Raw genomic sequence first — 56,752 nt, forward strand, 5'->3', positions numbered from 1 at the left:
CATCGCCAGCATTTGCTGCTCGCCGCCCGACAGCGTGCCCGCCAGCTGGGCCGAGCGCTCCTTCAGGCGCGGAAACACCGCGTACCACTTCTCGATGTCCGCCGCGATGCCTGCCTTGTCGTCACGCGTGTAGGCGCCCATCAGGAGGTTCTCGTGGATCGTCATGCGGGTGAACACGCCCCGCCCTTCCGGCACCATGGCCAGCTTCTGCTGCACCATGCGGAAGGAACGGGCGCCGCGCAGGGGCTGGCCCAGGTAGCTGATCTCGCCTTCGACCTTGCATGGCGGCAGGGTGCCGGTGATGGCCTTCAGGGTGGTGGTCTTGCCGGCGCCGTTGGCGCCGATCAGGGTCACCAGCTCGCCCTTGTTCACTTCCAGGTCGAGGCCCTTGACGGCCTTGATGCCGCCATAGGCGACCTTCAGGCCGGCGATTCTCAGGATGTTGTCGGTCATTGATGCGCTCCGCCGAGGTAGGCCTTGATCACGGCCTCGTTCTTCTGGATCTCGGCCGGCAGCCCTTCCGCGATCTGCTTGCCGTATTCGAGCACCGTGATGCGGTCGCACAGGCCCATCATCAGCTTGACGTCGTGCTCGATCAGCAGCACGGTCTTGCCTTCGTTCTTGATTTTCACGAGCAGCTCGCGCAGGGCCAGCTTCTCGGTGGCGTTCATGCCGGCCGCCGGTTCGTCCAGCGCCAGCAGCTGCGGATCGGTGGCGAGCGCGCGTGCGATCTCCAGGCGGCGCTGGTCGCCGTAGGACAGGTACTTGGCGGTGCGGTTGGCGTACTGGCCGATGCCGACGAAGTCCAGCAGTTCCTGGGCGCGCCGGCGGATCGCCGCTTCCTCGTCGCGCGCCGCCTTGTGGCGCAGGATCGCGCCGAGCACGCCCTGGCGGGTGCGCACGTGGCGCCCCACCATCACGTTCTCGAGCGCGCTCATCTCGCCGAACAGGCGGATGTTCTGGAAGGTGCGCGCGATACCGGCCCTGGCCACCTCGTGCGGGGCCGACGGCGAATACGGCTTGCCGGCCAGTTCGAAACGGCCGCTGTCCGGCTGGTACAGGCCGGTGATCACGTTGAAGAAGGTGGTCTTGCCGGCGCCGTTCGGACCGATCAGGCCGTAGATCTGGCCGCGCTCGATGCGGATGCCGACGTCGGTCAGGGCTTGCAGGCCGCCGAAGCGCTTGTTCACGCCGGAGATATCGAGAAGGATCTCGCTCATGCCCTGGCTCCTTCTTCGTCGCTGGCCTCGTCATGGGCCAGGGCGGCGTTCGGCCGCTCCTCCCGGTTCGGCGACGGCCACAGGCCGGCCGGATTGAACAGCATGATCAGCACCAGTGCCAGGCCGTACAGCAGCTGGCGCAGCACCTCGGCCTCGATCACGACGGTGCCGAACAGGGCCTGCTGCGCCGGCTCCACCACGTGGCGCAGCACTTCCGGCAGCGCCGCCAGCAGCACGCCGCCCAGCACCACGCCCGGGATGTGGCCGATCCCGCCCAGCACCACCATCGCCAGCACGGCAACCGACTCCGTCAGCGAGAACGATTCCGGCGACACGAAGCCCTGGAAGGCGCCGAACATGGCGCCGGCCACGCCGCCGAAGGACGCGCCCATGGCGAAGGCCAGCAGCTTGACGTTGCGGGTATTGATGCCCATGGCCTTGGCCGCGATCTCGTCTTCGCGGATCGCCACCCAGGCGCGGCCCAGGCGCGAGTGCTGCAGGCGCGAGGTGATGAAGATGGTGGCGATGGTGAGAAACAGGAAAAGGAAGTAGTAGGCGTTCACCGAGGGCATCGAGAAGCCGCCGATGTGCACCGTGGCCTGCGAGCCCGCCTCGCCTGCCAGCGACACCCCGAACACGCGGATCGGGTCGATCATGTTGATCCCCTGCGGCCCGTTGGTGAAGTTGATCGGGTCGTTCAGGTTGTTCATGAAGATGCGGATGATCTCGCCGAAGCCGAGCGTCACGATGGCGAGGTAGTCGCCGCGCAGCTTCAGGGTCGGCGCGCCCAGCAGCGCGCCGAACAGGGCCGCCACCAGGGCCGCCAGCGGCACGATCGCCCAGACCGACAGGTGGATGCCGTTCTGCTGGATCTCGGGCCCGAAGAAGGCCACCAGGGCCTCGCCCAGCGCCGGCGAATAGTAGATCACCGATTCGAGCAGCGCGGCGAACTGCGGCGAGGCGAACAGGCCGACCAGGTAGGCGCCCACCGCGAAGAAGGCGATGTAGCCCAGGTCGAGCAGGCCGGCGAAGCCGACCACGATGTTCAGGCCCAGCGCCAGCATGATGTACAGCAGCGCGATGTCGATGATGCGCACCCATGAGTTGCCGAACTGGGAGGCCACGAAGGGGAAGACCAGCATCAATGCGAGCACGGCCGCCATGCTGATGGTGGCCTGGCGCGGCTTGTGCTGGAGGTCGAAAGTCAGGAGTGCCATGGTGTCGGTTCTCCTGCGGTCAGGCGCGGTCGGCCACGCGTTCGCCCATGATGCCGGACGGGCGCAGGGTCAGCACCAGGATCAGCACGACGAAGGCGAAAATATCCTGGTAGTGGCTGCCCAGGAAACCGCCGGTGAGGTCGCCGATGTAGCCGGCGCCGAGCGCTTCGATGATGCCCAGCAGGATGCCGCCGATCATGGCGCCGTAGATGTTGCCGATCCCGCCCAGCACGGCGGCGCAGAAGGCCTTCAGGCCCGGCAGCATGCCCATGGTGAAGGTGACCGTCGCGTAGTTGGCGCCCCACATCACGCCCGCCACCGCGGCCAGCACGGCGCCGATGGCGAAGGTGGCGACGATCACGCGGTTTGCATCCACGCCCATCAGGCCGGCCACGCGCGGGTTCTCGGCCACGGCGCGCATCGCGCGGCCCATGCGGGTGCGCTCGACCAGCAGCACCAGGCCGATCATCGCCACGGCGGCCAGCACCAGCAGTAGGATCTGGGTCGGCGAGATCAGGGCGCCCATGATCTCGACCGGCTCCGGCGACAGCAGCTGCGGGAACGGCAGCGGGCTGCGGCCCCAGATCATCATGGCGAAGGTCTGCAGCAGGATCGACACGCCGATCGCGGTGATCAGCGGCGCCAGGCGCGGCGCATCGCGCAGGCGGCGGTAGGCGACGCGCTCGATCAGGATGTTGACCAGCACCGCCACCGGGATCGCGCCGATGATGGCGATCGCCAGCTGCACGTAGCCCGGCAGGCCGGGGATGCAGGCTTCCAGCAGCTTGAGGATGCTCAGGCCGATCATCGCGCCGATCATCAGCACGTCGCCGTGGGCGAAGTTGATCAGGTTGAGCACCCCGTAGACCATCGTGTAGCCGAGGGCGACCAGGGCATACATGCTGCCCATCACCAGGCCATTGAGGAGTTGTTGGATGAATGTTTCCATCGTGCGTGTTCGCTCTTTCCGCTCTGTCGCGCTGTTACTTACCGCCCAAGAAAAACGGCACTCCGGGTAGCCCCGCAGTGCCGTTCATGGCCTGGCGTTCATGTTCCGATTGCCGCCATCATAACTTGGCAAATGGAAAACTTATACTGGAAAACAGCTCAGTTGGCCAAATTAGCTTTCTTGTAAAGACGGCGAATCAGGCCGCTTTGGCCCCGTCCAGGCCTTTCGGCAACGGGAACACCACGTTCTCTTCGACGCCCTCGAGCGCACGCACGCTGGCCGCGCCCAGTTCCTTCAGGCGGTCGATCACGGCCTGCACCAGCACTTCCGGCGCCGAGGCGCCGGCCGTCACGCCGATGCGCTTCTTGCCGGCGATCCATTGCGGGTCGATCTTGTCGGCATTGTCGACCATGTAGGCCGGGGTCCCCATCTTTTCCGCCACTTCGCGCAGGCGGTTCGAGTTCGAGCTGTTCGGGCTGCCGACCACGACCACGACTTCGACCTGCGGCGCCATGAACTTGACCGCTTCCTGGCGGTTGGTGGTGGCGTAGCAGATGTCGCCCTTCTTCGGCTCGATGATGTTCGGGAAACGCTGCTTCAAGGCGGCGATGATGTCGGCGGTGTCGTCCACCGACAGCGTGGTCTGCGAGACGTAGGCCAGCTGGTCCGGGTTGTTGACTTGCAGCGTGGCGACGTCGCCCACCGTCTCGACCAGGTGCATGCCTTCTTCGGCCTGGCCCATGGTGCCTTCGACTTCCGGGTGGCCGTCGTGGCCGATCATGACGATCTCGCAGCCCTGCTTGCGCATCTTGGCCACTTCCACGTGGACCTTGGTCACCAGCGGGCAGGTAGCGTCGAAAATGGTCAGGCCGCGCGCCTCGGCCTCCAGACGTACGGCCTTGGAGACGCCGTGGGCCGAGAACACCAGGGTATTGCCGGCCGGTACATCCTCGAGTTCCTCGATGAAGATCGCGCCCTTGTTGCGCAGGTCTTCCACCACGTAGGCGTTGTGCACGATTTCGTGACGCACGTAGATCGGGGCGCCGAACTGGCGCAGGGCGCGCTCGACGATCTCGATGGCGCGGTCCACGCCGGCGCAGAAGCCGCGCGGCTGGGCAAGCAGAATTTCGTTTTCCATGAAGGTTTCCTGTTTTACAGAACCGAAATCAGTTTCACTTCGAATTGCAGGGCCTGGCCGGCCAGCGGGTGGTTGAAGTCGAACAGCGCCGTGGTCTCGCGCATTTCCAGCAGCACGCCGGCGAAGCGCCCGCCCTTGGGCGCGTTGAATTCGATCAGCTCGCCCACCTTGTAGTCGGCGTCCGGCACCGAATTCTCTTCCAGCGTCGCCTTCGACACCGGTTGGATCAGGTCGGGGTTGCGCGCGCCGAAAGCTTCGTCGGCAGTCAGCTGGAAGGTCTGGTGCGCGCCTTCGGGCAGGCCGATCAGGCGCGCCTCGAGGAAGGGTGCCAATTGGCCCTGGCCCAGCAGCAAGGTGGCCGGCGTGCCGTTAAAGGTAGTGATGAGATCAGTACCGTCGGCGGTGGCAAGCCGATAATGCAGGGTCAGGTAGGACGATTCGTTGACGACTGGTGCGTTGGACATGTTCGTTTGTGGTGGCAGGCAGCCTGTTGCAGGCAAACCGCTATTGTAAGCCACGCCCGCCTCTCACGCCCTGACGCGTCCCTTTTTATGGCAAGGATCAGACAATGAGAATCACCGATTGGCCGGAAGAGCAACGCCCGCGCGAACGGCTGCTGCGCGGCGGACCCGCAGTGCTGTCGGATACGGAACTGCTGGCGATCTTCCTGCGCGTGGGCGTTGCAGGAAAAAGCGCGGTGGCGCTGGCGCGCGACATGCTCGACCATTTCGGCTCGCTGCATCGGCTCTTGCATGCCAGTTCGAGCGAATTCGGTGCGCTGCACGGGCTCGGTCCGGCCAAGTATGCGCAGTTGCAGGCGGCGGTCGAGCTGACCCGGCGTGCCGTGGCCGAGGATTTCGAACGCAAGGCGCTCTGTTCGCCGGAGGCCGTGCGCGCTTACCTGCGCCACCAGTTCGCGCTGCAGGCCCACGAATCCTTCGTCGTGCTCTTCGTCGACGTCAAGAACCGCCTGATCAACTATGAAGAAATGTTCCGCGGGACGCTCACCCACACCAGCGTCTACCCGCGCGAGGTGGTCAAGGCGGCGCTGCGCCGCAATGCCGCCGCGGTGATCCTGGCGCACAACCACCCTTCCGGCGTGGCCGAGCCCAGCGAGGCCGACCTGCGCCTGACTGCGGCGCTGGCCCAGGCGCTGGCCCTGGTCGATATCCGCGTGCTCGACCACTTCGTGGTGGCCGGCACGCAGGTGCATTCCTTCGCCGAGCATGGCCAGCTGTAAGCCGGCCAAGGGCCTCAGGCACTTTTACTTGCCGAGCACTTCCTCGACCTTCTTCTTGTCCACGAACTGGACATAGGCGCTGATCGACTCGGCCACGGACGGATTGGAGGTCAGCTCCATCATCGCGACCTCGCCCAGCGACTTGAACGAGGCCAGCATGCTGGGGCCGCCTTCCTGCGCGGCGGCACGCGTCTGCGCGGTGCAGTTCACGGTCAGCAGGCGCGTCACCAGGTCGGCCATCTGCTTGTTGGTCTCGGTGCGCACGGACTCGTTGATCGAGGCCATGCTGCGGATTTCCGGATGGGCCGACATCGACACGAAGATCCAGCGCGCCAGGTCCTTGCGGTCCTTGCCGCTGGTGTTGTCCTTCAAACAGTTACCCAGTGCATCCGAGGCGGGACTCGCCATGGCGGCGTGCGGCGACAGGATGGCAAGGCTGAGCAGGAGGGTGGCGAGTATGCGCATGGAATACCTATGTTCTGGGTGGAAGAGTTAAGGGCAAACCGCTTGACTCTAGCATGCGTATCCAGAGGGCAACAAGGCGGAATGTCCCTGCCGGAGCGCATTTTTCCGCCGTTTGTTGCAGAGCTATCACAAGGGAGATCGGGGGTCGGTAGGCCGTAAACCGGCATCAAAACAAGGAGATAGTCAGCTCATCCTGAATTGTGAAATTTGTGAACTAGAATAAGACACAATTGTTTTTCGCAAGTGATTGATTTGCCGTCAGTTTTCACGCTATACTCTCGTTTTTCCAAATCTGGATATTCTTAAGGAGTGCACTATGGCACGTGTCTGCCAAGTTACCGGCAAGGGAGTGATGGTTGGCAACAACGTCTCCCACGCTAACAACAAAACCAAGCGTCGTTTCCTGCCGAACCTGCAGAACCGCCGCATCTTCGTGGAATCGGAAAACCGCTGGGTCTCCCTGCGTCTGTCCAACGCCGGTCTGCGTGTGATCGACAAGCTCGGCATCGACGCCGTGCTGGCCGACATGCGTGCCCGTGGCGAAAAAGTTTAATTAGGGAGCTATCATGGCAAAAACTGGCCGCGACAAAATCAAGCTGGAATCGACCGCAGGTACCGGTCACTTCTACACCACCACCAAGAACAAGCGCACCATGCCGGCGAAGATGGAAATCACCAAATTCGACCCGAAGGCACGCAAGCACGTGATCTACAAGGAAACCAAGATCAAGTAATACGATCTTGTTCCGCGAAAAAGCCGCCCGTTTCGACGTGCGGCTTTTTTTTGCGCGCGTGTATGGGAAGGCGTGGAATACAACACCGGCTTGAGCGCACGCAGCGCGCCGCAAGTGCATATGTTGCGCTTTCCGCTCGGCCGTGAAAGCATAGGGCGTTGTCGACTTCACCACGACCACCATGCGTTCCTTGTCGAACCTGCTTGCCGCTGCCTGCGCGCTGTGCGCCATGGCGGCGCACGCCCAGACGCCCGCCGCACCGCCTGGCGCGCTCCCGACCGTCGAGGTCAAGGCTGCGCGCACGCGCCTGCTGCCCTACAAGGACCTGTTCTATCCGATGGCCAAGGCGGTGCAGACGAGCCTGGCCGGCCGCGCCGCGCTGGCCGTCCAGCTGCGCCCGGCCCGGCCCGGCGTGCGCACCGACGACCTGTCCGTCTGGCTCGAGGGCGGCGGCGAAGCGCTGCCGGTGCATGCGAACGAACATGGCCTGTACATCGTGCCCGTGGCCGACCGGATCGCGCAGCAGGAAGGCAGTTTTTCGATCAACAAGAACCCATCCGACCTGCGCGCCAACCTGGTCCTGATCCCTACCCTGCCGCTTGAGGCCTGGACCATCGGCGAAGTACGACGCCTGCTGCACGACGTGCACGCGGCCCTCGATCCACTGGTCCCCTGGCATCTCCGCCTGCTGATGTGGGCCTCGATGCGCAAGCTCGGGGTGTGGGTGTGCAGCCTGTCGCCGAGCGCCCATGTCGACGTCGTCGACGACGGCCGCCTGCTGGCCAGCTACCCGACCAGCGAGCCGATGCGCAACCACGCGAACTCTCCAGTCTATTGCCACCGCTTTACGGGCAACGAAGACTTCGATCCGCGCGCCCGGCTGGTGCTGCCGGAAGATGCGCAGGTGCTGCTGATCTAGCCCGGGCGCGCAAGCGGTCACCGAATAAAAAAACGGCTCCCGCAGGAGCCGTCTTGCCATGGGCAGGATGCCGCCGGTGCCGCTTATGCGTAGCTGCGCAGGCGCAGCGAGAAGTCCTGCAGCGACTTGATGCCCGAGGCCTCGGCGCGCGCGCACCAGTCCTGCAGCTGGTGCAGCAGCTGGTCGCGGGTCGAGTGCGAACGTTCCCAGATGGCGCCCAGTTCCACGCGCATCTGGTGCATGGTTTCCAGCGCCTTGCTGTGCTGGAACAGCTCGACCAGCTGCTGCTTGTGCGAGGCTTCCAGCTTGGCCGGCTCGCGCTGCATCAGCTTGCGCGAGCTCTTCAGGAAGCGTGCTTCCAGCTCGGCCTTGTGCTTCAGGTGCTCGAATTCCTCGCGGAACGCATGACGCACCGACTTGGCGTACTTGGCCATCACGTCGTAGCGGTTGGCGATTACCGACTGCAGGGTGTCGAGGTCGGCGACCATCTTGTCCTTGGCGAACTTCGGCGCCGGCGCGACCTTCTTGACCTTTGCCAGGCGCAGGGTTTCCAGGATGCGGATATAGCCCCAGCCCAGGTCGAACTCGTACCACTTGCTCGACAGCTTGGCCGAGGTGGCGAAGGTGTGGTGGTTGTTGTGCAGTTCCTCGCCACCGATCAGGATGCCCAGCGGGAAGATGTTGGTGGCCGCATCGCTGCAGTCGTAATTGCGGTAGCCCCAGTAGTGGCCGATGCCGTTGATGATGCCGGCGGCGGTGATCGGGATCCACATCATCTGCACGGCCCAGACCGAGATGCCGACGATGCCGAACAGCGCGACGTTAATGAACAGCATCAGCACCACGCCCATGGCGCTGTGCTTGGTGTACAGGTTGCGCTCGATCCAGTCGTCCGGGGTGCCGTGGCCGTACTTCTCCATCGTTTCCTTGACCTTGCTCTCGGCACGGTACAGCTCGGCGCCTTCGAACAGCACCTTGCGGATGCCGCGGGTCTGCGGGCTGTGCGGATCTTCTTCGGTATCGCACTTGGCGTGGTGCTTGCGGTGGATCGACGCCCATTCCTTGGTCACCTGGCCGGTGGTCAACCACAGCCAGAAGCGGAAGAAGTGGCTCGGAATGGCGTGCAGCTCCAGCGCGCGGTGCGCCTGGTGGCGGTGCAGGTAGATCGTTACGGCGGCGATCGTGATATGGGTCAGCACCAGGGTGGCGATGACGATCTGCCAGGCGGTGAAGTCGAGCAGGCCGGTCGACAGGAAAGTCAGCACGGCTTGCACGGGTTCGCTACTAAAGAAATTCATTCAGTCTCCATGGATATCGCGTCGGCGCGCCACAGCGTCGCGGCGGCCTGCAACCCTACATTTTACGCGGTTCCACTGCCATGCGGCACGCTTTAGAACCTTGATGCATGCCTTATTTCAAGGAGCAGTCGGGGTTCGCGCCACAAGCGATGTAATGTGGGCATCGAGCAGCCGCGTATCCATGGACGGATGGCCAAGTTTGATCTCGCCGGACTGGACCAAGGCATAAATCTTCTTGTTCACGTCGGAGATCGGCCCGCCCTGCCCGTTTTCGGGATCGCCCAGCCAGAAGCCGACTTCGAGCTCGTAGCCGTCATGCGTAAACGCATTCAGCAGCACGTTCGGCGCCGGCTGCTCCAGCACCCGGGGCACCCCGCGCGGCTGGGCTTCCAGCAGCGGCATCACGACCGACAGGTCGCTGTCGTAGGACACCGTCAGTTTCGTTACCGCACGCACGTTGCGGTTGGTCGAGGACTGGTTCAGCACCACGCCGGTGATCAGCATTTCGTTCGGCAACAGGGTCTGGGTGCCGTCGGCGCTGCGCAGCACCGTATAGCGCGTGTTGATGCGCGCCACCTTGCCCGAATATTTATCCAAGGTAATGGGATCGCCGATCGTCAGGCTGCGCTCCAGCAGGATGATGAAACCGGACACGTAATTACTGGCAATGCGTTGCATGCCGAGACCGAGGCCGACACCGAGCGCGCCGCCGAAGACCGACAGCACGGTGAGGTCGAGGCCGGCCAGCGACAGGCTGAACAGCACCGCGACGAGGATCAGCACCGCCCGGCTCATGCGCGCCAGCACGACCTTGATCGAGCTGTGCATGCGCTCGACCTTCATCAGGCGCTCTTCCAGCGCCGCGCCGGCCCACAGCGCCAGCATCATCAGGACCACGATCGAGACCACGCCTTCGACCAGGTCCGCCAGCGACAGCCTGTGCTTGCCGATCGGCAGCACGGTGCGCTCGAAGAAGCGGATCACGTCCGGCAGCACGCCGGTGATGTGCAGGGCCACGCCAAGCCAGACCACCAGCGCGAAGATCTTCTCGAAGGTCTGCAGCGCCTCGCCCAGCTGCCCGTGCCGCGCGAACACGCGGCGCAGCAGGTAGAAGAAGGTGCGGATCACCGCCAGCGAGGACGACAGCGGCACCGCGATGTCCAGCAGGTGGACGCTCTGGTATCGCGCCATCACGGCGCGCGTCGCCACCAGCAGGCCCAGGATCAGCAGCTGGGGCAGCACGCGGCTGAAGCTGGCCATCCCGAAGCCGATCAGGCCGCGGGCCTGCTCCTGGTGGCTTGCCAGCCAGGAACGGTGCAACAGCCGCGCCAGGCCCCAGCCGACCGCGATGCACACGACGATGGCCAGCGCCTGCCAGAGGATGACAGGCTTGTTGATATCGCCGAGCAGGTCGGCCAGCAGTTGCTGGAGCGGCATGTGTCGGCGTTATTCCTCGGTGTCGACCACTTCCGGCTCGTCGGCCGGGGCTGGCTTGGCCTTGGCTTTGCGCTCCATGACGGCCGCGAAGAAGCCATCGGTCTGGTGCTTGTGCGGCAGCATCTTGAGGTACTGGTCCATCTCGAGCGGGATCTTCTGCTCGGCCAGCACCTTGCTCATCGGCACCAGTTCAAAGTCCGGGTGGGTGGACAGGAACTGCTCCACGATCACGTCGTTCTCTTCGTTCAACAGGCTGCAGGTGGCGTACACCAGGCGGCCGCCGGCCTTGACCAGGCGCGCGGCGCCGTCCAGGATCGAAGCCTGCTTTTCCTGCATCTCAGCAATGGCGTCGGGGCGCTGGCGCCACTTGACGTCCGGGTTGCGGCGCAGGGTGCCCAGGCCGGAGCAAGGGGCGTCGACCAGCACGCGGTCGATCTTGCCGGCCAGGCGCTTGATCTTGGCGTCGCGCTCGTGCGCGATCAGTTGCGGATGCACGTTCGACAGGCCGCTGCGCGCCATGCGCGGCTTCAGCTTGGCCAGGCGCTTTTCCGACACGTCGAAGGCGTACAGGCGGCCGGTGTTGCGCATGGCCGCACCCAGCGCCAGGGTCTTGCCGCCGGCGCCGGCGCAGAAGTCCACCACCATTTCGCCGCGGCGCGCGCCAAGGATCTGGGCCAGCACCTGGCTGCCCTCGTCCTGCACTTCGATCGCGCCTTCCTTGAACAGCGGCAGGTTCTGCAGCGCCGGCTTCTTCTGGATGCGCAGGCCCAGCGGGGCATACGGCATCGGTTCGGCCACGATCGGCGCCTTGGCCAGTTCGGCGACGACGTCGTCGCGGTTGGCCTTGATGGAATTGACGCGCAGGTCGAGCGGCGCCGGCGTGTTCAGCACGGCCGCCAGCTCGAGCGCCTCGGTTTCGCCGAATTGCGCCACCAGCTTCTCGTACAGCCAGGCCGGCAGGTTGGCCTGCATCTGCGGCGGCAGCAGCTTGCGGTCGACTTCCTTGACGCGGGTAAGCAGGTTGGTTTCGTCTTCGCTCAGGCCGCCCAGGGCGTCGATGCCGACGGTCTCGGCCAGGCCCAGCAGGGCCAGCTTGCGCATCGAGGGCGTGTTGCCGGAGCCGGCGAAGTCGGTATAGAAGGATTTATTGCGCAGGACGGCGTACACCGCCTCGGCAATGACGCCGCGCTCGCGGCCGCCGAAACGCGGGTGGTCCTTGAAGTAGCGCGACAGGGTGACGTCGGCGGGCGACATAAAGCGCAGGATCTCGCGCAATACTTCTTCGGTATTGCCGATGATCGCTGGAGGCAATCTCATGGTGTTCCTTAAATTAAATTCTTGTGGTTTAGGCGGCCGCGCGCTCAAGTATGCGCACGTCGCCATTGTCAATACTGAGCCTGTCTTCGACGAACAGGCGCACCGCATACGGGTAGAGCTTGTGTTCCTCGACGAGCACGCGGGCCGACAGCGTGTCTTCGGTGTCGCCAGGCAGCACCGGCACGCGTGCCTGCGCCACGATCGGACCGTGATCCAGCTCGGCCGTGACGAAATGGACGGTGGCGCCGTGTTCCTTCTCGCCGGCATCGATGGCCTGCTGGTGCGTGCCCAGGCCCGGGAACAGCGGCAGCAGCGACGGATGGATGTTCAGCAGGCGACCGGCATAGTGCTCGACGAAAGGCGCGGTCAGGATGCGCATGAAGCCGGCGAGCACGACCAGGTCGGGCGCAAAGCGGTCGATCGTTTCCTGCAGCGCCGCGTCGAACTCGGCGCGGGTGGCGTATTCCTTGTTCGCCACCACCGCCGTCGGGATGCCGCGGGCGCTGGCGAATTCCAGGCCCTTGGCTTCCGGCTTGTTGCTGATGACGGCCGCGATGCGGGCCGGCCAGCCTTCGGCCTCGGCTGCGCGCACGACCGCTTCCATGTTGCTGCCGCGGCCGGAAATGAGGATCACGATATTTTTCATACCCCGCATTGTACCGTATCGCCGGCGGGCAACCGCAGCGGGCGGGGGCATGGCAGCCGCGTCGGGCCGGCTTATGCCGGAATGGCGAAGGAGTAGAATACCCGGAATGGGACTTTCTTCTCGGCCCAGAATTCGGCGGCGTCGCGGAACACGTCGAGCAGGTTCTCGCGCGCTTCCTTGTCGAATTTCTGTGCACTCGGCAGTTGCTCGAGCACGACGAGGAAGCCCGGCTGGGGACCGGCCTCGGCCACGGTCTCGGTCAGGCACTTGCGCAGTGCGTCGAAATTCTTGCTGCAGGGCTTGGGGAAATAAAAGTTTTCGCCGATGCGGGCGCACACCTGCTGCTTCGTCAGGGTATTGGCACAATGCGCATACAGGAAGTGATGACCCAGGCGCGCAGCCTCCTGCTGCAGCTCGGCGACGCGGAAGGCGCGGATCGACTGCACAAGATTGGGCGGCACTCTCATCAACAAACTCATTTTTTCCTCAAGTTGACCAGGTCGGTATGATGCGGCGCTCGGTACGCCACGCGTCTCGACGGTTGGCATCCGCCGCATGCTGTTCTCCCCCGCTGTCGTTTCCACGCGCAAATAAGACCCTGATTTGTGTAAGGGTAACGTTTTGTGGTATTGGAAGCAACCCAAATGTGATTCACGGAATCCCATTTGTAAGAAATGGTATGTGCAGATATGCATAACTTGCACGCGCGTCCACCGCGCCGCCATTCTGGCGGCGATGGATGGATGCTTGCGAGGCTGTTACATTTTGTTGCCACAGGGATTCGGCGGAGCAGGACGGATCGGATTACCATAGGAGTTAGGGAAGTCCGGTCGGTTCCCCCAGACCAGACCCGTCGATGTGTCCAAAACGAGGTAGAACATGAACTTTCAAGCCAAACTGATCATTGCCGCCATGGGTCTTGCCGCACTGCCGCTGGCCCAGGCCCAGGATTTCGAAGACTTCGGCCGCGTGGTGCGTGTGCAGCCGCGCGTGGAACAGATTCGCATGCCGCGCCAGGAATGCCGCACCGACTACGTGCAAGTGCCGGTGGAGCAGCAACGCGGCGCCGGCGGCGGCATCGTGGGCGGCATCGTCGGCGGCCTGCTCGGCAACCAGGTCGGCAGCGGTAACGGCCGCGTCGCGGCAACCGCGGCCGGCGCCATCGCCGGCGCCATGATCGGCGACCGCGCGGAAAACAACAACCGCCCGCAAGGCGTGCAGGAACAGGCGGTGCGCCAGTGCCGCACCGTCGAGGCCTACGAAACGCGCACCAACGGCTACGACGTCACCTACGAATACCGCGGCCAGTCCTACACCACCCTGATGAACCGCGATCCGGGCAACCGCGTGCGCCTGCGCGTGTCGGTCCAGCCGATCGACTACTGATCGTTCCGATCCGGGTTCCCGTGCTTGCGCAGCGGGAACCCCTCCCCCGATAATAGGGCGATTCAACCAGGTTGCCCTATGCTCATCAAACGCAAATCCATCGAACAGGCCGAATCCTCGCGCCGTCCCGCGCGCAAGCCCAAGTTCGCCCCCGTCACCCTGTCCGAACAGGACGGCGTCCGCTATCTCCATTTCGGCACCGAGTGGGTGCAGGGCGCGATGCGCATCCGCAAGCCCGACTGGCCGGAGCTCGAATACGCCCAGCAGATGATGGCCTGGATGCTGTTCATCGAGTCGCCGCGCGCCATCGCCCAGCTGGGCCTGGGCGCCGCCACCCTGACCAAATTCTGCTACCGCCAGTTTCCGGAGGCGCGCGTCACCGCCGTGGAACTGAACGCATCCGTGATCGCCATCTGCGCCTCGATGTTCAAGCTGCCGCCCGCAGACGAACGCCTGCAGGTGCTGGAGATGGACGCGATGGATTTCGTCCTCGATCCCGCCAACCACGACGCCTTCGACGTGCTGCAGTGCGACCTGTACGACGCCACCGCGCGCGGCCCGGTGCTCGACACGCCGGAGTTCTACCAGGCCTGCAACGCCTGCCTGGCGGAGGGCGGCATCATGACCGTCAACCTGTTCGGCGACCACCCGAGCTTCGCCAAGAACCTCAAGGCCATGAAATTCGCTTTCGCGCACGTGATCTGCCTGCCGGAAGTCCACGAAGGCAATGTGGTGGCGCTGTGCTTCAAGAACCGTCCGCAACTGGACAAGGAAGCGCTGGCGGCACGCGCGGCGCAGATCGTGGCGGCAACCAAGCTGCCGGCCAAGTCCTGGGTCAAGGGTATCCTGGCCGCCAACTGAAGCATCTGTCAATCAGGAGTCGCACGTGAACACACATGCCGTCCCCGCCACGTCGAAAGCGGCGCGCCTGCGGGCGCTCGACCTGCAGTCGATCTTTTCCTGGCTGCTGGCGGACGGCATCGTCACCAAAGAGAACGTCAAGGCGCAGTTCGCGCAGGCGCAGGGCATCCTGAAGAGCGCAGCCGGGTCGATGCATCCGCTGACCGCCGTGGCCCAGTGCAAGCTGGTGTCCAGCCAGCCGCCCCACCGGCTGCTGACGCTTGACGCGCTGACCGAATGGTGCGCCACCAAGGTCGGCCTGCCCTTCGTCCGCATCGACCCGCTGAAAATCGACTTCACCAAGGTGGCGGACGTGATGTCGGCCAGCTACGCCGCGCGCTTCAACATCCTGCCGGTGGAAATGAGCGCCTCGACGCTGCTGGTGGCGACCGCCGATCCGGCCAATGTGGAGTGGGAGGCGGAGATCGCCAAGCTCTCGCGCCGCAAGATCGAACTGGTGCTCGCCAATCCGCTCGACATCGCCCAGTACATCTCCCAATTCTTCAGCCTGGCCAAATCGATCCGCGACGCCAACCGCCACACCGGGCAAGACCTGGCGATGCGGAACAACTTCGAGCAGCTGGTCGAACTGGGCAAATCGAACAAGCAGTTCGACGCCAACGACCAGCACATCGTCAACATCGTCGACTGGCTGTGGAGCTACGCCTTCGAACAGCGCGCCTCGGACATTCACCTGGAGCCGAAGCGCGAATTCGCCGTGATCCGCTTCCGCATCGACGGCGTGCTACACCCGGTCTACCAGGTGCCGGCGGTGGTGATGATCGCCATGACTGCGCGCATCAAGCTGCTGGGACGCATGGACGTGATCGAAAAGCGCCGCCCGCAGGACGGCCGCATCAAGACGCGCACGGCAAGCGGCCAGGAAGTCGAACTGCGCCTGTCGACGCTGCCGACGGCCTTCGGCGAAAAGCTCGTCATGCGGATCTTCGATCCCGAGGTGGTGGTCAAGACGCTGCCGGAACTCGGCTTTCCTCCCGCCGACGCGGCGCGCTGGGACGCGCTGACCAAACGCCCGCACGGGATCATCCTCGTCACCGGCCCGACCGGCTCGGGCAAGACCACCACGCTGTACACGACCCTGAAAGCACTGGCGACCAGCGAGGTCAATGTGTGCACGGTCGAGGATCCGATCGAGATGGTCGAAGCCTCGTTCAACCAGATGCAGGTGCAGCCGGGAATCGACCTGTCGTTTGCCGATGGCGTGCGCGCACTGATGCGCCAGGATCCGGACATCATCATGGTGGGCGAGATCCGCGATCTGCAGACGGCCGAGATGGCGATCCAGGCGGCGCTGACGGGGCACCTGGTGTTCTCGACCCTGCATACGAACGATGCGCCGGCCGCGGTGGTGCGCCTGCTGGAACTGGGCGTGCCGGACTATCTGCTCGAAGCCACCCTGATCGGCGTGATGGCGCAGCGGCTGGTGCGCACGCTCTGCCCGGAGTGCAAGGCGCCCGGCGGGGAACTGAGCGACGAAGTGTGGCAGGGCATTGGCGGCGCATGGAATATTCCCAAGCCAGCCACGGTGTATCGTCCGATTGGCTGCCCGGAGTGCCGGCAGACCGGCTATCGCGGCCGCACCGGCATCTATGAACTGCTGACCGTGAGCGACGGCTTTGCGCGCGTGGTGCGCGAATCGGGCGAGATCCAGCAGCTGCGCCAGCAGAGCGTGGCGGACGGCATGAAGCCGCTGCGCATCGCCGGGGCGATGAAGGTCGTGGAGGGCGTGACCACGGCGGACGAGGTGCTCAAGGTGACCGCGGCGCTGGTGTGATGCGGGCTTGTTCAGGTAGCACTAGCGCAAACCGAAATGCCCGGCTATAATGCTGCCTCTTTCGGGTCGTTAGCTCAGTTGGTAGAGCAGCGGACTTTTAATCCGTTGGTCGCTGGTTCGAGCCCAGCACGGCCTACCACGAATTTGTTGCAGCAATGAAGGCGTTACGAGTGATCGTAGCGCCTTTTTTGTTTTCTTCGCCTAGCGGACAGCAATTTTATGTTGCAGATTAAAATTTCATGATCGACTGTGCTGGCGTTTCTGCCTACTGCTAACCGCCAAAGCTGAATTTTCCTTTGCTATTTTCTCTTTTAACATAGCATCCCCCCTATTTCCCCAGTACACGCGACGGAATTTGAATAGTCCAATGCCGTTAACAAGAAATTCATTGAGCCCATCGGCAGCCAAGCCTGCCATGGAGTCATGAACCCAGTGGTCAAGGAAATTCACGATGTCGTCCGACTGTGGAACGTCTTCGATAGTTTGCACAACGCTGAGAACATCGCGCTCCGGTGCATCTGCATCTTTTAGGATCGGGTAATTGTTATCTCTCAACCACCTGTACCATTTCTCCAATTTTTTCTTTATATCATCCACAATCCTATCGCGTTCCGGCGTATCGAATTTATCGTGAATTGCCATGATGCGCCCAGAAACAATTGGACTTATTCGCTGAATGGGGGAGGACAAGAAGTCAAACACTCCGTCCTGATAAGGTTGCGCAAGATATGTATCAACGCTTCCCCCCTTTTCTATTCTATGTTCTAAAATTTTAACGACAGCGGCCAGAATCGCAAAAAAATGCTGCTGTGTATCTTGTAGATACACACGTTCAGCCGCCGATTTCCTGAAGAATAATCGAGTGCAGTAGTCTCCATCTCTCGGATTGACAGACTTTCGCCTGCCTTGGTAGCGATACGTGAAATAATGCCCCATGTGTGCGCGCATCATCTCTTCTACGGGCGCAGCAGGCACGTTCGCACTCTGCATATAATTTTTGAAGGCAACTAATGCATGTTCTGATGGTGCAAGGGCGTTACGCACACTTGTAGGAAGTTCCGCAAATGTCAGGAATGGAACGCCAGCAGCCAACGCTGCGCAATACATTTCGAACCCGGCAATGCGAGCGAGCCCATCAGTTTTCCCTTGTGCACCGGTGGTGTAACCTCCCCCGACGTCCGAATGCGCGCCTGGATATACATACTCTTTTGCATTAGAAGGATAGTCACCTTCGATTCGCACCGAATCCAAGGGGAAGGTTGCTCTGACCTCATGAGCAGCCACAATATGCAAGCAGCTTTCGACCTTAGGATGGATCTGCATATTGTCACTTGCCCAAGACTGACGCCCCTCCAGTCCTAAAATTCCGTTCGTAAACGCTCCGGCAATACCTACAGAAGCCACCGTGTCAAAAATTCCCAAAAAGTCGAGACGTAGGGGAATACCCGCCAACTTATAGTGTCCACCATCGTTCTCACATATATCGTATAGCCAATTCACAAACGCTCGCGCCTCTGCGGCCCCGCGTGAAAATCCAAAAACAGAAATGTTTATTTGCTCAGGATACGGCCTACTCTTATGTCGTGAAAAAATGACATTTTTGAGTTGTTTTTCCCAATAGTTTCCGAACACGTGATTTCGATGAACTGCTGTAGAGCCTACGCCACCTGTCGCATTTGCGATCCTTCCAGCCTGGTCAGCTGAAATAAGTTCGCGCCCAGAGACGAAATCACTTACAGCATTAAACACACGGGTTAGTGCCCAAATCAGACGAGGCTCACCATTCCATGACGTTCCTGTCCCGAAACCACCTCCTTCGTCACCAATTTCGGGGAAACGAGTACCAACACCAGGGACGTAGAAGCGATAATATCGAGCTGTTCCACGCTGCAATCTATCAGGATAGGCATGGAGTAGACGGACTATGTTGCTGTGTTTATTTTTGCTTGCATCGCTCTCAACGGACAAGTAATCTACATCTCGATTATTTCCTGTACCGTCGAAAAACATCCCGATGAATATTTGGCCACTGCAAGCAGTACGTGACGTCGCTTGATTGCGTACCGCAAGCGCCTTCGCGCGAGTCATAATTTCATGAGTCGACAAAGGGCGCAATACAGATCGTGTATTGCTTAAGTCCGGACTGTGAGCAAAATGTAGATTAGCAGCCAACGTTACCTCCACCACGTTGCGCGGTTTCACGCATATCTTCTTTAGTTGCAAACGGCTTCCATGGCGCTAGATCAGCCATGCTCATGGGATAGAATGGGTGTTCAGGAGAGCAGGGGGAAACCACAATTTTCACCTTATGCCTTGCATAAAAGTGTACGTGCAAAGATCCGCCATTGGTGTAAGGAGGAATATCCACTAAGGCAGTCTGACCATCCGGAAGCGGACTTGTCGCGTCATTTCTTTGATCGTATTTCCATGACACCTTTGCTTTTAGGCCGGGCCGCCATCGCGTGGGGAGACTAACACAACAAGCCTCCCCTCCACCAGACTCTGGTGCCACATTAAGTCCCATTGCGCCGTTTACAGTAAAACCCTCAATGAATAGACCGTTCATGTGGTTATAACCGCGTATGCCAGCGGAAATGGTCGAATCTGAGCAAGCCGACATCATAAGGAAACTTGTTATTGAAGCGACGATGTGTAAGCGAATTTTTTCCAGCTTCTTCATTTCAATAACTTTCGTATCGAAGGCTAAGACAACAGGTTTCTCAACTACCAAATTCTGGCACAACGTCAGGTCCACCCAGGCCATTTACAGTTAAATAGTGAATCGATAGATCTTTCATTTGATTACGGCTATTCAGGCTAGCGGTAGTTGTCGCATCTGAACAGGCTGATGCCAACAATGAAAATGATCGAAGCAATGAGATGCAATTGCGCACTTACATAGCTCGCCTTTTTAGATAATCTGTGCGTGGACAATTGCATTGCCTAATGATCCAGTAGTCCAACTACGTTGCCTGAGTAGCGACACGAGCCGTTTATCAACATTGCTAGCACCATCGGAAATATACGCCGCCACCGCCAAAGCAAGAATGTCGGCATTGTCGTTGACCTTGTTTTCTTTGGCAATCTCATATGATTCTTTTACCATGCGATATCGCTCCGAGACCGGCCTGCATTTCGGAACGATGTCGTACATTGACTCCTCGATTAAACACATCACCGCGTCCGGATGCGACGCGTCAAGCAGCTCTGCAAACTGTTCTTTTGTGATCGATATCTTTTCTGTGAAGTTACTCGAACTAGGGATATCGGAGGCCGTTAAGACACCAGATCGATCAAAGTAAATCCAGATGGAAACTGCACCGCAAATTGCCGCCCATTGAGATGAAGTCAGTACGTGCGGCAAATAAGACAAAATCCTTGTATCGGCAAAGCGCAACAACATCTGCTGCTCGTCTACGACAGACACCATATGGACCGCACGCCATCTTGCACTAACATCTTCCAAGCTTTCCGTCGTTCCAATAAAGCTAAGCATTGGCCGCCCTTGGCAATGCCGGATCAGGCGCGTGATCTGTGCACGCAAACGGCTACCACAAAAAAGCGTAACCAAGCGGGGCGCAACGGTACTTAGACCCTGTAGCTCAGGATAACTGTAACAATCGATAAGTGTGCCAAAATCAGGAGTCACAGCATCCTGACCATAATCGAATGCAGTATCAATCAATGCCGCCCAAGTCAATTCAGGCTTGCTACGTATAAACGCAGTTATTTCCTCAACAGCTTGAATTACAGCAACATCATCGACAGTCTTATAGATAGAGTTTTTCATGCTGAAACCATCGCGAGTGGCGAACCGGATCGCAGCGCCTTGATCAAACACTCAATACAAACGGGCTCGCTTGATGGCCATGTAGGTAAAGGGTAATTAGATGAAGCGGGGCCAGTAAAACTCTTTTTCCCGGCATGAATCGCAATTTTCCCTGGTCCCTGCACTTTAATTTTCCCACCCTCGATCGTGATATTCGCCCCTCCTGACGTTGATAGGCGGATGCTCTTTGCCGTCGCCCAATCGACGTATGCGCTAGCGCTGGTGACATTGATCTCATTGTGCGCCTGAACGTTCAACAAGTCGGCTTGTGCCTGTACGTTGATCAAATCTTTAGCTGCAAGGACCTGCAAACCGACGCTGCCCGTGCCTGCCTCAACGGCCCCTCCCAGCACGCCAAAGACCTGCCCCGTATGCACGCGCATTTGCCCACCTTCGGCAAACTGCATGTCCTGCACGCACATCAGCACCACACTTTCGCCATTAACAAGTTGCACGCTTTGCCCAGCCACTGCATCGAAACCGGCCTGTGCCACAATGGCAATAATCGGATCAGTCGTATGCGGCGCCTTGTCCTTGCCGACGCTGGTGTTCCGTACGGCAGCATCCGAACGCGCTACAGCGAGCGAGTCGATGCCAACCATGCCAGAGGCCGTCTTCAGCGCCGCCTGCAGTGGCGCCGATTCGTCATCCAGGGTGCTCGCGTTCGCTTGACGGATACCGAGATGCGCTGCCAATCCGACTGTGCGGTGCGTGACGGCAGCCGTACTGAAGGAAGCGGCCACCTTGTCTGCATTAGTCAGCATCGCAATTCCGGCTGCATTCCCCCCAGCAGCATCCCGCACGCTAGCGTTCTGGTTGATCTTGTGGCTCGTGACTAGTAGCCCCGCACCAGCCCGCACAACCCCATACGCATCCGTACGCAACTCGACGCCAGTCCCTCGGAAGCCCCCTCGATAGTTGTCCGCCGCATGAATCAGGTGCCCCAGATTCAACTCACTCCCCGCACACGTACTCCTGAGCTGCACCCTTCCCTGCCCATCCACATCATCGAACAACAACTGCGAATACCCATGCCCCCCGAACTCCTTGCTCCGGCCCCCCCACTGCGCCGCCGAATTCCGATGCCCGGCACTATCCGCCGACGCCCCATGCCATACCGGACCATTCCCGCCGCTGAGATTGCCCTGCCCCGACGCCGCATGGTCGCGTGCCCGTCCGAAACAGGAGAGGTCCGCTTCGCTGGTGCGCCGCCCACCGGGCGTGGCGGCAATCCCGCCCTCCCCGCGGCCGTTGTACAGCGCTCCGACAGCAATAGGCCGGTCGATATCGTTCTCCAGGAACTGCACCAGCACCTCCTGCCCAATCCGCGGCAGGAATTGTTGCCCCATTCCCCCGCCGGCCGAGCGCTGCGCCACACGTACCCAGCAACTCGCATTGGCGCCGTCCTGCCAATGAAAACGGATGCGGATCCGCCCCAGCCGGTCGCAGTACAACTCGTCCGCGCCGTTCGGCTGGTCGTTCCCGTCCGCGCCGACGACGATGGCGCTCTGCGCACCGAAAGCGACCGGCTTCGTGTGACGCCCTCTGTCGCAGCTTCCCAAGGCTGGACGCCAGACGACGTCCGTCGCGACGGCGCTGAAGCAATTGGCATAACCAAGCTCCCGCGCCTGGGCGATCGCGAACGCGAAGTCTGCGGGCATGTCGGTGCGGGACAGGTCTTCCAGCAACTCCGGTATTGGCCCGAACAGCTCGGCAAGCGCGTGCTGGACCGGCGGCGGCATGTTGTTGACGCCGATGCTGAGGACGCGCAGCACCGTGAACGACGCGAGGTCGCCGAGCCGCTGCAAGGGCGCGCCATTCACTTGTATCCGGGTTCCGGCGCGCAGTGTGCGCACGGTCGAGCGCCCGTGCCACATCTGGCCGCGCGCTTCCTGGGCCTGCATGCGCAGGTCGGCGTAATGCTGGGCCTGGCGCCAGTCCGCATAGGCATACTGCCCGGGCACCTCGAAGGCTTCCAGTTCCGGCAGCTTGCTGTAGGTGTAGTGTGAGGGCGAGCTGGCGCCCACGGCCTGCTTCGCCTTGTAGTCGCCACTGAGCACGGTGGTCATCGAGGCGTGCAGGCGCCGCTGGGCTGCGAGCGCCTGGATACTGTCCGATTCCTCCACCGACCGCGCGCCATGGAAGCGGATGCCCGCCAGCGCCGCGCTGCTGGCATCTTCGGGCACTGCGCTGCGCCGGGTGCTGTCGGCAAACAGCACCAGGCCCGGCCCCTCGCTGGCCTGCTCGATCCGCCAGCACAGGCCCTCCTCGGCCAGCAGCCGGCGGACGAAATCGAGGTCGGATTCGCGGTACTGGCAGCAATAGCTGCGCGGTGAGACTTGTTCCAGGAAGGGACCGGCGTCCTCGCTCCAGCGCCAGCGGGCTTGCGGCAGATACGCCTGAAACACGGCGTCGACGATGTCGGCGACACCCTTGTCCTGCCATACCCGGCAATTGCGCACCTGTCCCAGCCGCCACAGCCGGGACGAGATGCGGATGCGGTAACGGCCCAGGCCGCCGTCGCTGCCCAGCATGGCGGCTTCGCTGATCTCGCCGGCGAAGCGCTCGCGCTGCCCGTCGGCCAGGCAGATGTCGAGGGCCGCCGGCTGGCCGAGCAGGGTTTCCAGGTCCAGGCCGGCATCGGTCGACAGCGCGATCACGTCACGGAACCCCACTTCTTGCAGCGCATCGTCGGCAAGGAAGGCTTCGACCAGCAGGCCGCTTTCCTCGTCCTCGCCGATCTGCAACCGATAAAGCCTGCTTGCACTCCTGAATTCCGCCAGGGCGGCAAAGATCTGATCCGTCAGCGTCGCGTTCATGACCGTAACAATTCCCCGTGGACTCGGCAGCCGAAGGCACCACGATATAAGCAGTCCGAAGGGCAATTCTTGCGCCGTGTCATCCCCAGCAAGACCAAGCTGAAACGAACGCGCTGCCGCGGCGAAAAACGTTAAAATATTTGCAACTACGCTAACCGGTGCACTTCGTGAAATTCATCCAAAACATCTTCCTGCTCGGTTACATGCTGATTGTCGGCCTGTTCTTCGTGTGCGGCGTCGGCCTGATCGTGCTCGCCGGCGTCGAAACCTGGGCGGCGCTCGATTTCCGCGACGAACTCAAGGTCAGGGAGCGCTTCGAGCTCATTCTCGAATGCGTCGGCTTGCTGACGATCGCGGTGGCCTCGCTGGAACTGGGGCAGACCGTGCTGGAAGAAGAAGTACAGCGTTCGGTCAATATCAGCTCCCCCACCCGCGTGCGGCGCTTCCTGTCGCGCTTCCTGATCGTGGTCGTGGTCTCGCTGTCGATCGAATGCCTGATCGGGGTATTCCAGTTCATGCACGGTCGTCCCGAATACCTGCTGCATTCGGCGTCCATCGGCCTGGCGGCGGCCGCCATCCTCGCCACCTGGGGGATGTTCGTGCGCATGAACGTTGATGCCGAAAAGCTGGAACCGCATGCCATGCACGAGGTCCAGGCCGAAGACAAGGAAGTCGATGGCTGATTCCCGGCCCCTGTTGCGCGAATTTTCACAAGATTGACACGAAGCACTTGGATAATCGCGCAAACGCCGCTATAATCTTGGCTTCTTCGGGTCGTTAGCTCAGTTGGTAGAGCAGCGGACTTTTAATCCGTTGGTCGCTGGTTCGAGCCCAGCACGGCCTACCAAAGATTCAGCAAGGAAGGCGTCATGAGCAATCGTGACGCCTTTTTTGTTTCTTCCTCCGCTTGTTTGCGATTCGCTCATCGGCGCCATGCCCTATTCCATCGCTGCCCCCGTCCACTTCGAACTCGTCATCAAGAAGAGCCGTTTCCTGGCCTGCGTCCAGCCGATGCCCGACCGCGCCGGCGCTCAGCAGGTGGTGGCCGGCCTGCGCGCCGCGCACCCCGGCGCCGCCCACGTGTGCTGGGCGCTGCTGGCCGGCGGCCAGTCCGCCGCTGTCGACGACGGCGAACCGAGCGGCACCGCGGGCCGGCCGATGCTCGACGTGCTGCGCCACCAGGACCTAGAAGGCGTGCTGGCCACCGTGGTGCGCTACTTCGGCGGGGTCAAGCTGGGCGCGGGCGGCCTGGTGCGCGCCTATACCGACAGCGTGGCCCAGGCCTTGCTGCAGGCGCAAAAGGTGCCGATCATCAAGCTCCAGCAACTACGCTGCAGCGCGCCCTATGCGCTCGAAGGCATGGTGCGGCGCGAACTCGATGCCGCCGGCGCCCGCCTGCTCGAGGTCGCGCATGGCGACGCGGTGCGGTTCGATTTCAGTCTGCCGGTGCAGGATGCCGGCGCGCTGCGCACCCGCCTCGACAATGCGGGCCACGGCCGCATCGCCTGGCCTAGTACGGACGAGTAGAGCGGGTCGTTCATTTCAGTCCGCTATACCCGTCATCACGACACGAAAGCGGACTGGGAGTGCGCGAGGCGCTATAGTGGCCGCCCTTCTCCAGCACGCCTGCCCACCTTGATCAAGAAAAGCCTCGTTCCCCTCGCCCTTGGCGGCTTCGGCATCGGCATGACCGAATTCGTCATCATGGGCATCCTGCCCGACGTCGCCAGCGGCCTGCAGATCAGCATTCCCCAGGCCGGCCACCTCATCACGGCCTATGCCCTCGGCGTCGTGGTCGGCGCTCCCACCCTGGTCAGCCTGATGGCGCACCGGCCGCCGCGCAGCGTGCTGATGTGGTTCATGGCGATGTTCGCCCTGTTCAATGCGATGTCGGCCTTTGCGCCGAACTACGAGGTACTGATGCTGTCGCGTTTCATGGCCGGACTGCCGCACGGCGCCTTCTTCGGCGTCGGCTCCGTCGTCGCCAGCCGCCTGGCCGACGAAGGCAAGGTGGCGGCCGCGCTGGCGACCATGTTCACCGGCCTGACGCTGGCCAACGTGATCGGCGTCCCCGCCGGCACCTGGCTGGGCCACAACATGAGCTGGCGCGCCGTGTTCCTGGTGGTGGCCGCGATCGGCCTGGTCACCGTGCTGGCCCTGCACCGGCTGGTGCCGCACATCGAGGCCAAGGCCCGTACCAGCCTGCTGCACGACCTGCGCATCTTCCGCAGCCCGGCCCTGTGGCTGGCGCTGGCCATCACCTCGATCGGCACCGGCGGCTTCTTCGCCTTCTTCAGCTATATCGCGCCGCTGCTCACCGAAGTCACCCGCTTTGCGCCCGCGTCGATCCCGATGGTGATGACCGTGGTCGGAGTCGGCATGACGGTCGGCGTGAACCTGGGCGGCAAGCTGGCGGACCGTGTGCCGCCGCTGCAGTCGATCCTGATCCTGTTGATGAGCATGACCGCCCTGCTGCTGTGCAACGGCCTGTTCGCGGGGTCGCAGCCGGCCATGCTGCTGCTGGCCTTCGCCACCGGCGCCAACGCGCTGGCGCTGGGTCCGCCGATCCAGATGCTGCTGATCGAGCATTCGCGCGCGGCCGAGATGCTCGGCTCCTCGCTGGGTCAGTCGGGTTTTAATATCGGCAACGCCACCGGGGCCTTCCTCGGCGGCATCCCGCTGACCCTGGGCTATTCGTATGCCTCGCCGCAGTGGGTAGCGGCCGGGCTCGCCCTGGCGGGCGTGCTGCTGGCCTCCACGATGCTGGTGCAGGGCCGCGCTCAGGCGCGCGCCCTCGCCTGAAGTCCGAGGCTGGCCAGCAGCTCTTCCGACCACACGACGGTGGCGAACTCGCGGTGCAGGCTGGCCAGGGCCGTGTCGTGCATCTGCTCTGCCGTGAAGTGGCGGCCGTCGGGGCCGGTGCGCTCGAAGGTCGCGGTGGCGTCCGCCACCAGATAGGTCTCGAAACCGAAGTTGCCGGCCATGCGCGCCGTGGTCGACACGCAGTGGTCGGTGGTCAGTCCCACGATCGCCAGGGTCGCGATGCCGGCCGCGCGCAGGCGCACTTCCAGGTCGGTGCCGATGAAGGCACTGTTGACGCTCTTGACGATCACGGCTTCGCCGGGCAAGGGCTGCCCTTCCGGCTTGTGCGCGTAGCCCGGCGTGCCCGGCCGGAACAGCCCGGCCGGAGAAGCCGAGTGGTGCTGGATATGGAAGACCGGCCGCCCGGTGGCGCGCCAGGCCGCCAGCAGCGCGGCGATCTTCTGTTCGGCATCGGGATTGTTGCGCCGGCCCCAGCTGGGGCAGTCAAAGGCCTGCTGCACGTCGATGCTGATCAGGGCCGCGCTCAAGGGTAATGGCTTCATCTCGTTTTCGGGGTAAGTGAGTCGGAACGCCATCCTGCGCGCGCGGCCGTGTTGCCACAACCGAAATGCCGGATAATGCCGAGTCTTGCATGAAGGATTTCGATGGCATGAAGCTGAGCCAACTGAAGATGCTGGTTGCCGTGGCCGACCATGGCAGCTTCAGCGCCGCCGCCGCGGAGCTGGGCTGCACGCAGTCGCGCATCAGCCACGCAATCGCCGAACTCGAGGCAGACCTGGGCGTCGGCCTGCTGGTGCGCGGCCGCGCCGGCTCGGCGCCGACCGAGGCCGGACGGCGGGTGCTGGCCAAGGCGCGCCAGATGCTGCGCCTGGAAAGCGGGCTGCGCGAAGCGGCCCTGGCCGACGGGACCCTGGCGGGCAGCGTGCGCATCGCCTGTTTCCGCAGCATCGGCACCCACCTGCTGCCCCACGTGCTCGAGGCGCTGGCGCGGCGCCACCCGCAACTGCGCGTGGAGATCGACGACAGCTGCGAGCAGCGCGCCGAGGTCGCGGCCGCGCTGCAGGACGGTGTGGCCGAGATCGGCATTGCCCAGCTGCCGCTGGCCGCCGGCCTGGCCTCGCAGCCCTACCTGTACGACGATTACGTGCTGGTGGTGCCGGGCGCGCTGGCGCTGCCGCGCGCGGCCGGCGGCTGGCCGGCGCTCGGCGCCCTGCCCTTCATCGGGCTGGCCTGCAGCGGTGCGCAGGAGATCCTGGCGCGCTGCCGCGCTGCCGGCTTCGCGCCCGAACCGGGCCGCACCCTGGCCAACGACACCAGCATCGCCGCCATGGTCGGGCGCGGCCTGGGCTATTCGATCCTGCCGCGCCTGGCCACCTTTCCGGAACCGGCCGGCGTGCACATCCTGCCGCTGCCGATCCCGGCGCGGCGCCAGTTCGCGATCGCGGCGCTGCCGGACATGATGCGCACGCCGGCCGTGCGCGCCGTGGTGCGCGCGCTGCGCGAGCGCAGCCTGGCCGCGGCCACGCCCGCCGGCCGCGCCGGCATCATCGGGTGGGAATAAGGAGTCAGACCAGCGCGGCGTCGCCCAGCGCCTGGGCGGTCTCGGCGGCCTCGTCGCGCAGCACCTGCAGGGTGGCGGCGTCGAGCGGACCGGGCGCCGCGTCGTCCAGCGGATCGGACCGGCCGCCCAGCGGCGAGTCGACCAGCGCGTAGCGGTTCGCCAGCAGCAGGGTGTCGAGCAGGGTATGCGGCTGCGGGTTCAGCACGCCGTCGCGCAGGCCGCCGATGGCCTCGGCCACCTCGGGCGGAATCGCAAGCTTGCGCATGATCTCGAGGCGGGCCACGTCCTCGACCAGCGCGCCCCAGTTCTCGGTGTCGTCCTCGAGCAGGCCGGGAAATTCGTCGGCGCGCGACAGCAGGTAGAAGCCGCCGACCTCATGCACGATGCCGGCGAACAGGGCGGTATCGGGGTCGGTGCGGGTGACGTGGCGGGCCAGCGCCTGCGCCAGCGCCGCCACCTGGACACTGTGGGTCCACAGCTGTTCGGCCTTGGCGCGCAGCACCGGGTCGGCGATGCGGTGGCCGAACTGGCGCACCATCAGCGCGGCAACCAGGCCGCGCAGGCGGCGGTAGCCGATGCGCAGCACGGCCGCGCGCACATTGCTTACCTGCGCGCCGCCGGCGCCGAAGGCCGCCGTGTTGGCCAGCGCCACCGTGCGCGCCGCCAGCTGCGGTTCGGACAGCACCAGGCGGATCGCCTCGTCCACATGGCAATCCGGGTCATCCAGGGCGCGTTGCAGGCGCAGCACGGCATTCACGCTGGTGGGAAAGGTAATGTCCCCGCGTGCGGCCTGGGCGGCGATGTATCCGAAGGCTTCGAGTTTGTTCACGAAGGAATTATACCCCCGGCGTTCCACATACCCGGCAGTATCGGCGGCGGCGCGACCAAAAGAAAAGCCCGCACGGCAAAGCTGCGGGCTTGACGCCAGCGGCGCTGGCGCCGCCGGCCTTCTGTTTGCGGTCTTACTTGCTGCTCTTGACCTTGAGGGTGCTCTTGACGCGGGTTACGCCCTCGACACCCTTGGCGACCTTCTCGGCGCGCTCGGCCTCGGCCTTCGAATCGACGAAGCCGCTCAGCATAACCACGCCCTTCTCGGTCTCGACCTTGACTGCCAGCGCGCTGGTGTCCGGCGCGGCGGCCAGTCCGGCCTTGACCTTGGCGGTGATTGCCGTGTCCGACAGGTTGGACGCGGTGCGCGCGCCGGCGCGCTCGGTCTTGTCGGCCGCGGTCGAGGCGGTGTCGCGGGTCTTGTCGCCGACGTTGTCGGCGGCGCGCTCGGTCGTTGCGGCGGCGCCGGCGGTCAGCTCCCTGGTCTTGTCGGCAACCTTGTGGCCGGCTTCCTTGGTCTTGTCGACCGCGCCGGCAAGGGCGGCACGGGTCTTCTCGCCGGCGCGCTCGAGCGCAGTATCCGGCGCGTTCTTGTTCTCCACCAGGCAGGCGGTCTTGTTGCCCTTCTCTTCGCACTTCTCGACCGCGGCGGCCTTCACCGGATCCTTGGTGTCGGTCGAAGCGACCAGGCCGGCGCTGCCGGCAGCGCCGGCGGTGGCGGCGGTGGTGCCGCTGCCGCCGATGCGGGTATCGCGCACGACGCCGGCATCGGCCAGCGCAGCGGTGCGCACCGACTTGGCATTGTTCATGCAGCTGTCCTTGTCGCCGCCTTTCATGGCGTCGCACTTCTCTTCGGCCAGCTCGTATTCGGCCTCGGCCAGCTTGCGGCGCGCGGCATTCCGGTTTTCCGTGGTGTTGTTGTACTTGGTGACAGCGGCAAGCTCGGCCTTGGCGCGCGCGACGTCGGCCTGTTCTTCGCAAACGTCCTCTTTCTTGAGTGCATCGCATTTGTCCTTGGCGACATCGTGGTCGGCCTCGATCTTGTCCATCGCCTTGCGATAGGCGGCGGTGTCGTTCTGGGCAAAGGCAGGCGCAGCGGCAATGGTAACGCCGGCAACGGAAGCCAGCAGGGCGGCGAGAAGTCGATTCATGATGGTGTCCCTTGTAATCGGTTGTTGTGATGACATCATTAGACGCCCCCACACCCGACCGCATCTGTGCGTCAGCGTACCGTGCCGCCCAGCTTCCCGTTTTGGCGGACCCTGCTGTTGCGCGCAGGCGCCATCGCGGCTCACTGGGTGGCCAGCAAGCCTGTGCGCCAGAGTTTGCCGACGTCGTCGAACGGGGCCTCGGCCTTGCCGAAGGCGGCGCCGTCGCCGGCCAGGCGCACCCAGGCGCGCGTGTCGTGGCCGCTGCGCGGCACCGCGACCTTGGCCCGCACGCCGGCCAGCCAGCGGTAGACCCGCGCGTACTCGTCCGGATTGCTGCGCCGGGTCCAGGCCAGGGCGGCCAGGTCGGCAAAACCTTCCTCGCGGCGCGTTTCGCGCATGGCTTTCGAGGCCGCCAGCAGCGAGGCGTCGAGGGCACGCTCCTCGCCCACCTCCTCGAAGCCGGCCGGCAGCGCGTGCCAGGCGCCCTGGGAATAGCGCCAGCAATGCGCGATCTCGTGCGCAGCCATCGCTTCGATCAGCGCGCCCTGCTGCGCTTCGGGAATGCCGGCCAGTACCGTTTCGGCATCCGGGTTGTTGCGCAGGGACATGACCAGCTTGCAGCGCCCCTTGTCGAAGCCCATCGCCAGCGGCACGTCGCCCGGACGCGGCTGGGGCTGGACGGTAATGTCGAGCGGGAGCTTGAGCTGCTGGGAATAGGCCAGCACCGGGCCGGCGGCGCTGAGCCAGCGCTGCTCGAGCGCGGTCAGCTCGGCGGCGTGCGCGGCCGGTGCGGCCCAGGTGGAAAACAGGAGCGCAGCCAGCGGCGCAGCGAACTTCAGGGAGGTGAACATGGCGGTTCTCTCAAGGACAGTGAAATGCCTATCGGCAATTCTAGCCCGGGATCGAGGTCCGCTTTCGGGAAAATATTTCTGCCTGTCAAGAACGGCAAGCTTGTCAGTTTTGCCCTGCCGGGGCGGCCTCGCCGGGCAGCACCGGCGCCAGCATGGCAGCCAGGCGCTGCGCTTCGGCTTCCATGGCGGCGGCCGCGGTCGAGGCCTGCAGCAGGGCCGTGGTGCGGCGCGCGGACTCGGTCGGGCCCGGGACCTGGCCTTCCTCGGCGCGGATCGCGGCGGTCACCGCGGTCACCCGGGCCACCGCGTTCGCGATGGCCTGCAGGGCGCCGGCGTCTTCCATGTGGGCGACCGGGCTGCCGACCAGGTCGCGGATGTCCTTCACTACCGCCGTGGAGCGCAGCGCCAGCGCCTGCAGTTCCTGCACGACGGCGGTATTGCCTTCGTCGGGCTCGCCGGTGCGCAGGGCCTGCACGGCGGCGTCGAGCGCCAGGATGTTGGCGCGGAAGGCCAGCCCGTCGATGGCGCCGACGATGTCGTCGACGCGCTTGGGCGCAGCCGCCGCCGGTTCCGCCGCGGGCGGGCTGTCGGCCGGCGCGCCGGCCTCCTCCTCGCGCGGCAGGGCGCGCACCACGTACCAGGTGCCCAGCACGGCCGCTGCGATGGCGCCGGCGCACAACAGGACGATCCATTGCGCGAAGCCGGACGACAGCTGGCGCGCGGCGGCCATGTCGTCGGCCGCCAGTTTTTCCTGGAGTTCGATGAAGCGCGTGATGCTGGCCAGCCAGTCGACGAAGGCCGGCGCGGCCTGCTGCGACAGCAACGCGGCCGCCTCCTGCGCCTGCCCGCTTGCGTGCAGGGCGACGATGCGGTCGACCAGCGGGCGGGTGCGGCGCTCCTGCTCCTTGATGGCGGACAGGGCCTCGCGTTCCGCGGGCTGGATGCCCGGCAGTTCGTGGAATAGCGCGTCTAGCGGCGAGGCTGCGCGCGCGTAGGCATCGGTCAGGGTCTTGAGGCGGCCGATCGGCGCGGCGGCGGCGGCAGGGTCCGGCGCCAGCACGACGTCGCGCACCGCGATGGCGCGGTCGCGCACGCTGCTGCGCAGTTCGAAGGCGTAGCGCTGCTTGATGCCGCTGACCTCGTCGATGCGGAACAGCAGCTGGTCGACCTGTCCCGCGCGTGCCGCGGCCAGCACCGCCAGGACAATCATCAGGAGAATCACGGCGCCGTAGCCGATGGCCAGCCGCGCGCCGGTGGAAAGGGGCTTCGTCGTCATGTTCTTGTCGCTGCACCCGGGAGCGGCGCCGGAGCGGCGCCAATACTTTCTCCCAAGCAATGCAGCGACTATAACATGGCCTTGTATGGATTGACGGCGCTTTCAGTTTAAGTTAAGCAAACGGCGCGGCAAGTGTTGCGCCGATGCCAATCCGGCCGCCCGGGAGCGCCTGTCGGCCTTATTTCACCAGCGCCGCCGCCGTCACGAAGCTGGGGCGGATGTCGTTCGGCACGCTCGGCCTGAGCTTGTCGAGCGCCTTCTGCACTTCCGGACGGATCACCACGTACTTCTTCATCAATTCCTTGGCTGCCGCATAGTCGCCGGTGGCTTCGATGGTCAGGAAATCACGGTCGAGGTCGGCGACGGCGCCCTTGATCTTCTTGAAATCCACCGAGAACGTGCCGTCGGCGTTGGCCACGAAGGCGCCCTTGTCGAGCAGGTAGTTCACCTGGATCGCCATGCCGCGCGCGTGCGACGAGGTCAGGCCGAAGTGGAGGGTGCGGAAGCTCGAGGCCAGGAAGGTGTTGTACAGCTTGCGCTCGGCTTGCGCGCCCTGCCCCAGCGTGTCCTTCAGCAGGCCCTTGTCCATCATGTAGCCCAGCGCCCACAGGCCGGTGATGTCGGCCTTGGCTTCCTCGATGGTCGAGTAGCTGTCCTTCAGGTCCTGGCGCGGGGTCGATTCCTTGCCGTCCTTCCTGGTCGTATGCGGGCCGAGGCCGTGCATGATCTCATGCGCCAGGATGTGGGTGAAGAAGGAGTCGAAGTCGAGGTCCTTCTGGTCCTGCGGGCGCAAGACCAGCTTCGAGATCGGCTTGAGGGTCGATTCGAACTTCGCTTCCTGCACGTTCTTGAGCATCACGCGCTTGGAGCCGCGCTCGCGGATCACGCGCTCGTCGTTCGGCAGGTTGTAGGCGGCGGTCTGCACGCCCATGTTGCCGTCGCCGGCGCCGAACACCTGGTTGACCACCACCATCGGGGCGATCGCGCCCACCTTCGGGTTGCGGTAGCGCTTGTCGAGCGGCAGGTTGTCTTCGAGCTCCTGCAGGTGCTTGCCGAAGAAGGCCAGCTTCTGCGTTTCCTTCTGGTCGCGGATGCTCACATAGGCTTCGAAGGCGGCCTTGTAGCCGAACAGCTCGTCGTTATAAGTCTCGTACGGGCCGATGGTGACGTCCACCGGCGAATCCAGGTCCATCCAGGCGAAGTCCGAGGCCAGGTAGTCGTTGGACAGGAAAGCGTCGGCGCGCAGGCTCAGGAATTTCTTGAGCGAGGCATTGTCGGTGGATGCCGCGGCTTCGCGCAGCAGCCTGGCCAGCTTTTCCAGGTCCGGGCGGTATTCGTCCGAATACTTCACGGTCTTGAACTTGCCGTCCGGCCCGCTGCGGATCACGGTGAAGAACCATTGGGCGTCGGCCTTCTGCGCGGCCGGCAGACCGTTCATCCATGTTTCCAGCGCTTCCTTGCCGGCATTCTCCGGATAGAAGTTGGCGCCCAGCGGCTTCTTGGCCGGGATCCTGATACCGGCATACTCGGCCGGCATGAAGGAGTTGTTGTCGTCGATGCCCGACCACGGGCCCTTGTTCAGCCAGAAGGCGTTCTGGCGCGCACGGCCGAGTTCGGAGTTGTCCTTCTGCAGGGCGGCCCACAGGGCTTCGTTACCGGCCCAGCGCTGGCGCAGCTGCAGGGTGTCGATGATCCTGGCCGCCTCGATCAGCTTGGCCATCGCGGCGCGGTCGCCCTTCGACAGCCGGGAGGTATCGGCCTTCAGTTCGACCGGCGCGAAGCGCTTGGCCATGGTGTTCAACTGGGCGACGCTGGCCGGCTCGGCGTAGGCAACGCCGATGGCCGCAAACAACACGAGGGGAGCGAGGAGCTTGTTCATGGTGTCTCTGGAATAGTTGTAGTCGGGGGATTGTAATCTGTTCCGTTCATCATGCCGTCATTGCAGCGCCGGCCCTGCGTACTTCATCAGCAAGCCTTTCGGCCCCACGGCCCATCCCTGGGTGGGGCCGGAAAAGCCGACCGTGTTCATCGGCGTCTTGTCGAGTTCGGTCCAGCTGCGGCCGCCGTTCAGCGAGTAGCCCGATCCGGCCAGGCCGGCGGCCACCAATGCGCGCGGCGCGCCGGGCACCGGCGCCACCACCGACATGTAGCCGGCGGGCGCCATCGCCACCCCCGTCCAGCTGGCGCCGCCGTCCTGGCTGTAGGCGCCGTTGATGCCGGCCATGCGGGTTTCCTTGTAGTCGCCGCCGGCGGCGAAGCCCTCTTTGGTATTCAGGAAAGCCACCGAGAACACGCCGCGCGCGGCGGCGCCGGCCGGGACCGGCGTGGCGGCCGCGCGCCAGGTCTTGCCGCGGTCGCTGGAGTGGAACACGCGCGAACTGGCGCTGCCGCCGGTGGCGATCCAGGCATCGTTCGAGCCCGCGACCGTCAGGCAGGTGCCGCTGGCGGCAAACGCGCCCTCGTTCGGCATCGCCTCGAGCCCCTTGGCCGCGACTTCCTGCCAGGAGCGGCCGCCATCGCCCGTGGTGTAGACCTGGAAGCTGCCCTTGACCGGATCGCCGAACAGGATGCCGTTGTCCTTGTCCCAGAAGGCCATCGCGTCCCAGAAACCCTCGGCGACCTGGTTGGTGGCGATCAGGCGCCACGAAGCGCCGCCGTCTTCGGTACGGTAGATGCGCGAGGCCGCGCCCGGCCCTGCCCCCATTACGACGGCGGTGTTGGCGTCGAAGGCCTGGATGTCGCGCAAGTCGATCTTGTCGGCCTCCGGCACCTGCAGCGCCTGCCATTGCACACCGTCGACAGTGCGCAGCACGGTGCCCTTGGCGCCGCTGGCCCAGGCGACCTTGCTGCTGACGACGGACAGGCCGCGCAGTTCGGCGCTGGTGCCGCTGGGGATGGCTTGCCAGTGCGGGACGGGAGCAGCGGCCAGGGCCCCGTTTGAAACCAGGACAGCGGCGATGAACAGGGCGCGTGCGGACAGGGACATGGTGGCGGATCCTCGCATGGTTGAGTGATCGGCCATTGTAGCCTGCGTCTATCGTAGGGTGGTCGGCGAAGCCGACCACCCTACATTAAATGCCGGGCTTGGCGATGGTGGCGAGCGGCTCGCCCTGCTCCCAGCCGCCGCCCAGCGCGCGCGCCACCGCCACGGTGGCCAGCAGGCGCTGGGTGCGGATCTGCGCCGCCGCGCGGTCGGCCGCCAGCGAGGTGCGCTGGGCCTCGGTCACGTCGAGATAGGTCGACAGGCCGCGCTGGTAGCGCGCCTGCGCCACCAGCAGGGCGCGCGCGGCGGCCTGCTGCGATTGCGCCTGCACCTCGCCCTGCTGCTGGCGCCCCTGCACGTCGGACAGCGCGTCCTCCACTTCGCGCAGCGCCGTCAACAGGCGGGTCTGGTGGTTGGCCACCGCTTCTTCGTAGCGCGCCTTCGACAGCGCCAGGTTGGCGCGGTTGCGGCCGCCGTCGAACACCGGCAGCGACAGCGCCAGCGGCCCGAAGGAGAACTGGCGCGCGCCGCCGCTGGCGAGGTCGCGCAGGTGCTCCGAAGCGAAGCCGAAGTTCGCCGTGAGCGACAGCGACGGATAGAAAGCGCCTTCGGCCACGCCCACCTGGGCATTGAAGGACTTCAGCTGGGCCACGCTGGCCGCCAGGTCGGGACGCTGCCCCACCAGGCTGGCCGGCAGGCCGACCGGGATGCCCGGGGGCAGCGGCAGTTGCGCGGCGGCCGTCTCGGCCATCAGCGGCTGGCTCGGCGACGCGCCCACCAAGGTGGCCAGCGCGTGCTCGACCGTATTGCGCTGGCGCTGCACCTCGTGCAGGTCGGCTTCGGCGTTGGCGCGCTCGATGCGGGCGCGCGAGACGTCCAGTTCGTTGGTCAGGCCGGCCTTGAAGCGGGCTTCGATGAGTTCCTGGGCCTCGCGCCGCGCCCCCAGTGCATTCTTGAGGATCGCCAGCTCGGCGTCCAGGCCGCGCAGCTGCCAGTACGACTGGGCCACCTGGCCCGACAGCAGCAAGAGCACGCCGTCGCGCTCGTCCTGGGCCGCCAGCGCCTGGGCGTCGGAGGCCTCCACCACGCGGCGCACCCGGCCCCAGAGGTCGAGCTCGTACGACAGCGAGGCGCCGACGCTGAAGTTGTTGCCTTCGATCGAACGGCCGCCCAGCGCCAGGCCCTGCGAGGTCTCGGCGGAAGTGCGCGAATTCGACACGCCCGCGCCCACCGCCACGTTGGGCGCCTGGCCGGCACGCACCACGCCCAGCTGGGCCTGGGCCTGCAGCAGGCGCTGCGCCGCGGCCTGCACGCCCGGGTTGTCGCGCAGCGCGCGCTGCTCGAGCTGGTCGAGGGTGGCGTCGCCGAACACGCTCCACCACTGGGCCGGCAGGCGCGCCGCGTCATTGCCCGAGGCGGCGTGGCGGTAGCCCGCATCGATCGCGCCGGCCGGCGCCTTGAAGTCGGGGCCGACCGTGGTGCAGCCGCCGAGGGCGGCGGCCAGCGCGGAGACGAGTACAAGTTTCTTCAGCATGCGCATTCTCTTCAGTATTCTCTTGATTCGATGTCGGGGGAAGACTCAGTGGGCGCCCGAGGCGCCGCCCGGCGACTTCACCTTGTCCGCCAGCCAGATCGCGCCGATGCAGGCGATCAGCAGCAGGCCGATGATCCAGAAGGCGTCGTTGTAGGCCATCACATAGGATTCGCGCCGCAGGATGCGGTCGACCACGGCCAGCGCCTGGTTGGCGGCGGTAGCCGGGTCCATGCCGCCGGCCATGAAGCCCTGGGTCAGCTGTTCCAGGCGCTGCTGGGTCGGCAGCGCGTAGTTCGAGACCGCCTCCCCCAGGCGCGCCGAGTGGAAGTGCTCGCGCTTGGTGAGCGCCGTGGCCAGCAGGGCGATGCCGATCGAGCCGCCCAGGTTGCGGGTCATGTTGAACAGGCTCGAGGCCGAGGGCATGTCCCTGGGCGGCAGGCCCTGCATCGCGAAGTTCGACAGGGTCAGCATCACGAAGGGCTGGCCGATGGCGCGCACGATCTGGGTGAGCATCAGCTGGTCGTAGCCGGTGCTCGCGTCCATGAAGGCGTTCATCAGGCAGGAGCCGCCGAACATCAGCAGGCCGAAGGAGCACAGGATGCGGTTGTCGACCTTCGACGAGAGCGCCGCCGCGAAGGGCATCACGAGCAGCTGCGGCAGGCCGGCCCAGGCGATCACTTCGCCGATCTGCATCGGGGTGTAGCCGGCGATCTGGCCCAGGTACAGGGGCAGCAGGAACGAAGAGCCGTACAGCCCCATGCCGGTCACCGCCGACAGCACGGTCGCGACCAGGAAGTTGCGCTGGCCGTACAGGCGCAGGTTCACGAACGGGTCCGGGCGCGAGAAGCTCAGCGCCACCCAGCCCAGGATGCCCACCAGCGACAGCGAGGCGAAGCTCACGATGAACGAAGACTCGAACCAGTCCTTCGAATTGCCCTCTTCCAGGAAGATGGTGAGGCAGCCCAGGCCGAGCGCCATCAGGGCGATGCCGAGCCAGTCGGCCTTGACCAGGACCTTCAGGCTGGATGCTTCCTTGTCCAGCCCCCACAGCATGCCGGCGATCAACAGCACGCCCGGCACCCAGTTCAGGTAGAAAATCGAGGGCCAGCCGTACAACTCGGACAGGTAGCCGCCCAGGGTCGGGCCCATGGCCGGTGCCAGGGTGGCGGTAAGGCCGAAGATGGCCATGCCGACCGCGCGCTTGGAAGCGGGCAGGCGCGTCATCACCAGCGTCATCGCCATCGGGATCAGCGCGCCGCCGGTGAAGCCCTGCAGCATGCGGAACACGATCATGCTTTCCAGGTTCCAGGCCGCGCCGCACAGGGTCGAGAACACCAGGAACAGCGCCGTGGTGCCGATCATGTAGCGGCGCACCCCGAAGGCGCGTGTAAACAGCGCGGTCATCGGGATCACGACGATCTCGGCGCACAGGTAGGCGGTCGAGATCCAGGAGCCCTCTTCCTGCGTGGCCGAGAGCGAGCCGAGGATGTCGCGTAGCGAGGAATTGGTGATCTGGATGTCGAGCACCGCCATGAAGGCGCCCAGCATGCCGGCGGCCACCGCGATCCAGGTGCGCGCATCGATGCGGGCGCCGTTGGGCGGCGCCCCCGCGTAGCTGCCGGGCGCGGCGCCTTTTGTCAGGCTGGTCATCGCGGTTCCTTAGTGGGCGACGGCCGCGGTCTGGCGATCCGAACTGCGCGCCACCTTCTGGCCCAGCTCCACCTCGGCCACCACCGACATGCCCGGCACCAGGCGGCCGGCATACTTCTTCACGTCGGCCGGGTCGAGCACGATCTTGACCGGCACGCGCTGCACGATCTTGGTGAAGTTGCCGGTCGCGTTATCGGCCGGCAGCAGCGCGAACTGGTTGCCCGAGGCCGGCGAGAAGCTGTGCACGCGGCCTTCCAGGTGCTTGCCCGGCAGCGCATCGACTTCGAGTGCGACCTTCTGGCCCGGCTCCAGGCCGGCCAGCTGGGTTTCCTTGAAGTTGGCGGTCACCCAGACCTCGTCCTCGACCACGGCCAGCAGCTGCTGGCCCGGCTGCACGCGGGCGCCGACTTCGATGCTGCGCTTGCCGACGCGGCCGGCCACCGGGGCCACGATCCGGTTGTAGCCCAGTTGTTGCTGGGCGTCCTTCAGCTGCGCCTGCAGCACCTTGACCTGGGCCTTGAGCACGTCGCGGCCGGCATCGGCGGCGGCTACCTGGGCCTGGGCGGCGCTGGCGCTGTCGCGGCGTGCCGCCACGTCGGCCTGGGCGGCGGCGCGCGCGGCGCTCGATGCGTCCACCTCGGCTTTCGAGACGGCCTTCATGGTCTCGTTGTACAGCTGGCCGTAGCGCTCGGCGTCCTGGCGCGCGCGCACCAGCTGGGCCTCGGCCTGCTTCACCTGCGCGCCGGCGGCGCCGGCCTGCGCCCGTACCTGCTTGACCTGGGCGTCGGCCTGGGCGATCTGCTGTTCGACGCTGGCGATCTGCGCCTCGATCTGCTCGATGCGCACACGATGGTCGGCCGGGTCCAGCTCGGCGATCAGGTCGCCCGCCTTGACCATCTGGTTATCGTCGACCAGCACGCGCGTGACCACGCCGGCCACGCGCGCGGACACCGGGTGCACGCGCCCGGTGACGTAGGCGTTCTCGGTCTCGACATAGTGGCTGCTGCGGTACCACATGCGCCCGCCCGCGCCGAGGGCAACCAGGGCGATCAGCGCCACCACGCCCAGTACGCGCTTGTTGGGCGGAGCCTTGCCCGGTGCCGCCGCTGCCGGCGCATGGGTCGGTGCGGCCGGGTGCGGTGCCGCCGGGGTGTGCGATTCTGCCATGGGGTCAAACTCCGATGAATAATGAAATGGGTCGAGCGCATTATTCGCCAAGCTTTCGCCGAAGTCAAGAAATGAAACGGTTGCATTTCATTTCTAGGTCCATTACAGTACCCACCATGACCAAAGCGACTCCTGAGACCACTTCTCCCGTGAAATCGGCCGGCCGCCCCAAGGCCTCCGAAGTCGAGGCACGCACCCGGGAACTGATCGATGTCGCCGGCTGCCTGTTCCTGAAACACGGCTATGCCGGCGTGAGCCTGGAAACCATTGCCCGCGAAGCGAGAGTCGCGGTGCGCACCATCTATGTGAAGTTCGGCGGCAAGGCCGGCCTGCTCAAGGCGGTGCTGGCGGCGCGTCGCGAGCGCTTCTTCCCGGTCGGCAAAATGGACGTGGACCCGCGCCCGCTACGCGAAGTCATCGACGAGTTCGCCGGCTACTTCTACGACATGCTGTGCGAGCCGGATGCGATGACCCTGCAGCGCGTGGTGATGGCCGAGGCCGCCACCAATCCGGAGCTGGCCGAAGCCTTTTATGAAGCCGGCCCACGCATGACGCGCGACATGCTCGAGCGTTACTTTGCCCGGCCGGACATCCGCGCCCAGCTGCGCCCCGACGCCCCGCTGGCCCTGCTGCCCTCGCACCTGATCGCCTGCATCAACGGCGACCCGGTGGTGCGTTACCTGTTCCCCGAGCGCGAACCGGCACGCGAAGAAGCGCGCCGCGTACTTGCCCAACGCCTAGAGTTGTTTTATCGCAGCATTTTTTGACCATATGGTCAACATCCGGTCTGTGCGTGATCGCACCGACCTGGGGCGCATACTTGTGACAATATGACATCCTTATCAAAGGAGGATGTCATGAACAATAAAACGACAGCGGCTGTTGGCCGCGAGGAGGAAGCATGAGCAAGTCTTCCCGTTACGAATGGCGCGACCAGCAGGCCTCCCTGCAGGAGCGCATGAAGGGTTTTCTCCAGAATCCCGACAACGAACAGCTGGAAGCGGTCGTTGCAGAAATGCGTGCCTACGCCGCCGCCGCTCGGGCCGGCAGCATCGACATTCCGCAACGCTTCATCGCATTCACGTAAGCAAGCGCTTACCAATCAAGCCGCCCCGCGCAAGCCGGGCGGTTTTTTTACGTCCCGGCCTGGGCAACCCTCAGGCCATGGCCGGGGCTGGATCGGCCCGGGTCTGGGTCTCGAAGTCGAACAGCCGGGTCAGGCAGTACACCTTGCGCGGGGCGCGGTGGCGTTCGTGGATCTCGCGGGTCATCACTTCGACCCGGCGCGGCTGCAGCGCGACCTGGCCCGGGTCGATATGCTCGGGCGCGCCTTCTACGAAGCGCGCCGCCAGTTGCTGGGAAATAGTGCCGTGCACGAGGTGGGGCGCTCCGTGCAGCGTGGTCTTGAGCTCGAAGCAGCGTGTTTCGGGCAAGATATAAACCGTCCCGACGTATTCATTGCCGTGTTCGTACATAGCAGTCTCCCTGTAGCGTTGACACGCGACCGGCGACAAGTGGCTTGCCGCCACGCCTTCCCATCATAACAAGTCAATACAGCGCGGTACGCTGTCACGATTGAATTCTTTCCCTGCAGTTCGCGCTGCCAGGATGCACCTCGCACCGGCTAGTTTCCCGACGGTCGCACGTACGGGCGCAAGGCCGCGCGCGTGGCCAGAATAGCGCCACCGACGACCCCGCGTCTCTTTCATGGTAATTTCCTGACTTCATGATCACCACCACACCCCCTGCCGTACCCGGCGCGACGATACGCACCCGCAGCCATCCGCTGGAACTGATTCCGCTGTTCCGGCACTGGCCGCCTTCGCTCGCCCGCAACCTGCTGTACACCGCAATCTGGAGCAGCGTGGTCGGGCTCGTGCTCACGGTACTGCAGAAGCTGTTCGGCCGTGCCGACGTGTCGTTCGCCCGTCTCTTGCTCACCACCCTGATCGTGAGCAACCTGATCGGCTTGCAGATCCATGGCGCCCTGTCCCTGCTCGAACGCACGGTCTCGCGCGCCAACATCTGGCGCTTTCGCAGTGCCCAGGTGCTGGCGATCGCCGCTGCCAGCGTGATCGGCATCCCCTTCGGCAATGCGCTGGTGGCGGGTCGGAACCCGCTGCGTTTTTTCCAGTACGGCCCCACCTTGAGCGTCCTGCTCGTCTTCGCCCTGATCACGGCCGTGTGCATGGTCATGGTGCTGATTGCCGGCGAACGCCGCCTGCGGCGCGCCGCCGAGACCGCGCGCCAGCAGGAACAGATCGCCGCCGCCGGCCGCCTGCTGGCCGAGGCGCGCCTGCGCGCGCTGCAGGCGCAGATCGAGCCGCACTTCCTGTACAACACGCTGGCCAACGTCCTCAGCCTGATCGACAGCCAGCCGGCCAAGGCGCGCCGCATGCTGGAGCGCTTCATCGACTACCTGCGCGCCAGCCTGTCGGCCAGCCGCGCCGAGCACGCGACCCTGGGCGCGGAACTGGACCTGGCCGGCGCTTATCTCGACGTGCTGGGCGTGCGCCTGGAGGAGCGCCTGCACTGGCGTGTCGAGCTTGCCCCAGGCCTGGGCACGCTGCCGATGCCGCCGATGCTGCTCCAGCCGCTGGTCGAGAACGCGATCATGCACGGCATCGAACCGAAGCTGGACGGCGGCGAGATCGTGATCGGCGCGCGCCGTGACGGCGACCTGCTGTGCATCGAGGTGCGCGATACCGGCATGGGCTTGCGCACGGATGTTGAATCCACATCGGCGCGCCCCGGCGGCGGCGTCGGCCTGTCCAACCTGCGCGAACGCCTGCGCCAGCTGCATGGCAGCGGCGCCCGGCTCGAGCTCATCGAAAACCCTGCCGGCGGCGTCATTGCGCGCCTGCTGCTTCCCTTATCGGTGCCATCATCGACCATCCACACGCCCTGATCGCGGACGACGAACCGCATCTGCTCGACTACCTCCAAGCGCAGCTGGCCATCGCCTGGCCGGAGCTGCGCGTCACCCGCGCCGCCAACGGCGTGCAGGCGCTGCAGCTCATCGACGAGCTGGCGCCGCAGGTGGTATTCCTCGACATCCAGATGCCGGGCCTGAACGGCATCGAGCTGGCGGCGCGCTTGTGCGCAGGGGCGCAGGCGCCGCGGGTGGTGTTCACCACGGCGCATGAGCACTACACGCTGCAGGCGTTCGAACATGCGGCCTTCGACTACCTGCTCAAGCCGATCGGGCTGGAGCGGCTGTCGCGCACGGTGGCGCGCCTGAAGGGGGCGCTGGCCGCGCCGGCGCCGGCCCAGGTTCCCGACGCCCTGGCCGCGCTGCTGCGCCAACTGGGCGTGGCCGCGCCGGCTCCCGCGCAGCTGCAGTGGATCCGCGCCGCCAAGGGCCAGGAGACGCGCCTGATCGCCATCGAGGAAGTGATCTACTTCCAGAGCAACGACAAGTACACCAGCGTGTTCCTGGCGGACGGCGAAGCCCTGATCCGCACGCCGCTGAGCAAGCTGAAGGAACAGCTCGATCCACAGCAGTTCTGGCAGATCCACCGCGGGGTGATCGTCGCGGCAAGGCATGTGGCGGGGACGCGCACGGACTTCCGCGGACGGCTGCACGTGCGCTTGAAGGAGCGGAACGAGCAGCTGGTGGTGAGCCGGAATTACGTGGATCTGTTCAAGCAGATGTGAGTGCCTGGAAAAAAACAACGTCGGGGGCAGGTCTGACATTTGGACACGAACTCTGCCTTTGGCTGCTTTGCATTGTCGAGCTCGTGTCTGATTGTCAGACCTGACCCCGGTCTAAGCAGATGTAGGTGTGCATGGAAACTGCATCCCGCAGCGCAGTGATCGGCTCAAAAAAATGGGACCCCGAAGGGTCCCATGTCATTCCTGCGCTCGAACAGCGATTACTTCTTGCGTGCCGGCGGCAGGTCGGTGCAGACGCCCTTGTAGGCTTCCGCCGCCATGCCGATCGACTCGCCCAGGGTCGGGTGCGGGTGGATGGTCTTGCCGATGTCCACGCCATCCGCGCCCATCTCGATGGCCAGCGCCACTTCGCCGATCATGTCGCCGGCGTTGGTGCCGACGATGGTGCCGCCGATGATGCGCTTGGTCTCGGCGTCGAACAGCAGCTTGGTGAAGCCCTCGTCGCGGCCGTTGGCGACCGCGCGGCCGCTGGCGTTCCACGGGAAGTGGCCCTTCTCGACCGCGATGCCCTTCTGCTTGGCTTCGTCTTCGGTCAGGCCGACCCACGCCACTTCCGGATCGGTGTAGGCCACCGACGGGATTACCTTGGCATCGAAATAGGCCTTCTCGCCGTGCGCCGCTTCGGCCGCCACGTGGGCTTCGTGCACCGCCTTGTGCGCCAGCATCGGCTGGCCCACCAGGTCGCCGATGGCGAAGATGTGCGGCACGTTGGTGCGCATCTGGCCGTCCACGCCGATGAAGCCGCGGTCGGTCACCGCCACGCCGGCCTTCTCGGCGGCGATCTTCTTGCCGTTCGGGCTGCGGCCCACGGCCACCAGCACCAGGTCGTACAGCTGCGGTTCCGGTGCGGTGGCGCCGGCTTCGGCCGCTTCGAACGTGACCTTGATCCCTTCCGGCAGCGCTTCCACGCCGACGGTCTTGGTCTTCAACATGATGTTGTCGAAGCGGTGCGCGTTGTACTTCTGCCAGACCTTGACGGCCTCGCGGTCGGCGCCCTGCATCAGGCCGTCCATCATTTCGACCACGTCGATGCGCGCACCCAGGGTCGAGTACACGGTGGCCATCTCCAGGCCGATGATGCCGCCGCCGATGACCAGCATGCGCTTCGGCACCTGGCGCAGTTCCAGCGCGCCGGTCGAGTCGACGATGCGCGGATCCTGCGGCACGAAGGGCAGCTTCACCACCGAGGAACCGGCGGCGATGATCGCCTTCGCGAACTTGACGACCTTTTTCGAACCGTCGGCTGCCGTGACTTCGATGTGGTTCGGGCTGAGGAACTGGCCAACGCCCTGCACCACGTTGACCTTGCGCGCCTTGGCCATGAAGTTCAGGCCGCCGGTCATCTTCTTGATCACGCCATCCTTGTAGGCGCGCAGCTTGTCGATGTCGACGTCGGGCTTGGCGAAGCTCACGCCCAGGTCGGCCATGTGCGCGGTCTCGTCCATGATGTGCGCCACGTGCAGCAGCGCCTTGGACGGGATGCAGCCCACGTTCAGGCACACGCCGCCCAGGGTCGCGTACTTCTCGACCAGCACGGTGTTCATGCCCAGGTCCGCTGCGCGGAAGGCGGCCGAATAGCCGCCCGGTCCGGCGCCCAGCACCATCATCTCGCATTCGATGTCGACCGCGCCGCTGTAGCTTGCCGCGCCCGGGGCCGGTGCGGCAGCCGGCGCGGCTGCCGGCGCCGGGTGCGCCGGTGCGTAGGAGTCGGTCGGTGCCGCGGCCGCGGTCGGCGCCACGGCCTGCGCGCCGATCTGGGCGGCAGGCTTGTCGCTCGCTGCCGGTGCAGCCGGTGCAGCACCGGCGCCCGATTCTTCCACCATCAGCAGCAGCGAACCTTCGTTCACCTTGTCGCCGACCTTGACCTTGATTTCCTTGACCACGCCGGCGTGCGTCGACGGGATCTCCATGCTGGCCTTGTCCGATTCGACGGTGACCAGCGACTGGTCGACCTTGATGGTGTCGCCCGGCTTGACCAGCAGTTCGATGATCTCGACGTCCTTGAAGTCGCCGATGTTCGGAACCTTCACTTCAACAGTGCTCATGCTCGGGCTCCTTACAGAAGGGTCTTGCGCAGGTCGGCCAGCACGTCGGCCAGGTAGGCGGCGAAGCGCGCGGCGCCGGCGCCGTCGATGACGCGGTGGTCATAGGACAGCGACAGCGGCAGCATCAGGCGCGGCTGGAAGGTAGAACCGTCCCACACCGGCTTCATCGCCGACTTCGACAGGCCCAGGATCGCGACTTCCGGCGCATTGATGATCGGCGTGAAGGCCGTGCCACCGATGCCGCCCAGCGACGAGATGGTGAAGGTCGCGCCCTGCATCGCGCTCGGCGACAGCTTGCCGTCGCGCGCCGCGGCCGAGAGTTCGCCCATTTCGACGGCGATCTGCGAGATCGTCTTCTTGTCGGCATCCTTCACGACCGGGACCACCAGGCCGTTCGGGGTGTCGGCCGCGAAGCCGATGTTGTAGTACTGCTTGACGATCAGGCTGCCGCCGTCTTCCGACAGCGACGAGTTAAATTGCGGGAACTTTTTCAGCGCCGCAACCGAGGCCTTGATGACGAAGGCCAGCATGGTCAGCTTGACGGTCGACTTCTGCTTGGCCAGCGCGGCGTTCGAATCGACGCGGAACTGCTCCAGATCGGTGACGTCGGCATCCTCGAAGTGGGTCACGTGCGGGATCATGACCCAGTTGCGGTGCAGGTTCGGGCCCGAGATCTTCTTGATGCGCGGCAGGGCCACGGTTTCGGTCGGGCCGAACTTCGAGAAGTCCAGCGACGGCCAGGCCAGCACTTCCATGCCGCCGCCCGAACCGGCTTTCGACGGTGCGGCGGCGCTTGGGCCGGCGGCCATCACGCCCTTGACGAAGTTCTGCACGTCCTGCTGGGTGATGCGGCCTTTCGGGCCGGTGCCCGGCACGCGCGCCAGGTCCACGCCCAGTTCGCGGGCGAACTTGCGGATCGACGGCGACGCGTGGGCTTTCGAGCCGGTGACGCCTTGTGCCGGCGCTTGGGCGGCGGCAGGCGCCGGAGCGGCGGCGGCCAGCGCCGGGGCAGCAGCGGCCGGAGCCGCAGCCGGTGCCGGCGCAGCGGCGGCAGCTGCGGGAGCGGCAGCGCCGCCGGTCGACTCGACCAGCAGCATCAGCGAACCCTTGGCGACCTTGTCGCCCACCTTCACCTTGATTTCCTTGACGGTGCCGGCGTGGCTGGACGGGATCTCCATGCTCGCCTTGTCCGATTCGACCGTGATCAGCGACTGGTCGACCTTGATCTGGTCGCCCGGCTTGACCATCAGTTCGATGACTTCGACTTCCTTGAAGTCGCCGATGTCCGGCACGGTCACTTCGACGATACCGCCCGATGCCGCAGGGGCAGCGGCAGGCGCCGGCGTGGCTCCGGCGGCCGGTGCGGCGGCGGCAGGCGCCGGAGCCGGAGCCGATGTAGCAGCAGCAGCGGCAGGCGCAGCGGCGCCGGCGGCTTCTTCCAGCAGCAGCACCAGCGAACCTTCGGCGACCTTGTCGCCGACCTTGACCTTGATTTCTTTTACGACGCCGGCGTGGCTGGACGGGATTTCCATGCTCGCCTTGTCCGACTCGACGGTGACCAGCGACTGGTCGACCTTGATCGTGTCGCCCGGCTTGACCATCAGCTCGATGACTTCCACTTCCTTGAAGTCGCCGATATCGGGGACTTTGACTTCCACAATGCTCATAGTGTTAGCTCCAGTTTTTCTTTGAGTTGGCTGTAGAGTCGTCGCTCCTGCATCAACAGGAGCGACGGCTACGAGCATTTACACGGTCACAGGGTTCGGCTTGTTCTGGTCGATGCCGTACTTTTCGATCGCCTGCGCCACCACGGCGCGGTCGATCTTGCCTTCGTCGGCCAGCGCGCGCAGCGAAGCCACGGTGACGTAGTAGCGGTTCACCTCGAAGAACTCGCGCAGCTTGACGCGCGAATCCGAGCGGCCGAAGCCGTCGGTGCCCAGCACTTTATAGCTGCGGTCCTTCGGCATGAAGGCGCGGATCTGCTCTGCGAACATGCGCATGTAGTCGGTGGTCGCGACGATCGGGCCGGTGGTGTTCTGCAGCAGCGAGGTCACGTAAGGCACGCGCTGTTCGGCGTTCGGGTTGACCATGTTCCAGCGCTCGCAATCCTGGCCGTCGCGCGCCAGCAGGGTCAGCGACGGAGCCGACCACACGTCGGCGTCGACGCCCCAGTCGTTCTTCAGCAGCTCGGCGGCGAAGATCGACTCGCGCAGGATGGTGCCGCAGCCGATCAGCTGGACGCGCGGCGCGTTCGATGCGGCGGCGCCTTCCTGGAGCAGGTACATGCCTTTCAGGATGCCCTCTTCCTGGCCGGCTTTGAGGCCCGGATGCGCGTAGTTCTCGTTCATGATGGTGATGTAGTAGAACACGTCTTCCTGTTCCGTCACCATGCGGCGCAGGCCGTCCTGGATGATCACCGCCACTTCGTGGCCGAAGGTCGGGTCGTACGGCAGGCAGTTCGGCACGGTCGCGGCGATGATGTGGCTGTGGCCGTCCTCGTGCTGCAGGCCTTCGCCGTTCAGCGTGGTGCGGCCGGCGGTGCCGCCCATCAGGAAGCCGCGCGCACGGATGTCGCCGGCCAGCCAGACCAGGTCGCCCACGCGCTGCATGCCGAACATCGAGTAGAAGGTGTAGAACGGGATCATGGTGCGGTTGTTCGACGAGTACGAGGTCGCCGCGGCGATCCACGAGCTCATGCCGCCCGCTTCGTTGATACCCTCCTGCAGGATTTGGCCGGCCTTGTCTTCACGGTAGTACATGACCTGGTCGCGGTCGACCGGCTCGTACAGCTGGCCCTGCTGGTTGAAGATGCCGATCTGGCGGAACAGGCCTTCCATGCCGAAGGTACGCGATTCGTCGACCAGGATCGGCACGATGCGCTGGCCGATGCTCGGATCCTTCAGCAGGCTGGTGATCACGCGCACGTAGGACTGGGTGGTCGAGATCTCGCGGCCTTCGGCGGTCGGCTCGAGCACCGACTTGAAGGTTTCCAGCGGCGGCACGACCAGGGCTTCGTCGGCCTTCGAACGGCGCTGCGGCAGGTAGCCGCCGAGGGCCTTGCGGCGCTCGTGCAGGTACTGCATCTCGGGCGCGTCGTCGGACGGCTTGAAGAACGGGATCTCGGCCAGCTTGTCGTCCGGGATCGGGATGGCGAAGCGGTCGCGCATCTCGCGGATCGCGGCGTCGTCCAGCTTCTTGGTCTGGTGCGCGGTGTTGCGCGCCTCGCCCGACTTGCCCATGCCGAAGCCCTTGACGGTCTTCACCAGCAGCACGGTCGGCGAACCCTTGTTCTCCTGCGCGTTCTTGAACGCGGCATAGATCTTGTGCGGGTCGTGGCCGCCGCGGGTCAGGCGCCAGATGTCGTCGTCGCTCATGTTGGCGACCATCTTCAGCAGCTCCGGGTGCTTGCCGAAGAAGTGCTTGCGCACGTAGGCGCCGTCCTTGGCCTTGTAGTTCTGGTATTCGCCGTCGACGGTTTCCATCATCACGCGCTGCAGGATGCCATCCTTGTCCTTCGAGAGCAGGGCGTCCCATTGCGAGCCCCAGATGACCTTGACCACGTTCCAGCCGGCGCCGCGGAAGTCCGCTTCGAGTTCCTGGATGATCTTGCCGTTGCCGCGCACCGGGCCGTCCAGGCGCTGCAGGTTGCAGTTGACCACCATGACCAGGTTGTCGAGGCGCTCGCGCGCGGCCATGCCGATCGCGCCCATCGATTCCGGCTCGTCCATCTCGCCGTCGCCGCAGAAGACCCAGACCTTACGGGCTTCGGTGTCGGCGATGCCGCGTGCGTGCAGGTACTTCAGGAAGCGCGCCTGGTAGATCGCCATCAATGGGCCCAGGCCCATCGACACGGTCGGGAACTGCCAGAAGTCCGGCATCAGTTTCGGGTGCGGGTAGGACGACAGGCCCTTGCCGTCGACTTCGCGGCGGAAGTTCAAGAGCTGCTCTTCGGAGATGCGGCCTTCGAGGAAGGCACGCGCGTAGATGCCCGGCGAGGAGTGGCCCTGGATGTACAGCAGGTCGCCGCCGTGTTCTTCGGTCGGGGCGTGCCAGAAGTGGTTGAAGCCGATGCCCAGCATGTTCGCCAGCGAGGCGAACGAGGAGATGTGGCCGCCCAGGTCGCCGTCGGCGCGGTTGGCCTTGACCACCATCGCCATCGCGTTCCAGCGCATCCAGGAGCGCAGGCGCTCTTCGTATTCCAGGTTACCCGGGCAGTTCACGTTCAGGTGGGCCGGGATCGTGTTGACGTAGGCCGTGTTGCTCGAGAACGGGATGTGGGCGCCGCGGCGGCGCGCCAGGTCCACCATGCGTTCCATCAGGTAGTGCGCGCGCTCGGTGCCTTCATGTTCGATCACCGCCTCCAGCGCATCCAGCCATTCCTGGGTTTCGATGGTGTCGGGGTCGTTGGCAGCTTGTGCCGTCAACTGGTCGAGTTGAGCTGACATTAATGCGTCTCCTAAGATTTGCGCCCCACCCGATCCCTAGGTTGGCTGGTGGCGGTTTGGTGAAATTTCAACTATCTGAAAATAAACCCTTGGATTCTACCAGTGGTGTTTCGCTTTTTCAAATTGCGATATGCCATTTCATAATGCAAAATCCTATGCTGCGAGCGCACATTTTCCGGGTGGTCGGCGAAGCCGACCAGGCCACATCCGTCCCTCCGCGGGGCGATCAGCGCCCACGCTCCCTTCGGCCGGTCAACGGGTAAATATGACAATGCTTCGCCCAGTGCGGCGCGCGATATGAGGCAGGGCCTTATAATTTCATTTTTGCCTAGCCGTGAGCCCCTACCATGCCAGCCCAGAATATCGACGGAGTCCTCCTTTCCCAACAACTGCGCGGTGAAATCGCCCAGCGCGCCGCCAAACTGACCGCTGGCGGCCGCCAGCCCGGCCTGGCCGTGATCCTGGTCGGCGAGGACCCGGCGAGCCACGTCTACGTGCGCAACAAGGTCAAGGCCTGCGGCGACGTGGGTTTTCATTCGGTGCTGGAGAAGTACGACGCCGACCTGAGCGAGCAGGCCCTGCTCGACCGTATCGCCGCCCTGAATGCCGACCCGAGCATCCACGGCATCCTGGTGCAGATGCCGCTGCCAAAGCACATCGACCCGAGCAAGGTCATCGAAGCCATCGCCACCAGCAAGGACGTCGACGGCTACTCGGTGCTGTCGGCCGGCGAACTGGTCGCCAACCTGCCCGGCTTCCGCCCCTGCACCCCGTACGGCTGCATGAAGCTGATCGAGACCACCGGCATCGACCTGCGCGGCAAGCACGCCGTCGTGATCGGCCGCTCGAACACCGTCGGCAAGCCAATGGCCCTGCTGCTCTTGCAAGCCAACGCGACCGTCACCATCTGCCATAGCGCGACGCCGGACCTGGGCTACCACACCCGCCAGGCCGACGTGGTGGTTGCCGCCGTCGGCCGCCGCAACACGCTGACCGCCGACATGGTCAAGCCGGGCGCTGTGGTGATCGACGTCGGCATGAACCGCGACGACGCCGGCAAGCTGTGCGGCGACGTGGATTACGCAGGCGTGCGCGAAGTCGCTTCGCACATCACCCCGGTGCCGGGCGGCGTCGGCCCGATGACGATCACCATGCTGCTGATGAACACCCTCGAGTCGGCCGAGCGCGTGCACACCAGCAGCCAGCACTGCCCAAGCCAGGCAAGCGGCATGGAACCGAAGCCCGGCGTGGCCTGAGACCGCACGCATTCCGGCACTGCCGGAACAACTTATTCAGCCAGGAAGGAAGACAATGAGCATCGACACCCGCAATCCCCTCCTCGATTTCTCGGGCCTGACCCGTTTCGACCTGGTCAAGCCCGAACACGTCACCCCGGCCATCGAACAGCTGATCAAGGAGGCCGCCGAGGTGGTGGCCCGGCTGGAAGCGCCGAGCGACGCGGTCACCTGGGACAGCTTCGTGGTGCCGCTCGAGGAAGCCACCGAGCGCCTGGGCCGCGCCTGGGGCGTGGTCAATCACCTGAACCACGTGGCCGACACGCCCGAGCTGCGCGCCACCTATAACGAGAACCAGCCGAAGGTCACCGAGTTCTGGACCTCGCTCGGCCAGAACGAGGCCCTGTTCGCCAAGTACAAGCTGCTGCGCGCCGGCAGCGAATACGACAGCCTCTCGCCGGCGCGCAAGCGCATCGTCGAGAACGCGCTGCGCGACTTCCGCCTGGGCGGCGCCGAGCTGCCGGAAGACAAGAAGCAGCGCTTCGCCGAGATCCAGGAGCAGCAGGCCGCCACCAGCACCCGCTTCTCGCAGAACGTGCTGGACGCGACCAACGACTACAAGCTGCTGGTCGCGAACGAAGAAGAACTGTCGGGCATCCCGGACGACGTCAAGCTTGCGGCACGCGCCTCGGCCGAGAAGGACGGCAAGAGCGGCTGGCAGTTCAGCCTGCACTTCCCATCCTACTACCCGGTGCTGCAGTTCTGCGACAACCGCGCCCTGCGCGAGACCATCTATCGCGCAAGTAGCACCAAGGCCTCGGATACCGGCACCATGTTCAGCAAGGCCGATGAGTGGGACAACACCGCCAACATCGTCAAGCTGCTGCAGCTGCGCCACGAAGAAGCCCAGCTGCTGGAGTACGCCAACTTCGCCGAGGTCTCGCTGGTGCCGAAGATGGCCGAGAGCCCGCAGCACGTGGTCGAATTCCTGGAAGACCTGGCCAAGCGCGCCCGCCCCTTCGCCGAGAAAGACCTGGAAGAGCTGCGCGCCTTTGCTCGAACCGAGCTGGGCATCGACGACCTGCAGTCCTGGGACGTGGCCTATGCGTCCGAGAAGCTGCGCGAGCAGCGCTACGCCTTCTCCGAGAAGGAAGTGAAGGAATACTTCCCCGAGCCGAAGGTGGTCCAGGGCCTGTTCACGGTCATCCAGGACCTGTTCGGCGTGCAGATCAAGGCTGACGACGCACCCGTATGGCATCCGGACGTGCGCTTCTTCCGCATCGAGCGCGAGGGCCAGCTGGTGGGCCAGTTCTACCTCGACCTGTATGCGCGCGAAGGCAAGAACCAGGGCGCGTGGATGGACGACGCGCGCGGCCGCCGCGTGAGCATCGGCGGCATCGTGCAGACCCCGATCGCCTACCTCACCTGCAACTTCACGCCGCCGGCTTTTGTGGACGGCAAGCAGCAGCCTTCGCTGTTCACGCACGACGAGGTCATCACCCTGTTCCACGAGTTCGGCCACGGCCTGCACCACATGCTGACCGAAGTCGAGGAGCTGTCGGTGTCGGGCATCTCGGGCGTGGAATGGGATGCGGTGGAACTGCCTTCGCAGTTCATGGAAAACTTCTGCTGGGAGTGGGACAAGCTGCAGCAGATGACCGCGCACGTGAAAACCGGCGAGCCGCTGCCGCGCGCGCTGTACGACAAGATGATCGCGGCGAAGAACTTCCAGTCCGGGATGATGACGCTGCGCCAGGTGGAGTTCTCGCTGATCGACATGCACCTGCACTACGACTTCGATCCGCAAGCCGAGCGCACGGTGCAGCACCTGATCGACGACATCCGCAAGCAGTTCGCGGTGATGATTCCGCCGAGCTTCAACCGCTTCCAGCACTCCTTCGGCCACATCTTCTCGGGCGGCTACGCGGCCGGCTACTACAGCTACAAGTGGGCCGAGGTGCTGTCCGCCGATGCCTACGCCGCCTTCGAAGAGGCGCTCGAGTCCGGCCAGCTGCAGGAAACCGGCAAGCGCTTCCAGCAGGAGATCCTGGCGGTGGGCGGCTCGCGCCCGGCGCTGGAGTCGTTCAGGGCCTTCCGCGGCCGCGAGCCCTCGATCGACGCGCTGCTGCGCCATAGCGGCATGAACCCGAGCGGCGCGCAAGGCAACATCGGCGCCTGATGTATTTGTACTAAACTGCGGGGGCGGCCAGAAGGCCGCCCCATTCTTTTGCAAGCACATGACCCGCATCGACTTTCACACCAATATCCCCGACAAGCTGGCCTATGCCTGCCGCCTCGCCCGCAAGGCGTATGCCTCGAAAGCCAGGGTCGTGCTGCTGGCCGAGGATGCCGCGCAGGCCGAGGCGCTGAACGCCGCGCTGTGGACGGTTTCAAACACCGACTTCATCCCGCATGTGCCGGCCGGCGACCCGCTGGCGCATGAAACGCCGGTGATCGTCACCGCCGACGAAGGCGTGGAACTGCCGCATCATGAGATGCTGGTCAACCTCACCCGCCGCACGCCCGCTACACTGGACAAATTCGCGCGCGTGTTCGAGATCATCTCCATCGACGAAGAAGACGCCGCCGCCGGGCGCCAGCGCTACGTCGCCTACAAGAAGCAGAACTACCCCCTCACCCACTTCGTCGCAGGACAGTCATGAACCAGACGCCCGCATTCGATCCGAGCATTCCCGTTCTCACCGAAGTCGTCAGCGAACCAGCGGCGCCGGCGCAGGAAGCGGCGCCTGCCCCGCCGCCCGCCGCCGAACAACTGGAACGCCGCGCCAGCGAGCGCTGGACCGGCGAGGAGTGGAGCGTGCTGGAGCGCCGCGTCACCGAGCGCGTGCTGCAGCAGTTGCAGGGCCGGGTCGACTTCGTCATCGAGCAGCGCGTGCGCGACGCCATGGCCGACGCCATGCAGCGCACGCTCGACAGCTTTACCGCCGACCTGCGCCAGGGCCTGAACGAGGCGCTGGGCGAGATCGTGCGCCAGGCGGTCACTCAAGAGATTGAATACCTGCAAAAACCGTAGGGTGGGCGGGTTCCCCGCCCACGCGTTCAAATCACGCTTGATCCGGCGCACGCTCCACTCTCGGCGCCGCCCTACTATGCGCAGATGCCCCGCTACCGCCGTGCCCTGACCGGTACTTCCTATTTCTTCACGGTCGTAACGCACCGACGCCGACCTATTCTTTGCGACGAACCTGTACGCATCGCACTTCGCCAAGCCATTGAACAGGTACGCTGTCGCTACCCGTTCACAACCGACGCGATAGTCCTGATGCCCGATCACCTGCACTGCATTTGGACACTCCCCGACGGGGATTCCAACTTCTCGTTGCGCTGGTCGCAAATCAAGCACCACGTTTCGCATGCATGCGGCCAGCTATACTTGGCTGCGCTATCGAAGTCGCGGCAGCGCCAGCGCACCACTGCAATGTGGCAACGCCGCTTCTGGGAACACCGGATTCGGGATGAAACCGATATGGAACGGCATGTGGATTACATCCATTTCAACCCTGTAAAGCACGGATTGGTAAGCGCCGTGTCGGATTGGCCGTATTCGTCGTTCGAACGGTTCGTCCGCAATGGGATATATCCAGCAGATTGGAGTGGCAATCCGGCATGTGACGGGATGGAGTTCGAATAGGCATCGCAATGACGTAGCAGCTGGTTGGACGCGTGGGCGGGAAACCCGCCCACGCTACGAACCCCATTCCCGTTCCATACGACGCCGTCCGCAAGCATCGGATAAGATTGCAGCCTCTGCAATTCACCACCCGTCCCTTGTGAACCGAAAGATCCTGATCGCCGCGCTTGCGGGCGCGGGCGTCGCCATTGCCGGCGCCGTCCTCTACTTCACCGACAGCATCGAGCGCCAGCCCGGCGCGCTGGCGGTGTTCACGCCGAAGGCCGCCAAGACCCTGCCCTTCTGGCCCGCCCGCGTGACCACGCTGGCCGGCGACGGTGTGCCCGGCGCGGTCGATGGGCCGGCCGCCGCGAGCCGCTTCGACGATCCCTTCGGCGTCGCCCTCGACCGCCGCGGCGCCGTCTATGTCGCCGATGCCGGCGACAGCAACCGCATCCGCCGCATCGGGCCGGACGGCACGGTGTCCACCTTCGCCGGCAGCGGCGAAGGTTTCCGCGATGGCGCCGGGACCGCCGCCGCCTTCCACACCCCGTCCGCGCTCGCCTTCGACCACCAGGGCAACCTGTACGTGGCCGATACCGGCAACCACGCGATCCGCAAGATTGCCAAGGACGGCACGGTCAGCACCCTGGCCGGCGACGGCGTCCCGGGCGACGCCGATGGAATCGGGCGCGCGGCCCGCTTCAACGGTCCGGTCGGCCTGGCCGTGGACGACGCCGGCTCCGTCTGGGTGGCCGACACCTACAACGACCGCATCCGCCGCATCGGGCGCGACGGCACGGTGACCACCGTCGCCGGCACGGGCAAGCCGGGCAATGCCGACGGCGTGGGCGCCGCCGCGGCCTTCGACACCCCGAGCGCGATCGCCGTGACCACCAACGGCACGCTCTACGTGGCCGACACCGGCAACAACGCGATCCGCCGGGTCGCGGCCGACGGCACCGTCACGACCATCGCCGCGCCGGCCGAGGGCGAGCGCCGCGCGCCGCTGCGGCGCCCGGTCGGCCTGGCCCTGACGCGCGACGGCTACCTGTACATCGCCGCTAGCGCGGGCGGACGCATCCTGCAGCGCACGCCCGAAGGCGACGTGCGGCCGCTGCCCGATGCCGACTTGCCGGCCTCCGGCGACGGCTTCGGCCCGGACGGCAGCGTGCAGCTCTACGGTCCGCGCGGCATCGCCGTCGAACGCGACGGCAGCCTAGTGGTGGCCGATGCCCAGGCCCACCGACTGCACCGCCTGGCGCGACCGCGTCCGAACGAAGCCGCGCCCGCGCGGCCGCAACCGGTGGCGGTGGCGCGCAAGGAACCGATGCCCTGGCCGGTCGGCCCGCAGGACATGGCGCACGAAGTGGTGGGCGTGATGGGCGAGGTGCGCGGCAGCTATGGCGGCGACAGCCGCGACCACTTCCACGCCGGCCTCGACGTGCGTGCCGACGTCGGCGCGACGGTACTGGCGGTGTTCCCGTCCAAGGTGTCGGACCCGTACCCGAACTGGGGCTTCGATACGCTCAGCGAAGGCATCAGCGTCGGGCCGCTCTCGTACATCCACATGCGGGTCGGCCGCGATACCCGCGGCCGGCCGCTGGATCCGCGCTTCCGGGTCATGCTGGGCGAACGCGGCAAGGCCGAGCGCGTGCGCGTGCCGCGCGGCACCCGCTTCGCCGTCGGCGATCCGCTCGGCACCATCAATGCGATGGCCCACGTCCACCTCGACTACTACCAGGGCGGCGCGGTGGTCAATCCGCTCAGCCTGCCCTTCGTCGGCTTCAGCGACAGCGTGGCGCCGCGCATCAACAGCATCGCCCTGTTCGACGCGGCCGGCAAGCGCCTGCGTCCGCCAACAGGCACGCGCAAGCACCCGGTCGCCGACAAGCGCCTGCGGGTGCCGCGCTCGCTGGGCGAAGTGCAGGTCGTGGTCGACGCCTACGACCAGGTGGACGGCAACCTGGCGCGCCGCCGCCTCGGCCTGTACAAGCTCGGCTACCAGCTGCTGCGCGCCGACGGCACGCCCGTGCCCGGCCACGAACGCCCCTTGATCACCCAGGTGTACGACCGCCTGCCGCGCAACCCGGATGCGGTCAAGGCCGTGTATGCGCCGAACAGCGGCATCACCGTGTACGGCAGCAAGGCCACCCAGTTCGCCTACGCGCTGCATAGCCGCCTGCAGGATGGCGAAGTGCGCACCGGCAGCTGGCAGCTCGGCGCCCTGGCGCCGGGCGAGTACATCCTGCGCATCTACGCCGCCGACTACGCGGGGCAGGTAGCGCTCGAGGGACGCGACCTGCCGCTGGTCATCGAATAAGGGCAGGAAAGGATCCAGGAAAGGATCTGCTATAGTCGGCGCACCCCGACCGCCACCGAGGAGCCGCTCATGGACGAAGCAATGTTGTTGACAGCATTTTCCGCCGCCTTCGTCGGATCGCATTTCCTCCTGTCCCATCCCTTGCGCCGCCCGCTGGTCGGGGCCCTGGGCGAGAAGGGCTTCCTGGCCCTGTATTCCCTGGTGGCCTTCGCCACTCTTGGTGGAATGGCCTGGGCCTATCCCAGGACCCCGGTCGGCGCGCCGC

The 56,752-nt window shown here is 65.0% G+C and carries 52 protein-coding genes and 2 tRNA genes (2 of these 54 only partly in view); 24 read left to right on the forward strand and 30 right to left on the reverse strand.

Annotation, left to right across the window (positions count from 1 at the left end; all coding sequences use genetic code 11):
• The 6 genes from AB3347_RS21640 to AB3347_RS21665 form a co-directional block, all read right to left on the reverse strand.
• Positions 1-453, reverse strand: partial view of an ABC transporter ATP-binding protein gene (locus AB3347_RS21640; RefSeq protein WP_369093785.1) — the 5' portion only. The gene continues 270 nt to the left of window position 1, outside the view; the window shows 453 of its 723 coding nt (coding positions 1-453); its start codon is at positions 451-453; its stop codon lies beyond the left edge, outside the window.
• A complete protein-coding gene (locus AB3347_RS21645) occupies positions 450-1,220 on the reverse strand; it encodes an ABC transporter ATP-binding protein (protein ID WP_369093786.1) in 771 nt (256 codons plus the stop codon). Before AB3347_RS21645 ends, AB3347_RS21640 begins: the two co-directional genes overlap by 4 nt.
• Entirely contained in the window at positions 1,217-2,437 is a 1,221-nt protein-coding gene (locus tag AB3347_RS21650; RefSeq protein WP_369093787.1) for an ABC transporter ATP-binding protein, read from the reverse strand. Before AB3347_RS21650 ends, AB3347_RS21645 begins: the two co-directional genes overlap by 4 nt.
• A 19-nt stretch (positions 2,438-2,456) precedes the next feature.
• A complete protein-coding gene (locus tag AB3347_RS21655; protein WP_369093788.1) occupies positions 2,457-3,386 on the reverse strand; it encodes a branched-chain amino acid ABC transporter permease in 930 nt (309 codons plus the stop codon).
• A 196-nt stretch (positions 3,387-3,582) separates the two neighbouring features.
• The gene (ispH, locus tag AB3347_RS21660; protein ID WP_369093789.1) at positions 3,583-4,524 is read right to left on the reverse strand and encodes a 4-hydroxy-3-methylbut-2-enyl diphosphate reductase; all 942 of its coding nucleotides are present in this window, start codon (positions 4,522-4,524) and stop codon (positions 3,583-3,585) included.
• A 14-nt stretch (positions 4,525-4,538) separates the two neighbouring features.
• Complete coding sequence (locus tag AB3347_RS21665; RefSeq protein WP_369093790.1) at positions 4,539-4,988, reverse strand: peptidylprolyl isomerase; 450 nt, start codon at positions 4,986-4,988, stop codon at positions 4,539-4,541.
• A 104-nt stretch (positions 4,989-5,092) separates the two neighbouring features.
• Here AB3347_RS21665 and radC point away from each other — a divergent pair, with 104 nt between their 5' ends.
• Positions 5,093-5,764: a DNA repair protein RadC gene (radC, locus tag AB3347_RS21670; protein ID WP_369093791.1), complete on the forward strand. Its 672-nt coding sequence runs from the start codon at positions 5,093-5,095 to the stop codon at positions 5,762-5,764.
• Between the two features lie 24 nt (positions 5,765-5,788).
• Here the strand turns inward: radC and AB3347_RS21675 are convergent, their stop codons facing one another.
• Positions 5,789-6,229, reverse strand: a complete 441-nt coding sequence (locus AB3347_RS21675) for a hypothetical protein (RefSeq protein WP_369093792.1) — start codon at positions 6,227-6,229, stop codon at positions 5,789-5,791.
• A 316-nt stretch (positions 6,230-6,545) separates the two neighbouring features.
• Here AB3347_RS21675 and rpmB point away from each other — a divergent pair, with 316 nt between their 5' ends.
• From rpmB to AB3347_RS21690, 3 genes are all read left to right on the forward strand, one after another.
• On the forward strand, positions 6,546-6,782 hold the full coding sequence (gene rpmB / locus AB3347_RS21680) for a 50S ribosomal protein L28 (RefSeq protein WP_026354825.1): 237 nt from the start codon (positions 6,546-6,548) through the stop codon (positions 6,780-6,782).
• A gap of 13 nt (positions 6,783-6,795) precedes the next feature.
• Positions 6,796-6,963, forward strand: a complete 168-nt coding sequence (rpmG, locus tag AB3347_RS21685) for a 50S ribosomal protein L33 (protein WP_005665735.1) — start codon at positions 6,796-6,798, stop codon at positions 6,961-6,963.
• A gap of 181 nt (positions 6,964-7,144) precedes the next feature.
• Positions 7,145-7,882, forward strand: a complete 738-nt coding sequence (locus AB3347_RS21690) for a hypothetical protein (RefSeq protein WP_369093793.1) — start codon at positions 7,145-7,147, stop codon at positions 7,880-7,882.
• 83 nt (positions 7,883-7,965) lie between these two features.
• On the opposite strand, the gene AB3347_RS21695 is transcribed toward AB3347_RS21690, so the two are convergent.
• The 5 genes from AB3347_RS21695 to AB3347_RS21715 form a co-directional block, all read right to left on the reverse strand.
• Complete coding sequence (locus AB3347_RS21695) at positions 7,966-9,180, reverse strand: fatty acid desaturase (protein ID WP_369093794.1); 1,215 nt, start codon at positions 9,178-9,180, stop codon at positions 7,966-7,968.
• Positions 9,181-9,297: 117 nt separating this feature from the next.
• Entirely contained in the window at positions 9,298-10,617 is a 1,320-nt protein-coding gene (locus AB3347_RS21700) for a mechanosensitive ion channel family protein (RefSeq protein WP_369093795.1), read from the reverse strand.
• Between the two features lie 9 nt (positions 10,618-10,626).
• Positions 10,627-11,934 (reverse strand): RsmB/NOP family class I SAM-dependent RNA methyltransferase, encoded by a 1,308-nt coding sequence (locus tag AB3347_RS21705; protein ID WP_369093796.1) that lies wholly within the window; start codon positions 11,932-11,934, stop codon positions 10,627-10,629.
• A gap of 28 nt (positions 11,935-11,962) precedes the next feature.
• Entirely contained in the window at positions 11,963-12,580 is a 618-nt protein-coding gene (purN, locus tag AB3347_RS21710) for a phosphoribosylglycinamide formyltransferase (protein ID WP_369093797.1), read from the reverse strand.
• A gap of 71 nt (positions 12,581-12,651) precedes the next feature.
• Complete coding sequence (locus AB3347_RS21715) at positions 12,652-13,059, reverse strand: barstar family protein (RefSeq protein ID WP_369093854.1); 408 nt, start codon at positions 13,057-13,059, stop codon at positions 12,652-12,654.
• Between the two features lie 400 nt (positions 13,060-13,459).
• On the opposite strand from AB3347_RS21715, the gene AB3347_RS21720 reads away from it, so the two are divergent.
• The 4 genes from AB3347_RS21720 to AB3347_RS21735 all read left to right on the forward strand — a co-directional run bounded on the left by AB3347_RS21720 (position 13,460) and on the right by AB3347_RS21735 (position 16,800).
• Positions 13,460-13,966 carry a glycine zipper 2TM domain-containing protein gene (locus tag AB3347_RS21720; RefSeq protein ID WP_369093798.1) on the forward strand — a complete coding sequence of 169 codons (507 nt, stop codon included), beginning with the start codon at positions 13,460-13,462 and terminating at the stop codon, positions 13,964-13,966.
• Positions 13,967-14,044: 78 nt separating this feature from the next.
• A complete protein-coding gene (locus AB3347_RS21725; RefSeq protein WP_369093799.1) occupies positions 14,045-14,827 on the forward strand; it encodes a spermidine synthase in 783 nt (260 codons plus the stop codon).
• 25 nt (positions 14,828-14,852) lie between these two features.
• The gene (locus tag AB3347_RS21730) at positions 14,853-16,661 is read left to right on the forward strand and encodes a GspE/PulE family protein (protein ID WP_369093800.1); all 1,809 of its coding nucleotides are present in this window, start codon (positions 14,853-14,855) and stop codon (positions 16,659-16,661) included.
• Between the two features lie 63 nt (positions 16,662-16,724).
• Positions 16,725-16,800: transfer RNA gene (locus AB3347_RS21735), tRNA-Lys, on the forward strand.
• A gap of 98 nt (positions 16,801-16,898) precedes the next feature.
• Here AB3347_RS21735 and AB3347_RS21740 read toward each other — a convergent pair.
• The 4 genes from AB3347_RS21740 to AB3347_RS21755 all read right to left on the reverse strand — a co-directional run bounded on the left by AB3347_RS21740 (position 16,899) and on the right by AB3347_RS21755 (position 23,309).
• Entirely contained in the window at positions 16,899-18,863 is a 1,965-nt protein-coding gene (locus tag AB3347_RS21740; protein WP_369093801.1) for a DUF2235 domain-containing protein, read from the reverse strand.
• Positions 18,823-19,425: a DUF3304 domain-containing protein gene (locus AB3347_RS21745; RefSeq protein ID WP_369093802.1), complete on the reverse strand. Its 603-nt coding sequence runs from the start codon at positions 19,423-19,425 to the stop codon at positions 18,823-18,825. Before AB3347_RS21745 ends, AB3347_RS21740 begins: the two co-directional genes overlap by 41 nt.
• Before the next feature lie 147 nt (positions 19,426-19,572).
• On the reverse strand, positions 19,573-20,451 hold the full coding sequence (locus tag AB3347_RS21750) for a DUF4123 domain-containing protein (protein ID WP_369093803.1): 879 nt from the start codon (positions 20,449-20,451) through the stop codon (positions 19,573-19,575).
• A complete protein-coding gene (locus tag AB3347_RS21755) occupies positions 20,448-23,309 on the reverse strand; it encodes a type VI secretion system Vgr family protein (protein ID WP_369093804.1) in 2,862 nt (953 codons plus the stop codon). The genes AB3347_RS21750 and AB3347_RS21755 overlap by 4 nt, the downstream gene beginning before the upstream one ends.
• Positions 23,310-23,476: 167 nt before the next feature.
• On the opposite strand from AB3347_RS21755, the gene AB3347_RS21760 reads away from it, so the two are divergent.
• The 4 genes from AB3347_RS21760 (at position 23,477) to AB3347_RS21775 (ending at position 26,111) form a co-directional block, all read left to right on the forward strand.
• On the forward strand, positions 23,477-23,992 hold the full coding sequence (locus AB3347_RS21760) for a hypothetical protein (protein WP_369093805.1): 516 nt from the start codon (positions 23,477-23,479) through the stop codon (positions 23,990-23,992).
• Between the two features lie 88 nt (positions 23,993-24,080).
• Positions 24,081-24,156: transfer RNA gene (locus tag AB3347_RS21765), tRNA-Lys, on the forward strand.
• Between the two features lie 86 nt (positions 24,157-24,242).
• A complete protein-coding gene (locus AB3347_RS21770) occupies positions 24,243-24,836 on the forward strand; it encodes a YigZ family protein (protein WP_369093806.1) in 594 nt (197 codons plus the stop codon).
• A 108-nt stretch (positions 24,837-24,944) separates the two neighbouring features.
• Positions 24,945-26,111, forward strand: coding sequence for an MFS transporter (locus AB3347_RS21775; protein WP_369093807.1), 1,167 nt, complete (start codon positions 24,945-24,947; stop codon positions 26,109-26,111).
• Here AB3347_RS21775 and AB3347_RS21780 read toward each other — a convergent pair.
• The gene (locus tag AB3347_RS21780; RefSeq protein WP_369093808.1) at positions 26,090-26,674 is read right to left on the reverse strand and encodes a cysteine hydrolase family protein; all 585 of its coding nucleotides are present in this window, start codon (positions 26,672-26,674) and stop codon (positions 26,090-26,092) included. The genes AB3347_RS21775 and AB3347_RS21780 overlap by 22 nt on opposite strands.
• Positions 26,675-26,763: 89 nt before the next feature.
• On the opposite strand from AB3347_RS21780, the gene AB3347_RS21785 reads away from it, so the two are divergent.
• The gene (locus AB3347_RS21785; RefSeq protein ID WP_369093809.1) at positions 26,764-27,693 is read left to right on the forward strand and encodes a LysR family transcriptional regulator; all 930 of its coding nucleotides are present in this window, start codon (positions 26,764-26,766) and stop codon (positions 27,691-27,693) included.
• A gap of 4 nt (positions 27,694-27,697) precedes the next feature.
• Here AB3347_RS21785 and AB3347_RS21790 read toward each other — a convergent pair whose 3' ends face one another.
• The 9 genes from AB3347_RS21790 to AB3347_RS21830 all read right to left on the reverse strand — a co-directional run bounded on the left by AB3347_RS21790 (position 27,698) and on the right by AB3347_RS21830 (position 39,133).
• A complete protein-coding gene (locus tag AB3347_RS21790; protein WP_369093810.1) occupies positions 27,698-28,522 on the reverse strand; it encodes an HDOD domain-containing protein in 825 nt (274 codons plus the stop codon).
• Between the two features lie 133 nt (positions 28,523-28,655).
• Positions 28,656-29,672, reverse strand: coding sequence for a BON domain-containing protein (locus AB3347_RS21795; RefSeq protein ID WP_369093811.1), 1,017 nt, complete (start codon positions 29,670-29,672; stop codon positions 28,656-28,658).
• 140 nt (positions 29,673-29,812) lie between these two features.
• Entirely contained in the window at positions 29,813-30,523 is a 711-nt protein-coding gene (locus AB3347_RS21800) for a hypothetical protein (protein WP_369093812.1), read from the reverse strand.
• A gap of 103 nt (positions 30,524-30,626) precedes the next feature.
• Positions 30,627-31,799: an MCP four helix bundle domain-containing protein gene (locus AB3347_RS21805; RefSeq protein WP_369093813.1), complete on the reverse strand. Its 1,173-nt coding sequence runs from the start codon at positions 31,797-31,799 to the stop codon at positions 30,627-30,629.
• Positions 31,800-31,977: 178 nt separating this feature from the next.
• Positions 31,978-33,678, reverse strand: coding sequence for a hypothetical protein (locus AB3347_RS21810; protein WP_369093814.1), 1,701 nt, complete (start codon positions 33,676-33,678; stop codon positions 31,978-31,980).
• 57 nt (positions 33,679-33,735) lie between these two features.
• Positions 33,736-34,785, reverse strand: coding sequence for a WD40/YVTN/BNR-like repeat-containing protein (locus tag AB3347_RS21815; RefSeq protein WP_369093815.1), 1,050 nt, complete (start codon positions 34,783-34,785; stop codon positions 33,736-33,738).
• Positions 34,786-34,870: 85 nt separating this feature from the next.
• Positions 34,871-36,316, reverse strand: a complete 1,446-nt coding sequence (locus tag AB3347_RS21820) for an efflux transporter outer membrane subunit (RefSeq protein WP_369093816.1) — start codon at positions 36,314-36,316, stop codon at positions 34,871-34,873.
• 45 nt (positions 36,317-36,361) lie between these two features.
• Positions 36,362-37,966, reverse strand: coding sequence for a DHA2 family efflux MFS transporter permease subunit (locus AB3347_RS21825; RefSeq protein WP_369093817.1), 1,605 nt, complete (start codon positions 37,964-37,966; stop codon positions 36,362-36,364).
• Positions 37,967-37,975: 9 nt separating this feature from the next.
• The gene (locus AB3347_RS21830) at positions 37,976-39,133 is read right to left on the reverse strand and encodes an HlyD family efflux transporter periplasmic adaptor subunit (protein WP_369093818.1); all 1,158 of its coding nucleotides are present in this window, start codon (positions 39,131-39,133) and stop codon (positions 37,976-37,978) included.
• 116 nt (positions 39,134-39,249) lie between these two features.
• Between AB3347_RS21830 and AB3347_RS21835 the strand changes: the two genes are divergently transcribed.
• Together AB3347_RS21835 and AB3347_RS21840 are read left to right on the forward strand one after the other, a co-directional pair.
• Positions 39,250-39,900, forward strand: a complete 651-nt coding sequence (locus AB3347_RS21835) for a TetR/AcrR family transcriptional regulator (RefSeq protein WP_369093819.1) — start codon at positions 39,250-39,252, stop codon at positions 39,898-39,900.
• Positions 39,901-40,034: 134 nt separating this feature from the next.
• On the forward strand, positions 40,035-40,220 hold the full coding sequence (locus AB3347_RS21840) for a hypothetical protein (RefSeq protein ID WP_369093820.1): 186 nt from the start codon (positions 40,035-40,037) through the stop codon (positions 40,218-40,220).
• Positions 40,221-40,290: 70 nt separating this feature from the next.
• Here AB3347_RS21840 and AB3347_RS21845 read toward each other — a convergent pair whose 3' ends face one another.
• Positions 40,291-40,566 (reverse strand): hypothetical protein, encoded by a 276-nt coding sequence (locus tag AB3347_RS21845; RefSeq protein WP_369093821.1) that lies wholly within the window; start codon positions 40,564-40,566, stop codon positions 40,291-40,293.
• A 293-nt stretch (positions 40,567-40,859) separates the two neighbouring features.
• Between AB3347_RS21845 and AB3347_RS21850 the strand changes: the two genes are divergently transcribed.
• Both AB3347_RS21850 and AB3347_RS21855 read left to right on the forward strand, forming a co-directional pair.
• Positions 40,860-42,041 (forward strand): sensor histidine kinase, encoded by a 1,182-nt coding sequence (locus tag AB3347_RS21850; RefSeq protein ID WP_369093822.1) that lies wholly within the window; start codon positions 40,860-40,862, stop codon positions 42,039-42,041.
• 20 nt (positions 42,042-42,061) lie between these two features.
• Positions 42,062-42,790 carry a LytR/AlgR family response regulator transcription factor gene (locus AB3347_RS21855; protein ID WP_369093855.1) on the forward strand — a complete coding sequence of 243 codons (729 nt, stop codon included), beginning with the start codon at positions 42,062-42,064 and terminating at the stop codon, positions 42,788-42,790.
• Between the two features lie 218 nt (positions 42,791-43,008).
• Here the strand turns inward: AB3347_RS21855 and lpdA are convergent, their stop codons facing one another.
• The 3 genes from lpdA to aceE form a co-directional block, all read right to left on the reverse strand.
• Entirely contained in the window at positions 43,009-44,853 is a 1,845-nt protein-coding gene (lpdA, locus tag AB3347_RS21860; RefSeq protein WP_369093823.1) for a dihydrolipoyl dehydrogenase, read from the reverse strand.
• 11 nt (positions 44,854-44,864) lie between these two features.
• The gene (gene aceF, locus AB3347_RS21865; protein WP_369093824.1) at positions 44,865-46,520 is read right to left on the reverse strand and encodes a dihydrolipoyllysine-residue acetyltransferase; all 1,656 of its coding nucleotides are present in this window, start codon (positions 46,518-46,520) and stop codon (positions 44,865-44,867) included.
• Positions 46,521-46,598: 78 nt separating this feature from the next.
• A complete protein-coding gene (gene aceE / locus AB3347_RS21870) occupies positions 46,599-49,298 on the reverse strand; it encodes a pyruvate dehydrogenase (acetyl-transferring), homodimeric type (RefSeq protein ID WP_369093825.1) in 2,700 nt (899 codons plus the stop codon).
• A gap of 347 nt (positions 49,299-49,645) precedes the next feature.
• Between aceE and folD the strand changes: the two genes are divergently transcribed.
• From folD to AB3347_RS21905, 7 genes are all read left to right on the forward strand, one after another.
• Positions 49,646-50,554 carry a bifunctional methylenetetrahydrofolate dehydrogenase/methenyltetrahydrofolate cyclohydrolase FolD gene (gene folD / locus AB3347_RS21875; RefSeq protein ID WP_369093826.1) on the forward strand — a complete coding sequence of 303 codons (909 nt, stop codon included), beginning with the start codon at positions 49,646-49,648 and terminating at the stop codon, positions 50,552-50,554.
• A 55-nt stretch (positions 50,555-50,609) separates the two neighbouring features.
• Positions 50,610-52,712 (forward strand): M3 family metallopeptidase, encoded by a 2,103-nt coding sequence (locus tag AB3347_RS21880; protein ID WP_369093827.1) that lies wholly within the window; start codon positions 50,610-50,612, stop codon positions 52,710-52,712.
• 58 nt (positions 52,713-52,770) lie between these two features.
• Entirely contained in the window at positions 52,771-53,196 is a 426-nt protein-coding gene (locus AB3347_RS21885; protein WP_369093828.1) for a DNA polymerase III subunit chi, read from the forward strand.
• The gene (locus AB3347_RS21890) at positions 53,193-53,567 is read left to right on the forward strand and encodes a hypothetical protein (RefSeq protein WP_369093829.1); all 375 of its coding nucleotides are present in this window, start codon (positions 53,193-53,195) and stop codon (positions 53,565-53,567) included. The genes AB3347_RS21885 and AB3347_RS21890 overlap by 4 nt, the downstream gene beginning before the upstream one ends.
• An 84-nt stretch (positions 53,568-53,651) precedes the next feature.
• The gene (locus tag AB3347_RS21895) at positions 53,652-54,185 is read left to right on the forward strand and encodes a transposase (RefSeq protein ID WP_369093830.1); all 534 of its coding nucleotides are present in this window, start codon (positions 53,652-53,654) and stop codon (positions 54,183-54,185) included.
• Positions 54,186-54,324: 139 nt separating this feature from the next.
• Complete coding sequence (locus tag AB3347_RS21900) at positions 54,325-56,487, forward strand: gluconolaconase (RefSeq protein WP_369093831.1); 2,163 nt, start codon at positions 54,325-54,327, stop codon at positions 56,485-56,487.
• Positions 56,488-56,556: 69 nt separating this feature from the next.
• Positions 56,557-56,752, forward strand: the start of a protein-coding gene (locus AB3347_RS21905) for an NnrU family protein (RefSeq protein ID WP_369093832.1). Its footprint extends 503 nt past the window's final position; 196 of the gene's 699 nt are visible here — the first part of the coding sequence; it begins with the start codon at positions 56,557-56,559; its stop codon lies off the right edge, out of view.

Origin of the sequence: Massilia sp. X63, assembly GCF_041023745.1 — a bacterium.
Lineage (GTDB): Bacteria > Pseudomonadota > Gammaproteobacteria > Burkholderiales > Burkholderiaceae_D > Telluria.

Bases quoted from the DNA above. Each gene is read 5' to 3' on its own strand.
- AB3347_RS21725 (WP_369093799.1), top strand. From the start codon at position 14,045: ATGCTCATCAAACGCAAATCCATCGAACAGGCCGAATCCTCGCGCCGT.
- AB3347_RS21675 (WP_369093792.1), bottom strand. From the start codon at position 6,229: ATGCGCATACTCGCCACCCTCCTGCTCAGCCTTGCCATCCTGTCGCCG.
- lpdA (WP_369093823.1), bottom strand. From the start codon at position 44,853: ATGAGCACTGTTGAAGTGAAGGTTCCGAACATCGGCGACTTCAAGGAC.
- AB3347_RS21750 (WP_369093803.1), bottom strand. From the start codon at position 20,451: ATGAAAAACTCTATCTATAAGACTGTCGATGATGTTGCTGTAATTCAA.
- AB3347_RS21700 (WP_369093795.1), bottom strand. From the start codon at position 10,617: ATGCCGCTCCAGCAACTGCTGGCCGACCTGCTCGGCGATATCAACAAG.
- AB3347_RS21690 (WP_369093793.1), top strand. From the start codon at position 7,145: ATGCGTTCCTTGTCGAACCTGCTTGCCGCTGCCTGCGCGCTGTGCGCC.
- AB3347_RS21780 (WP_369093808.1), bottom strand. From the start codon at position 26,674: ATGAAGCCATTACCCTTGAGCGCGGCCCTGATCAGCATCGACGTGCAG.
- AB3347_RS21835 (WP_369093819.1), top strand. From the start codon at position 39,250: ATGACCAAAGCGACTCCTGAGACCACTTCTCCCGTGAAATCGGCCGGC.
- AB3347_RS21785 (WP_369093809.1), top strand. From the start codon at position 26,764: ATGAAGGATTTCGATGGCATGAAGCTGAGCCAACTGAAGATGCTGGTT.
- ispH (WP_369093789.1), bottom strand. From the start codon at position 4,524: ATGGAAAACGAAATTCTGCTTGCCCAGCCGCGCGGCTTCTGCGCCGGC.
- AB3347_RS21830 (WP_369093818.1), bottom strand. From the start codon at position 39,133: ATGGCAGAATCGCACACCCCGGCGGCACCGCACCCGGCCGCACCGACC.
- AB3347_RS21810 (WP_369093814.1), bottom strand. From the start codon at position 33,678: ATGAACAAGCTCCTCGCTCCCCTCGTGTTGTTTGCGGCCATCGGCGTT.
- AB3347_RS21770 (WP_369093806.1), top strand. From the start codon at position 24,243: ATGCCCTATTCCATCGCTGCCCCCGTCCACTTCGAACTCGTCATCAAG.
- AB3347_RS21665 (WP_369093790.1), bottom strand. From the start codon at position 4,988: ATGTCCAACGCACCAGTCGTCAACGAATCGTCCTACCTGACCCTGCAT.
- AB3347_RS21800 (WP_369093812.1), bottom strand. From the start codon at position 30,523: ATGTTCACCTCCCTGAAGTTCGCTGCGCCGCTGGCTGCGCTCCTGTTT.
- AB3347_RS21885 (WP_369093828.1), top strand. From the start codon at position 52,771: ATGACCCGCATCGACTTTCACACCAATATCCCCGACAAGCTGGCCTAT.
- folD (WP_369093826.1), top strand. From the start codon at position 49,646: ATGCCAGCCCAGAATATCGACGGAGTCCTCCTTTCCCAACAACTGCGC.
- AB3347_RS21645 (WP_369093786.1), bottom strand. From the start codon at position 1,220: ATGAGCGAGATCCTTCTCGATATCTCCGGCGTGAACAAGCGCTTCGGC.
- AB3347_RS21655 (WP_369093788.1), bottom strand. From the start codon at position 3,386: ATGGAAACATTCATCCAACAACTCCTCAATGGCCTGGTGATGGGCAGC.
- AB3347_RS21820 (WP_369093816.1), bottom strand. From the start codon at position 36,316: ATGCTGAAGAAACTTGTACTCGTCTCCGCGCTGGCCGCCGCCCTCGGC.
- AB3347_RS21895 (WP_369093830.1), top strand. From the start codon at position 53,652: ATGCCCCGCTACCGCCGTGCCCTGACCGGTACTTCCTATTTCTTCACG.
- AB3347_RS21880 (WP_369093827.1), top strand. From the start codon at position 50,610: ATGAGCATCGACACCCGCAATCCCCTCCTCGATTTCTCGGGCCTGACC.
- rpmB (WP_026354825.1), top strand. From the start codon at position 6,546: ATGGCACGTGTCTGCCAAGTTACCGGCAAGGGAGTGATGGTTGGCAAC.
- AB3347_RS21805 (WP_369093813.1), bottom strand. From the start codon at position 31,799: ATGACGACGAAGCCCCTTTCCACCGGCGCGCGGCTGGCCATCGGCTAC.
- AB3347_RS21890 (WP_369093829.1), top strand. From the start codon at position 53,193: ATGAACCAGACGCCCGCATTCGATCCGAGCATTCCCGTTCTCACCGAA.
- purN (WP_369093797.1), bottom strand. From the start codon at position 12,580: ATGAAAAATATCGTGATCCTCATTTCCGGCCGCGGCAGCAACATGGAA.
- AB3347_RS21825 (WP_369093817.1), bottom strand. From the start codon at position 37,966: ATGACCAGCCTGACAAAAGGCGCCGCGCCCGGCAGCTACGCGGGGGCG.
- AB3347_RS21795 (WP_369093811.1), bottom strand. From the start codon at position 29,672: ATGAATCGACTTCTCGCCGCCCTGCTGGCTTCCGTTGCCGGCGTTACC.
- AB3347_RS21720 (WP_369093798.1), top strand. From the start codon at position 13,460: ATGAACTTTCAAGCCAAACTGATCATTGCCGCCATGGGTCTTGCCGCA.
- AB3347_RS21650 (WP_369093787.1), bottom strand. From the start codon at position 2,437: ATGGCACTCCTGACTTTCGACCTCCAGCACAAGCCGCGCCAGGCCACC.
- AB3347_RS21815 (WP_369093815.1), bottom strand. From the start codon at position 34,785: ATGTCCCTGTCCGCACGCGCCCTGTTCATCGCCGCTGTCCTGGTTTCA.
- AB3347_RS21705 (WP_369093796.1), bottom strand. From the start codon at position 11,934: ATGAGATTGCCTCCAGCGATCATCGGCAATACCGAAGAAGTATTGCGC.
- aceF (WP_369093824.1), bottom strand. From the start codon at position 46,520: ATGAGCATTGTGGAAGTCAAAGTCCCCGATATCGGCGACTTCAAGGAA.
- radC (WP_369093791.1), top strand. From the start codon at position 5,093: ATGAGAATCACCGATTGGCCGGAAGAGCAACGCCCGCGCGAACGGCTG.
- aceE (WP_369093825.1), bottom strand. From the start codon at position 49,298: ATGTCAGCTCAACTCGACCAGTTGACGGCACAAGCTGCCAACGACCCC.
- AB3347_RS21850 (WP_369093822.1), top strand. From the start codon at position 40,860: ATGATCACCACCACACCCCCTGCCGTACCCGGCGCGACGATACGCACC.
- AB3347_RS21840 (WP_369093820.1), top strand. From the start codon at position 40,035: ATGAGCAAGTCTTCCCGTTACGAATGGCGCGACCAGCAGGCCTCCCTG.
- AB3347_RS21715 (WP_369093854.1), bottom strand. From the start codon at position 13,059: ATGAGTTTGTTGATGAGAGTGCCGCCCAATCTTGTGCAGTCGATCCGC.
- AB3347_RS21745 (WP_369093802.1), bottom strand. From the start codon at position 19,425: ATGGCCTGGGTGGACCTGACGTTGTGCCAGAATTTGGTAGTTGAGAAA.
- rpmG (WP_005665735.1), top strand. From the start codon at position 6,796: ATGGCAAAAACTGGCCGCGACAAAATCAAGCTGGAATCGACCGCAGGT.
- AB3347_RS21755 (WP_369093804.1), bottom strand. From the start codon at position 23,309: ATGAACGCGACGCTGACGGATCAGATCTTTGCCGCCCTGGCGGAATTC.
- AB3347_RS21695 (WP_369093794.1), bottom strand. From the start codon at position 9,180: ATGAATTTCTTTAGTAGCGAACCCGTGCAAGCCGTGCTGACTTTCCTG.